At 55.8% G+C, this 57,671-nt stretch carries 48 protein-coding genes (2 of these 48 cut by a window edge); 24 read left to right on the top strand and 24 right to left on the bottom strand.

From position 1 onward, the window contains the following. Positions 1-766 carry the 5' portion of a saccharopine dehydrogenase family protein gene (locus IEX86_RS17250; RefSeq protein WP_188867381.1) on the bottom strand. The gene continues 308 nt to the left of window position 1, outside the view, so only the first 766 of its 1,074 coding nucleotides appear in the window; the start codon lies at positions 764-766; the stop codon falls past the left edge of the window. Between the two features lie 261 nt (positions 767-1,027). On the opposite strand from IEX86_RS17250, the gene IEX86_RS17245 reads away from it, so the two are divergent. Continuing rightward, positions 1,028-2,191, top strand: coding sequence for an acyl-CoA dehydrogenase family protein (locus IEX86_RS17245; RefSeq protein WP_188867380.1), 1,164 nt, complete (start codon positions 1,028-1,030; stop codon positions 2,189-2,191). Between the two features lie 9 nt (positions 2,192-2,200). Continuing rightward, on the top strand, positions 2,201-5,059 hold the full coding sequence (locus IEX86_RS17240; RefSeq protein WP_229685395.1) for a response regulator: 2,859 nt from the start codon (positions 2,201-2,203) through the stop codon (positions 5,057-5,059). Between the two features lie 281 nt (positions 5,060-5,340). Here IEX86_RS17240 and IEX86_RS17235 read toward each other — a convergent pair whose 3' ends face one another. Together IEX86_RS17235 and IEX86_RS17230 are read right to left on the bottom strand one after the other, a co-directional pair. Beyond that, entirely contained in the window at positions 5,341-6,651 is a 1,311-nt protein-coding gene (locus IEX86_RS17235; RefSeq protein ID WP_188867379.1) for a PQQ-dependent sugar dehydrogenase, read from the bottom strand. A gap of 82 nt (positions 6,652-6,733) precedes the next feature. Then, a complete protein-coding gene (locus tag IEX86_RS17230; protein ID WP_188867378.1) occupies positions 6,734-8,908 on the bottom strand; it encodes a malate synthase G in 2,175 nt (724 codons plus the stop codon). 182 nt (positions 8,909-9,090) lie between these two features. Between IEX86_RS17230 and IEX86_RS17225 the strand changes: the two genes are divergently transcribed. Then, the gene (locus IEX86_RS17225) at positions 9,091-9,642 is read left to right on the top strand and encodes a glycine cleavage system transcriptional repressor (protein WP_188867377.1); all 552 of its coding nucleotides are present in this window, start codon (positions 9,091-9,093) and stop codon (positions 9,640-9,642) included. On the opposite strand, the gene rarD is transcribed toward IEX86_RS17225, so the two are convergent. Continuing rightward, positions 9,615-10,517, bottom strand: a complete 903-nt coding sequence (rarD, locus tag IEX86_RS17220) for an EamA family transporter RarD (RefSeq protein ID WP_188867376.1) — start codon at positions 10,515-10,517, stop codon at positions 9,615-9,617. The two genes, IEX86_RS17225 and rarD, sit on opposite strands and share 28 nt — an antisense overlap. Before the next feature lie 247 nt (positions 10,518-10,764). Between rarD and IEX86_RS25510 the strand changes: the two genes are divergently transcribed. After that, complete coding sequence (locus IEX86_RS25510; protein ID WP_188867548.1) at positions 10,765-12,792, top strand: methyl-accepting chemotaxis protein; 2,028 nt, start codon at positions 10,765-10,767, stop codon at positions 12,790-12,792. 52 nt (positions 12,793-12,844) lie between these two features. Here IEX86_RS25510 and IEX86_RS17210 read toward each other — a convergent pair whose 3' ends face one another. From IEX86_RS17210 to IEX86_RS17175, 8 genes are all read right to left on the bottom strand, one after another. Next, complete coding sequence (locus tag IEX86_RS17210) at positions 12,845-13,819, bottom strand: serine/threonine protein kinase (RefSeq protein ID WP_188867375.1); 975 nt, start codon at positions 13,817-13,819, stop codon at positions 12,845-12,847. Between the two features lie 217 nt (positions 13,820-14,036). Further along, positions 14,037-15,932, bottom strand: coding sequence for a PhoX family protein (locus IEX86_RS17205; RefSeq protein WP_188867374.1), 1,896 nt, complete (start codon positions 15,930-15,932; stop codon positions 14,037-14,039). 137 nt (positions 15,933-16,069) lie between these two features. Then, positions 16,070-18,019, bottom strand: coding sequence for a PhoX family protein (locus IEX86_RS17200; protein WP_188867373.1), 1,950 nt, complete (start codon positions 18,017-18,019; stop codon positions 16,070-16,072). A gap of 264 nt (positions 18,020-18,283) precedes the next feature. Next, complete coding sequence (gene modB, locus IEX86_RS17195) at positions 18,284-18,985, bottom strand: molybdate ABC transporter permease subunit (protein ID WP_188867372.1); 702 nt, start codon at positions 18,983-18,985, stop codon at positions 18,284-18,286. Beyond that, on the bottom strand, positions 18,972-19,721 hold the full coding sequence (modA, locus tag IEX86_RS17190) for a molybdate ABC transporter substrate-binding protein (protein WP_188867371.1): 750 nt from the start codon (positions 19,719-19,721) through the stop codon (positions 18,972-18,974). Before modA ends, modB begins: the two co-directional genes overlap by 14 nt. A 14-nt stretch (positions 19,722-19,735) precedes the next feature. Beyond that, complete coding sequence (locus IEX86_RS17185) at positions 19,736-20,458, bottom strand: TOBE domain-containing protein (protein WP_188867370.1); 723 nt, start codon at positions 20,456-20,458, stop codon at positions 19,736-19,738. Between the two features lie 102 nt (positions 20,459-20,560). Next, a complete protein-coding gene (locus IEX86_RS17180; protein ID WP_188867369.1) occupies positions 20,561-21,295 on the bottom strand; it encodes a ComFC family protein in 735 nt (244 codons plus the stop codon). A gap of 64 nt (positions 21,296-21,359) precedes the next feature. Next, positions 21,360-21,653, bottom strand: a complete 294-nt coding sequence (locus tag IEX86_RS17175) for a hypothetical protein (RefSeq protein ID WP_010796033.1) — start codon at positions 21,651-21,653, stop codon at positions 21,360-21,362. A 271-nt stretch (positions 21,654-21,924) separates the two neighbouring features. On the opposite strand from IEX86_RS17175, the gene bioB reads away from it, so the two are divergent. The 8 genes from bioB (at position 21,925) to IEX86_RS17135 (ending at position 29,901) form a co-directional block, all read left to right on the top strand. Further along, a complete protein-coding gene (gene bioB / locus IEX86_RS17170; protein WP_188867368.1) occupies positions 21,925-22,974 on the top strand; it encodes a biotin synthase BioB in 1,050 nt (349 codons plus the stop codon). Positions 22,975-22,976: 2 nt separating this feature from the next. Next, positions 22,977-24,152: an 8-amino-7-oxononanoate synthase gene (gene bioF, locus IEX86_RS17165; protein ID WP_188867367.1), complete on the top strand. Its 1,176-nt coding sequence runs from the start codon at positions 22,977-22,979 to the stop codon at positions 24,150-24,152. After that, complete coding sequence (locus IEX86_RS17160) at positions 24,145-24,870, top strand: alpha/beta fold hydrolase (RefSeq protein ID WP_188867366.1); 726 nt, start codon at positions 24,145-24,147, stop codon at positions 24,868-24,870. Before bioF ends, IEX86_RS17160 begins: the two co-directional genes overlap by 8 nt. After that, positions 24,863-25,678 (top strand): malonyl-ACP O-methyltransferase BioC, encoded by an 816-nt coding sequence (gene bioC, locus IEX86_RS17155; protein ID WP_188867365.1) that lies wholly within the window; start codon positions 24,863-24,865, stop codon positions 25,676-25,678. Before IEX86_RS17160 ends, bioC begins: the two co-directional genes overlap by 8 nt. Before the next feature lie 4 nt (positions 25,679-25,682). Further along, a complete protein-coding gene (gene bioD / locus IEX86_RS17150) occupies positions 25,683-26,363 on the top strand; it encodes a dethiobiotin synthase (protein WP_188867364.1) in 681 nt (226 codons plus the stop codon). Between the two features lie 343 nt (positions 26,364-26,706). After that, complete coding sequence (locus IEX86_RS17145) at positions 26,707-27,474, top strand: hypothetical protein (protein ID WP_188867363.1); 768 nt, start codon at positions 26,707-26,709, stop codon at positions 27,472-27,474. 127 nt (positions 27,475-27,601) lie between these two features. Further along, positions 27,602-27,886: a hypothetical protein gene (locus IEX86_RS17140; protein WP_188867362.1), complete on the top strand. Its 285-nt coding sequence runs from the start codon at positions 27,602-27,604 to the stop codon at positions 27,884-27,886. 209 nt (positions 27,887-28,095) lie between these two features. Next, positions 28,096-29,901 carry a phenylacyl-CoA dehydrogenase gene (locus IEX86_RS17135; protein WP_188867361.1) on the top strand — a complete coding sequence of 602 codons (1,806 nt, stop codon included), beginning with the start codon at positions 28,096-28,098 and terminating at the stop codon, positions 29,899-29,901. A 159-nt stretch (positions 29,902-30,060) separates the two neighbouring features. On the opposite strand, the gene IEX86_RS17130 is transcribed toward IEX86_RS17135, so the two are convergent. From IEX86_RS17130 to IEX86_RS17115, 4 genes are read right to left on the bottom strand one after another with little or no spacing between them, the layout of a single operon-like run. After that, the gene (locus IEX86_RS17130; protein ID WP_188867360.1) at positions 30,061-30,960 is read right to left on the bottom strand and encodes an efflux RND transporter periplasmic adaptor subunit; all 900 of its coding nucleotides are present in this window, start codon (positions 30,958-30,960) and stop codon (positions 30,061-30,063) included. A 12-nt stretch (positions 30,961-30,972) separates the two neighbouring features. Then, positions 30,973-31,173, bottom strand: a complete 201-nt coding sequence (locus tag IEX86_RS17125) for a DUF1656 domain-containing protein (RefSeq protein ID WP_010796023.1) — start codon at positions 31,171-31,173, stop codon at positions 30,973-30,975. After that, positions 31,163-33,355 carry an FUSC family protein gene (locus IEX86_RS17120; protein WP_188867359.1) on the bottom strand — a complete coding sequence of 731 codons (2,193 nt, stop codon included), beginning with the start codon at positions 33,353-33,355 and terminating at the stop codon, positions 31,163-31,165. Before IEX86_RS17120 ends, IEX86_RS17125 begins: the two co-directional genes overlap by 11 nt. Before the next feature lie 7 nt (positions 33,356-33,362). Next, a complete protein-coding gene (locus tag IEX86_RS17115; RefSeq protein ID WP_188867358.1) occupies positions 33,363-34,865 on the bottom strand; it encodes an efflux transporter outer membrane subunit in 1,503 nt (500 codons plus the stop codon). Positions 34,866-35,034: 169 nt separating this feature from the next. Here IEX86_RS17115 and IEX86_RS17110 point away from each other — a divergent pair, with 169 nt between their 5' ends. The 3 genes from IEX86_RS17110 to IEX86_RS17100 all read left to right on the top strand — a co-directional run bounded on the left by IEX86_RS17110 (position 35,035) and on the right by IEX86_RS17100 (position 37,351). Next, positions 35,035-36,009, top strand: a complete 975-nt coding sequence (locus tag IEX86_RS17110; RefSeq protein WP_188867357.1) for a LysR family transcriptional regulator — start codon at positions 35,035-35,037, stop codon at positions 36,007-36,009. 150 nt (positions 36,010-36,159) lie between these two features. Next, on the top strand, positions 36,160-37,059 hold the full coding sequence (locus IEX86_RS17105) for a DMT family transporter (RefSeq protein WP_188867356.1): 900 nt from the start codon (positions 36,160-36,162) through the stop codon (positions 37,057-37,059). A 10-nt stretch (positions 37,060-37,069) separates the two neighbouring features. Next, positions 37,070-37,351: a DUF2218 domain-containing protein gene (locus IEX86_RS17100; RefSeq protein ID WP_188867355.1), complete on the top strand. Its 282-nt coding sequence runs from the start codon at positions 37,070-37,072 to the stop codon at positions 37,349-37,351. A gap of 490 nt (positions 37,352-37,841) precedes the next feature. On the opposite strand, the gene ubiA is transcribed toward IEX86_RS17100, so the two are convergent. Genes ubiA through IEX86_RS17085 form a run of 3 tightly spaced genes read right to left on the bottom strand, consistent with a single transcriptional unit; the run spans position 37,842 to position 40,391 of the window. Beyond that, positions 37,842-38,786: a 4-hydroxybenzoate octaprenyltransferase gene (gene ubiA, locus IEX86_RS17095; protein ID WP_188867354.1), complete on the bottom strand. Its 945-nt coding sequence runs from the start codon at positions 38,784-38,786 to the stop codon at positions 37,842-37,844. 57 nt (positions 38,787-38,843) lie between these two features. Next, on the bottom strand, positions 38,844-39,404 hold the full coding sequence (locus IEX86_RS17090; RefSeq protein ID WP_373290458.1) for a chorismate--pyruvate lyase family protein: 561 nt from the start codon (positions 39,402-39,404) through the stop codon (positions 38,844-38,846). A 33-nt stretch (positions 39,405-39,437) separates the two neighbouring features. Further along, positions 39,438-40,391 carry a LysR family transcriptional regulator gene (locus tag IEX86_RS17085; RefSeq protein WP_188867353.1) on the bottom strand — a complete coding sequence of 318 codons (954 nt, stop codon included), beginning with the start codon at positions 40,389-40,391 and terminating at the stop codon, positions 39,438-39,440. A 246-nt stretch (positions 40,392-40,637) separates the two neighbouring features. Between IEX86_RS17085 and IEX86_RS17080 the strand changes: the two genes are divergently transcribed. From IEX86_RS17080 to aldA, 9 genes are all read left to right on the top strand, one after another. Beyond that, on the top strand, positions 40,638-41,546 hold the full coding sequence (locus tag IEX86_RS17080; protein ID WP_188867352.1) for an amidohydrolase family protein: 909 nt from the start codon (positions 40,638-40,640) through the stop codon (positions 41,544-41,546). Positions 41,547-41,827: 281 nt separating this feature from the next. Further along, positions 41,828-43,168, top strand: coding sequence for an MFS transporter (locus tag IEX86_RS17075; protein WP_188867351.1), 1,341 nt, complete (start codon positions 41,828-41,830; stop codon positions 43,166-43,168). Then, entirely contained in the window at positions 43,149-44,333 is a 1,185-nt protein-coding gene (gene rhmD / locus IEX86_RS17070) for an L-rhamnonate dehydratase (RefSeq protein WP_188867350.1), read from the top strand. Before IEX86_RS17075 ends, rhmD begins: the two co-directional genes overlap by 20 nt. Positions 44,334-44,384: 51 nt before the next feature. After that, positions 44,385-44,711, top strand: a complete 327-nt coding sequence (gene rhaM / locus IEX86_RS17065) for an L-rhamnose mutarotase (RefSeq protein WP_188867349.1) — start codon at positions 44,385-44,387, stop codon at positions 44,709-44,711. Next, positions 44,711-45,769 (top strand): L-rhamnose/proton symporter RhaT, encoded by a 1,059-nt coding sequence (rhaT, locus tag IEX86_RS17060; protein WP_188867348.1) that lies wholly within the window; start codon positions 44,711-44,713, stop codon positions 45,767-45,769. The genes rhaM and rhaT overlap by 1 nt, the downstream gene beginning before the upstream one ends. A gap of 42 nt (positions 45,770-45,811) precedes the next feature. Further along, positions 45,812-46,582: an L-rhamnose 1-dehydrogenase Lra1 gene (lra1, locus tag IEX86_RS17055; RefSeq protein WP_188867347.1), complete on the top strand. Its 771-nt coding sequence runs from the start codon at positions 45,812-45,814 to the stop codon at positions 46,580-46,582. A 47-nt stretch (positions 46,583-46,629) separates the two neighbouring features. Continuing rightward, positions 46,630-47,997, top strand: a complete 1,368-nt coding sequence (locus IEX86_RS17050; protein ID WP_188867346.1) for an MFS transporter — start codon at positions 46,630-46,632, stop codon at positions 47,995-47,997. Between the two features lie 30 nt (positions 47,998-48,027). Next, complete coding sequence (locus tag IEX86_RS17045; RefSeq protein ID WP_188867345.1) at positions 48,028-48,828, top strand: HpcH/HpaI aldolase family protein; 801 nt, start codon at positions 48,028-48,030, stop codon at positions 48,826-48,828. A 17-nt stretch (positions 48,829-48,845) separates the two neighbouring features. Next, positions 48,846-50,273, top strand: coding sequence for an aldehyde dehydrogenase (gene aldA / locus IEX86_RS17040; protein ID WP_188867344.1), 1,428 nt, complete (start codon positions 48,846-48,848; stop codon positions 50,271-50,273). A 336-nt stretch (positions 50,274-50,609) separates the two neighbouring features. Here aldA and IEX86_RS17035 read toward each other — a convergent pair whose 3' ends face one another. The 5 genes from IEX86_RS17035 to IEX86_RS17015 form a co-directional block, all read right to left on the bottom strand. Beyond that, on the bottom strand, positions 50,610-51,263 hold the full coding sequence (locus tag IEX86_RS17035; protein WP_188867343.1) for a PoNe immunity protein domain-containing protein: 654 nt from the start codon (positions 51,261-51,263) through the stop codon (positions 50,610-50,612). Positions 51,264-51,814: 551 nt separating this feature from the next. Then, entirely contained in the window at positions 51,815-53,953 is a 2,139-nt protein-coding gene (locus IEX86_RS17030; protein ID WP_188867342.1) for a lipase family protein, read from the bottom strand. A gap of 4 nt (positions 53,954-53,957) precedes the next feature. After that, entirely contained in the window at positions 53,958-54,785 is an 828-nt protein-coding gene (locus IEX86_RS17025; protein ID WP_188867341.1) for a hypothetical protein, read from the bottom strand. Beyond that, positions 54,782-55,612, bottom strand: coding sequence for a DUF4123 domain-containing protein (locus IEX86_RS17020; RefSeq protein ID WP_188867340.1), 831 nt, complete (start codon positions 55,610-55,612; stop codon positions 54,782-54,784). The genes IEX86_RS17025 and IEX86_RS17020 overlap by 4 nt, the downstream gene beginning before the upstream one ends. Then, a protein-coding gene (locus tag IEX86_RS17015) for a type VI secretion system Vgr family protein (protein ID WP_188867339.1) crosses the window boundary here: on the bottom strand, positions 55,609-57,671 show its 3' portion. The gene runs 16 nt beyond the window's last position; 2,063 of the gene's 2,079 nt are visible here — the last part of the coding sequence; its start codon lies off the right edge, out of view — the gene reads right to left on this strand; it ends in the stop codon at positions 55,609-55,611. The genes IEX86_RS17020 and IEX86_RS17015 overlap by 4 nt, the downstream gene beginning before the upstream one ends.

Here is a 57,671-nt window from a genome sequence, read left to right as displayed (position 1 = left end):
GTGTTTCCTGATCACCGGCCAGGCGCAGCTCCTCAAGCAGGAATTTCATCAGGTCCCGATGACCTGGATAGCGAACAGTCTTGTAGTCCAGGGTTTCAACGCGGCCGCTCCAGGTTTCACAAAGCGTGCCCAGGCCACCCGAGGTGTTAAAAGCCTCATATTCCACACCATCGAGCGAAAAGTGCTCCAGGCCTTCCAGCGGCTGCACAAGATTCAGCTTGCCGTGACGAACCGCTTCACAGGGGTGACAATATTCATTGATCAGCCCGTCCACGCTCCAGGTCAGGTTGTACTTGAGCGAATTGGTCGGAAACTCGGGCAGCGCACCTACACGCATCTTCACTTCACGTACACTGTCAAAACGCGAAGCCAGCGTGTGAGCTGCGATACCGATAAAGCCGGGCGCAAGACCACACTGCGGCATGAAGGCCGTAGACGAGTCCTCTGCCAGGTCACGAATAGTCTTGGTGGCGTGTACGTCTTCGGTCAGATCGAAATAGTGAGTGCCTGTGGCTTTGGCGGTCCGGGCTACTGCAATTGCCATATGGTAGGGCAAGGCATTGAGTACTGCATCGCTCCCTTCCAGTACCTGCTCCAGATCGTTACCGTCCGGACTTACCTCACGCGTCTCGATACCCAGTGCTGCCAGCCGAGCCAAGGCGTTGGGGTCACGGTCAGCCACAACGACCCGATAATCACCGGAGTCCTGCAGCAGTTGACTGATGGTGTAGCCAATGTGGCCAGCCCCGAGAAGCGTGATGTTCATGACCGTTCCTTGTTGTTGTGTGGAATGGCATCAGCTTAGAGAGGCGTACTGCCGGTCATAAGATACAAAGCGTCTTTTATTAGGGTGCTTTTTCGTCGTTTCGACGAAGTCGATAGCGAAACGTCTACCGTTAAACATATGGAGGGGTCAGACGCCCAGTAGGGCACTATCCCCTCATTTCATTACTCAGTATGAAGTACTGATCATAGAGACTGAGTTCTGTCATGATGGCCACTTGTCTCTTTAGAGGTGATACAAGCGATGGATTATCATTTGTCGTCTAAGCTCACCGCCCTGAAATCAACCGCTGAAGAAGTCGTTGATCAGGCTATTGCCCCACTTGCGAGTAAGGTGGACCAAGACTGTTTATGGCCTGATCACTCGATAAAAGCATTATCGGACGCAGGCCTGATGGGCCTTCAGGTTCCGGTGGCACAAGGTGGCCACGGGCAGGGGCTTCTGGCATTAAGCGTGATTACCGAAACCATCGGCAAGGCGTGTCCTTCCTCTGCGCTTTGTTTTGGCATGCACTGTGTCGGGACTGCGGTTATTGCAGCCAAGGCCACGCAGTATCAGAAAGAACATTATCTGGAAGCGATTGCTGCCGGTCGTCATCTCACCACGTTGGCGCTGTCCGAAAGCGGCTCGGGCGCTCACTTTTATTTGCCTGCCACTCAGATCACTACCTGTGGTGATGAATTTGCCGTAAACGGCATCAAGCAGTTCGTGACCAATGGCGGTCATGCCGATTCATATGTGGTCTCGACAGTGGCAAGCGAGGACGATAATGAAGAGGGCGATTTTAGCTGCTTGATTGTGGACAGTAAGGCGCAAGGCCTGGAATGGCGGGAGCCCTGGAACGGTTTTGGAATGCGTGGCAATTCCTCACGAGCGTTGGGGCTGAACAACGTGCGTGTGCCCGTAAAAAACCTCCTGGGTGAGCCAGGCGATCAGGTGTGGTACGTCTTTGAGGTCGTTGCTCCTTTTTTCCTGATGGCGATGGCGGGTACTTACCTGGGCATTGCCCAAGCCGCACTTGATGCTGCCGGTGAACATCTGCGTACGCGCAGCTACGCCCATTCGGGTGAAGCGCTGCGTGATATTGAGACCTTGCAGACCCGTTATGGAAGCATGTGGATTGCGCTCGAAAAAACACGTTCGCTGGTTCGCGAGGCTGCAAGGCTGGGTGATCTTGGCGAGCCAAACGCTCTGCCTTTCATCCTGGCCTGCAAGGCAGATGCTGGTGATACCGCTGTTATGTTGGCTAACGAGGCCATGACCATTTGCGGCGGCTCGGCTTATCGCGAGAACAGCCGCGTGTCCCAGATGCTTCGTGACGCCCGTGCCAGCCATGTCATGTCACCCACGACGGATCTATTGAAGTTATGGACAGGCAGAAGCTTGCTCGGCCTTCCCTTGCTCTGAGTATGCTTTGTGATCTTTAAGACTGTTGCCATCATTGCGTCAGACAAGCCCCATGCGGGTGATGAGGTGTCCGTGCTTGGCACGGCACTTCAATCGCAGGCGTTGGATGTGCGCTATTACCGGGATACCGACGCCTTAAATGGGCTTGCTGCGGAAGATGAGCCTGCGGTTGTGATTCTTATGCCTTCACTTGGCAAGCCGGCAATGGTTGGCAAAGCTGTCCGGGCCGCCTGGTCTCAGTGCGAGCTGATCTTTGCCCGTGCACCTGATGAGCAGATGGATGCCTTTCGAAAGACCCTGGGGCTTGCCCCAATGCTGGGCGCCCATTGGTCAATTGCCGAGTTGCAGCCAGATACCTTGGCAATACAGGCGGCTCAGGCGGCCAGTCGTGCACGAAGGCGCATTAAGCTGCGTACCACCCTGGATCAAGCCAACGCCAGCCTGAGCGCGACACGCACGGTAGACGATCATGAGTACCGCCGCCTGCGTACGGCTGATTACTACCTGGCTAACTTCATCAATGCTGCTCAAGAAGCCATTATTGGAGTCGATGCGCGGCTTGATGTGTTGTATTGGAGCGCAGGCGCTGAGGAGCTGCTTGGCTTGAGTGCCAGGGAGACGGTAGGCCGTACCCTCAGAGCCTTGCCGTTTTGGGCGCCGATGCTGGATAAACTGGTCGAGAAGGTTGCTGCCGGCCAGAGGATGCATGTGGTCGAGCACCGCTGCACACTGCGTGATGTTGACGTTGTGCTGGAGGTCATGCTGTCGGCTGTTCGCGATGAGTCAGGCGCGCTGATTGGTATATCAGTAACCCTTCGCGATGTTTCGGCGCTGGTTGCTGAACGGCTGGCCCACGAAGAATTTGGACGGGCCATCCGGCAGGAGCGACAGCATTTACAACAGCTGTTCGAACAGGCACCAGGGTTCGTGGTGGTTACTCAGGGCCCGCAGCATTTGGTCGAGCTGGCTAACCGGGCTTTTTATCAGCTGGTAGGTCACCGTAACATCATCGGTAAGCCTGCGTCAGAGGCTTTTCCTCGACTCAAGGATCAGGCCCTGCTGGAGTGGCTGGATCGGGTCTATTCCACCAAGCGGCCTCATACCGGTCGCAGCATGGCAGTCTATGTGCAACGTGCGCCCGATACTCCGGCAGAAACCCGCTACGTCGATTTTGTCTTCCAGCCGGTCATTGCCGAGAATGGTCTGGTAAGCGGTATCTTCTTTCAAGGGCATGACGTTACGGCGCAAAAGCTGGCCCAGGAGGAGTTGCAGCGCTCACGGGAAAACCTGCAAATGCTGGTGGAAGAACGTACCCGTGAGTTGGAACGGAGCCAAATGGCACTGCATCAGTCCCAAAAGCTTGAGGCCATCGGCAAGCTGACGGGTGGCGTTGCCCATGACTTCAATAACGTCTTACAGATTATCGAGGGCAACCTTGAGCTGTTAAGGCCTGTAGTGGGGCACAGCCCTGGTGGTGTAGCCAAACTGGATGCAGCCGTAGCCGCGGTTGGCCGTGGCGCAAAACTGTCTTCTCAGCTATTAGCCTTTGCACGTCGGCAACCCTTGAAACCTGTTCCGACCAACCTGAGTCGTTTGCTGCGCGGTATGGATGATCTGCTCAGGCGCGCCTTGGGTGAGGGTGTTCAGATCGAGACGGTGATTGCGGGCGGTTTGTGGACGACCATGGTCGATCCCAATCAGCTGGAGAATGTGATCATCAATCTGGCGATTAATGCCCGTGATGCCATGCAAGGCAATGGCAAGCTCACCCTTGAGCTTAGTAACGCCATGCTGGACGATCATTACGCCCAATCACAAGCTGATGTTTTGCCAGGGCAATACGTCATGTTGGCTGTATCCGATACAGGGTCAGGCATGCCGCCTGACGTCATTGAGCATGCTTTTGAACCGTTCTTCACCACAAAACCTGAAGGGCAGGGAACAGGGCTGGGTTTGAGTATGGCCTATGGTTTCGCCAAGCAGAGCAGTGGCCATATCCGTATTTACAGTGAGATGGGCAGCGGTACGACAATCAAGCTGTACTTGCCGCGCACCCATGAAGTGGAGATAGCATCCCCGGCAGTAGTGAGCGGCACGGTTATCGGGGGCGATGAAACGATTCTGGTGGTTGAGGATGATCTGGCCGTTCAGGCAACCGTCATCGACCTGCTGGGCGGACTTGGCTACAAGGTGTTGCGCGCCAATGATGCGCAAAGTGCGCTCAGCATCTTGCAGAGCGGCCTGCATATCGATCTGCTGTTTACCGATGTTGTGATGCCGGGCCCGATGCGCAGCCCGGACTTGGCACGTCAGGCCAAGCAACTATTACCCGACATTGCTGTGTTATTCACATCAGGCTATACCCAGAATGCCATCGTTCATGGGGGGCGGCTTGACCCTGGCGTCGAGCTGCTGAGCAAGCCGTATCGGCTGCACGATCTGGCACGCAAGATTCGGCAGCTGCTGGCCAGCCATAAACCTGTGACGCTAGCTAAGAGCACCGCGGCGTCTGCGCCTATCGAGAAAGCGGTCAGTACTCAGCAGGTTCTGATACTTGAGGATCAGGCCGACCTGCTTTTTATGGCCTGTGAAATGGTCGAAATGCTGGGATATACTGCTAAGGGCTGCGGCACGGCAGAGGAGGCGCTTGAGGTCTTGGGACGATTGAGGTTCGACATCTTGCTGACGGATGTTAACTTGCCGGGTATGTCCGGGATTGATCTCGCCCATGAAGCTGCACGGCAGCAGCCTGAGCTGCGGATCATCTTTATGTCCGGGGAGGGGGCGATATCCGCAAGCGTAAAATCAACGTCACTGCCCAAACCTTTCAACGTGCAGCAGCTGAAAGAAGCATTAGAGTCTTCCTGACAAGATAGCAGCAGCTTTTGCTATCACGACAAGCGCTGCCTGCTGCCGAGTGCTTCACTCCAGGGGGGCAAGGTCGTTGAGCATTAACCCTGCAAGGCTTCGGCCCGGGGCTTCTGATTGCCCTGGCGGTTGCTGTAGCAGGTTGCGTCCTGTTCCAACCATAGGACCTGCCCTATGGGGTGTGGTGACAGCCGCTGCGGTTTTTATAGCCATTGCCCGTTTGGAAAAGCATTAAGGCAAGTGCCTGGGCTGCTTAAGACAGCCCAGACACGTTGGCCTGCTTACTTCGCCGCGGTTACTCGCCAGATGACATTACCCACATCATCCGCGACGAGCAGAGCGCCCTGCTTGTCATTGATGACGCCTACCGGACGGCCCTGAGCTTCTTCCTTCTGGTTGAGGAAACCGGTCAGTACATCCTGGGGTGCACCGTTGGGCTTGCCATCCTGGAAGGGGATAAAGACAACTTTGTAACCGCTCTTGGGCTTACGGTTCCAAGAGCCGTGCTGGCCGATGAACATTCCATAACGGTATTGTTCCGGCAAGGCCTCTCCTTTGGAGAACGTCAGGCCCAGCGAGGCGGTATGCGTGCCAAGGGCATAATCCGGCACGATGGCTTTGGCGACCAGGTCAGGGCGCTGTGGTTTGACGCGTTCATCTACGTGCTGGCCGTAATAGCTGTAGGGCCAGCCATAGAAGCCGCCATCTTGAACAGAGGTGGCATAGTCCGGCACGAGGTCGCTGCCGATTTCGTCACGCTCGTTTACCGTTGTCCAGAGCTTGCCAGTCTGTGGCTCCCAATCCATGCCGTTGGGGTTACGCAGGCCGGTGCCATACAGACGCATTTTGCTGGTAGCACGGTCCAGTTCCCAAATGGCGGCGCGGCCCTCTTCAATGTCCATGCCGTTCTCACCGACGTTGCTGTTGGAGCCAACGGTGATGTACAGCTTGCTTCCATCGGGGCTTGCGATCACGTTCTTGGTCCAGTGATGATTGATGCCGGCTGGCAGGTCGACCACCTTGGTGCCCTTGTCCTGAATGGTCGTGTCGCCTGCCTTGTATGTGAAGCGCACCAGCGCATCGGCATTGGCCACGTAAAAGTCATTGCCGACCAGCGTCATGCCAAAGGGCGAGTGCAGCCCCTCCAGAAAAGTCGTGCGGGTTTCAGCAACGCCATCATGATCGGCATCGCGCAGCAGGGTGATGCGGTTGGCGCTGGGCACACCGGCTCCGGCCTTGCTCATCATCATGCCCTGAACCTGCTTGCGGATATTGAAGCCCGCTGGCTCTTGTGTGGGCTTGTTTGATTCAGCAACCAGAACGTCACCGTTGGGCAATACATAGATCCAACGAGGGTGATCAAGGCCCGAAGCAAAGGCGTTGACTTGCAGGCCCTGGGCAGCAGTGGGTTTAGCGCCTTCGGGCCAGCCAGTGGCGGGCGCTACGTTGACCAGTGGAATAAGGCTGGTCTTGGGTTCGGGGAGTTGTGGCTTGGGGCCATAGGCGGCATCTGGGCCAAGCTTGGACGGCTCGCCACATCCGGCCAAGGCGATAGCAAGCGCTGAAGCGTACAGGGGACGAAGAGTGGTCATGGGTAACGCCTTTTATATAGTTGATGGTGCGTTCCATAGGTCCCGTCAGCCGCTACTGCAAAGGCGTATCAGCGAGACCTGTTCATTGCCTCCGCGCCTTGGCCTCACGACGTCTACGATGCAGGATCGGCTCGGTATAGCCGCTGGGCTGCTTCGCTCCCTGCAGAACGAGGTCCAGGGCAGCTCGAAAGGCGATATTGCCATCGAAATCAGGCTCCATGGCGCGGTAATGGGGATCGCCTGCATTTTGCTGATCCACCACTAGAGCCATGCGACGAAAAGCTTCGATCGTTTGTTCCCTATTGATGACGCCATGATGCAGCCAATTTGCAAGCAACTGGCTCGAAATGCGCAGTGTGGCACGGTCTTCCATGAGTCCCACATCATCTAGGTCAGGCACTTTGGAGCAGCCGATACCCTGATCGATCCACCGCACTACATAGCCCAGGATGCTCTGTGCGTTGCTGTCGAGTTCTTCCTGGATCTCCTCGGCATTGAGTTCAGCGACATCAACCAGCGGAATGTTCAACAGCTCATCCCGCGAGGCGGGTAGGCGCTTGGCCAGCTCAATCTGCCGTACGGCCACATCCACCTGATGATAATGAATGGCATGCAGCGTTGCCGCCGTGGGGGAGGGAACCCAGGCCGTACTGGCGCCGCTTTGTGGATGGGCGATCTTTTGTTCGAGCAGGGCGGCCATCATGTCGGGCATGGTCCACATGCCTTTGCCGATCTGTGCGCGGCCACGCAAACCACAGGAGAGGCCAATGCTCACATTATTCTCTTCATAAGCCTTGAACCAGACAGCCTGTTTCATGGCAGTCTTGCGAATCAGTGGCCCGGCTTCCATCGAGGTATGGATTTCATCGCCTGTGCGATCCAGAAATCCTGTATTGATAAACACGATCCGTTCCTGCACCGCAGCAATACAGGCCTTGAGGTTGAGGCTGGTACGCCGTTCTTCATCCATGATGCCGATCTTGAGAGTGCAGCGTGGCAAACCGAGAAGGTCCTCGACCCGCTCGAACAGTTCACCCGTAAAGGCTACCTCTTCCGGGCCATGCATCTTGGGCTTGACGATATACACCGAGCCCGTGCGTGAGTTGGGTCGCGATGTGTTGCCGTTCAGGTTGTGCAGGGCACACAAGCTGGTAAAGACGGCATCAAGAATACCTTCCGGGACTTCATTGCCATTACGATCCAGAATGGCATCATTAGTCATCAGGTGCCCTACGTTGCGGGCGAGCAACAGCGAGCAGCCGGGCAGGATCAGCTCGCTACCATCAGCAGCGATATAGGGCCGATCCGGGTTCATGATTCGCGTAAAGGTCTTGTCGTCCTTGGTAACCTCTTCGGTCAGATCGCCTTTCATCAGGCCTAACCAGTTACGGTAGACCCGCACCTTGTCTTCGGCATCCACCGCCGCGATGGAGTCCTCACCGTCAACGATGGTGGTCAGCGCTGCTTCCAGAAGAATATCGCTTACGCCTGCCGTATCAGCCTGACCTATCGGGCTGTTGCGGTCGATCTGAATCTCGATATGCAAACCGTGATGCTTGAGCAGTATGGCATCAGGCTGTGAGGCCTGGCCGCGATAACCCACAAAGGCCTCTGGCTCAACCAGACAGACATAGCGGCTTTCGCCAATCTCGGCCATGAGTTCGCCACGCTGAATGCTGTAGCTTCTGACGTTGCCATGAGAGTACTCGGCCAATGGTACGGCTTCGTCAAGAAAGCCCCGAGCGTAGGCCACGACTTTCTCGCCGCGGATCGGGTTGTAGCTATCGGCGATTTCCACTGTGCTGTCTTCGGGAATTGCATCGGTGCCATACAAGGCGTCATACAGTGAGCCCCAGCGCGCATTGGCGGCATTGAGGGCAAAGCGTGCGTTCGTGGCGGGCACGACCAATTGTGGTCCGGCAAGCTGGGCAATTTCCGGATCGACATTGGCCGTTGTGATCTTTACCTCGCCCGGCTCAGGGAGCAGATAGCCGATCTCCTCAAGAAAGGTTCGATAGGCAGGCGCGTCATGCGGCTGACCGAGGTGCTCCAGATGCCATCGATCGATACGCGTCTGAAGACGGGCACGCGTTTCCAGGAGGGTGCGATTTCTCGGTGCAAACGCGTCCACAAGCTGTTCGAGGCCACTCCAGAAGTGATCGATATCAACGCCTGTACCCGGAATCGCCTGAGTCCTTACAAACTCATGGAGGACGGTGGCCACTTGCAGACCGCCAACGGTTTTTCTTTTATTCATTATTCGCCTCGCTTGGCTGTACGACGCGCCGATATTCGGGAGCTATCTGGCCATGTGACTAAGCCTTGCTGGAAAAGTGTCTGCCACAAGCAAAACGATGGCAGGCTCCTGTAAAAACTATGCCTGCAAGGTTGGCTGGCTGTTCTACGCTGAGGGGGATGATTACCAAAAGGAGCGCTACCGTGGATGTTCTGGTCCTTACCATCATTGCCCCGGATCAACCGGGCTTGGTTGAACAGTTGGCCGACTGTGTTGCTGAGCGGGGCGGCAACTGGCTGGAAAGCCGTATGTCGCGCATGGCAGGCCAGTTCGCCGGAATTCTAAGCGTCAGCGTAGTGCCAGAGCAGCGTGAAGCCTTGGTCGCTCAGCTGAAAGGGTTGGATGTGAAGGGGATGCGTGTGCTGGTAGCGGAAAGCCGGGTAGAGCAGGCACCCAAGCCTCAGCTCATTCAGCTGGATTTACTGGGTAATGATCGCCCTGGCATCGTTCGCGATATTACGCGCCAACTCAGCCGACTGGGCGTGAATGTGGAGCGGCTCAGTACTGATGTGCGTGCAGCGCCCATGAGCAGCGAAGCGTTGTTCCATACCACGGCTCTTTTGGCGCTGCCGGCTACCCTTGAATTGGACACGCTCCGCCAGAGCCTGGAGACCCTGGCGGACGATCTGATGGTTGAGCTGGTTGTGTACCGTGACAACCACGACAGTCAGTCGCGAGCTGCGGGCGCGGAGTAACGGCGCAGCGAGCGCCAGGCATCAAAGCTGAACACCGCAAGGCCTGCCCAGATGCAGAGGAAAGCGGCCATCCGCTCCATGGGGAAGGGCTCGTGGAACAGAAAGACCGCCTGCACCAGTACCAGCGTTGGTGCCAGGTACTGTAGAAAGCCCAGCGTGGAGTACGGCAACTTACGAGCCGCTGCATTGAAACAGAGCAGCGGGATCAGCGTAACCGGGCCGGACAGAATCAACACAAGGGCCATCGGTGACTGCCAAAGCGCCGGATCCAGACTGACCTGTTGCGTCAGCAACGGCAGTGCGATTGCAGCCAGTGGCACCAGCAGCCATGTTTCGACCATCATGCCGGGCAGTGCCGCAACCGGTGTCCCCTTGCGAACCAGACCATAGAAGGCAAAGCTGAACGCCAACGCCAGGGAAACCCATGGCAGTCCGCCCAGCGTCCAGACCTGCTGGCCTACGCCCAACGCAGCCATACCTACTGCGATCCATTGTAAGGGGCGCAGCCGCTCACCCAGTACGATCATGCCCAGCAGCACGTTGATCAGTGGGTTGATGTAATACCCCAGGCTTGCCTCCAGAACATGGTTGTTGTTAACGGCCCAGATATAGATCAGCCAGTTACCTCCTACCAGGAGGCCGCTCAGGCACAGGCGTGCAATACGCGACGGATTGGCACGCAGCTCCTGCCACCAGCCAGGATGCTTCCAGACCAGAAGCAGCAGGGCGCCGATTGAAGCCGACCAGAAGATACGCTGAATCAGGATCTCGACGGGAGGAATGCTGGCAAGCAGCTTGAAGTACAACGGAAACAGTCCCCAGAGCGCATAGGCCGTAAGGCCGAGTACGTAACCCTGGCGGGGGGATGTGGACATGGTGTATCTCGAATATTCGTAGGCCCCTAATCATAGCTTGCCAGCAGGGAAAAGGCCGCTTTTCCCATGGGGTCGATTATGTTGTTCAATGATAAAAGGCCTTCAGTTCCCCTGTGCCGGGTCGAAACCCTGATAGACCACACATACGTGCTGCTGAGGATGGCGGCCCATTATCCTGGGCAGTGCTGTTTTCAACGCTGCGGGTGGGCGCACGTCTGGCATTCTCTTTTATCAGGTAACTTTCATGATGAACTTGTTTTCCCGGCTTAAGCCTGCCGCCACCCAGTCCGGGGGGGTGATAAGCGTACTGAGCACTTCCGGGCAGTTACAAAACCACCTGAAAACCCTTCGGTTCGAACCAACCTATATCGCAGGCTTTGTTTCACCCCATGTCGACCTGGACAAGGTCGCCCGCGCGGTAGCCGAGCGGTTTCCTGGTGCTGTAATTACCCTGTGTACGACCTCGGGCGAGCTGAGCAGCCAGAACGACCAGCTTTATTGCGCCACGGGCAACCAGTGGGATCGCGTTGTGCTGCAGATGTTTGATGCCAGCATCATCGCCTCGGCAGAAACCGTTTATGTACCCCTGGAAAGTCAGGATATCCGCGCTCGCGGGCCTCGTATGTCCATGCAGCAGCGGATTGCCAAGCTGATCGAGTCGATTAAGCGGCTGCGTGTAAACACGACTATCGACCATCGCGATACCTTGGCCTACGTCACCTTTGATGGCCTGTCGGCGTCCGAGTCGTTCTTTATGGAAGCCCTCTACGAGTCGGGCCGTTTTCCCTGCCTGTTCGTAGGCGGTTCTGCCGGTGGCAAGACCGACTTTGTGAAGACACTGATCCACGACGGCAAGCGCAGCTATGAAAACCATGTTCAAATTGTGTTTCTGAAGTGCGCCCGTAATGCCCGTTTCGGTGTGTTCAAGAGCCAGAACTTTGAGCCAACCACAGTTAGCCTGAGTGTGCTAACCGCCTCACTGGAAGAGCGTTACATCAGTCAGGTGATCGATTCCAAGGGCAACATCCGCTCGATGGTAGCAGCCCTGTGCGAGTCGCTGAATTGCGAGCCGAAGGATTTGGAAAAGCGTCTGGCCAATTATTCGTTTGCCATTCGGGTAGGGGAAGAGTTATTCGTTCGCTCCATTGCACAGATCGACTACGACAAAGAGCGCATCCACCTCTTTTGTGACGTAGCACCAGGCGAAGAGCTGGTGATGGTCAAGCGCACGCCCATTCTTGAGGCCACCCGCAAAGACCTTCAGCGCTTCCTGCAAGGCAAGTCCGGTAAGCCGTTAGGAGGGCTACTCAATGATTGCATCCTGCGTCGGCTGAACAATGGCAATGATCTGGGCCGCATGAACGAGGCGTTCGATAATATCCCGGTGGTAGGATTCTCCACCTTTGGTGAAATCCTGGGCCTCAACCTGAACCAGACGCTGACGGCAGTGTTCTTTTTCCGGACGCCGGAAGGTGCGCCGTTCCGTGATGAATACATCGATAACTTCACCGCACATTACGGCGAGTTCAAGGCCTTCTTCTTGCGTCGGCAGATCAAGAAACTGGCGGGCTTGAGCCAGGTGGTGGTCAAGCAGATCGATGAGTTCAAGCGCAAGAACTTTGCCAGCTACATCGACAGCAACGGCCTGGATGACCATATCAAACCAGTTTTCCGCGGTCTTGAAGATCTGGGCGTCGTGCTGCACCAAGCGGATCAGCATCAGGAACAGATTGCCCAGCAGTTGAATCACTATGCCGGTGAGCTGCACGTGTCGATGGATGACCTTAGCTCAACTATCAATCAGCAGGGCGGCGTGATCGATCAGGCAGGTGGCACCGTCAAGAGCCTGTCCAATCAGGCTGACAATGTGGTGCGTAGTGCTAATGATCTGGCGCAGTCGAGCCTGAAGATCCAGTCCATCGTGCAGATGATTCAGCAGATCGCCGGCCAGACAAACCTGCTAGCGCTCAACGCTGCCATCGAGGCTGCCCGTGCAGGCGAGCAGGGGCGTGGATTTGCCGTGGTGGCGGATGAGGTGCGCAAGCTGGCGGAAAAGACCCAGCAGAACGCCGGGGAGATCGGTACGGATATCGACAAACTGGCCGAGGAAATCCGTCAGGTAGCACAGCAGGTTGAAGTGCAGTCTCAGGATGTTAATGCTCTGACTGAATTGCTGGGTGCGCTGGAAGGCTCCAGCAGCGCAACAGCAAGCACATCACGTCGGACCAAGGATGTCGCCGATACGCTGATTGGATTAGCCCGTAACGGTCATTGATCCTGATTGCCAAAGCCGCCTGAGTAGAACCAGGCGGCTTTGTTTTTTCAGATCAGAAGAGCCGCAGCGGCTCCTCATCCAGTGCCGACAATTGCTCACGTAGCATCAAGACTTGATCACCCCAATAACGCTCGGTCCCGAAAAAGGAAAAGCTCTTCGGGAAGGCCGGATCGTCCCAGCGACGTGCCAGCCATGCGCTGTACTGCAAGAGGCGTAATGAGCGCAGTCCTTCGATCAGGGCCAGCTCACGCGGTGCAAAGTCGTGAAACTCCCGGTACCCATCCATTAATTCTGAAAGCTGTGACAGGCGCTCCTGTCGATCGCCGGCCAGCATCATCCACAGGTCCTGTACCGCTGGCGCCATGCGGCAATCGTCGAGGTCGACCATGTGAAAGGTCTCGTCGCGGTAGAGCAGGTTGCCGGGATGGCAGTCCCCATGCACGCGGATATTGGTGTACTTAACCGAGTTAAATAGCGTATCCAGCTTTTTGATCAGATCACGCGCTACGGACTCATAGGCAGGCAACAGGCTTTTCGGGATAAAGCCGCCGCTCAGCAAGGTATCCAGCGAGGCATGCCCAAAACTTTGCACGTCAAGCGTCTCGCGATGCTTGAAGGGGCGACTGGCACCAATCGCGTGTAGTCGGCCGAGGAGCTGGCCCAGCCGGTAGAGCTGTTCAAGGTTGCCCGGCTCAGGTGCACGGCCACCACGGCGGGGAAACAAGGCAAAGCGAAAGCCGCCGTGCTCGAACAGGGTTTCACCGTCCCGCTTTAGTGGCGCAACGACAGGAACTTCATGCTCGACCAGCTCGTAAGAAAAGGTATGTTCCTCGCGAATAGCGGCATCGGTCCAACGCTGTGGACGGTAGAACTTCGCTATCAGGGGCTGTTCATCTTCAATGCCTACTTGATAGACCCGGTTTTCATAACTGTTAAGTGCCAAGATACGCGCATCGCTGAGATAGCCGAGGCTTTCCACGGCGTCGATCACCACGTCAGGGCTGAGTGTATCGAACGGGTGTGACATGGATATCCTCCTACAACGCATCTGGAAGCGGCCATATGCCGGTTCTGAATCGGAATGCTAGCAGGTTGGATGCCTGGACGGGACGAAGGTGCGATACCGCAGACGGTGGAGTGCCTGACGGTGCGGGAAAAACAGGCAGGTAGGGGCGCTGGATGATGGTAGACCGGATGGCGCGGATACGGCACAAGGACCATATCCACGCTCTACGGCCGTATCGTCAGGCGCCAATCACCCCGCCATCATCACGGGTGATGACCATAACTGAGGAGCGTGGCCGACCGTCGGGCAGATGTTCGGGAAAGGTCGAGCCGCCTTCTTCGCCAGGGTGCTGGATGTTGACGAACAAACTGCGCTGGTCAGGGGAGAAGGTAATGCCAGTGACTTCGCAACCGACCGGGCCCACCATGAAGCGGCGGATCTCACCGGTGTTCGGATCGGCGCACAGCATCTGGTTATTGCCCATACCCGCAAAGTCACCTTTGTTGCTGTAGTCTCCGTCCGTGAGAATCCACAGCCGGCCGGCCTCATCAAAGCCCAGGCCGTCCGGGCTGTTAAACATGTTTTGTGCATTTACATTGTGTGAGCCACCGTTGGCTGTCCCCTTGTGTACCTCTGGGTTACCGGCAATCACAAACAGATCCCAGTCAAAGGTCATGGCTGCAGCATCCTTGCTGTGTTCGCTCCAGCGCAGGATCTGGCCATACACATTATTGGCACGTGGGTTCGGGCCGCCTACCGGCTGGCCTTCGCCGCCACGCTTGCTGTTGTTGGTCAGGGTGCAATAAACCTGACCATCTTTGGGGCTCACGGCAACCCATTCTGGTCGGTCCATACGGGTGGCGCCAACCTTGGTGCCTGCCAGACGGGCGTGGATGAGCACTTCTGCCTGATTGTTGAAACCATTCTCAGCGGTCAGGCCGTTTTTACCATGGGTCAATTCAATCCATTGCCCGCGACCTTTGGGATGATCGGGATTGCCGTCGCCATCATCGAACGTCGCCACGTATAGCGTGCCGTGGTCGAGCAGGTCTCGATTGGCTTTAGGGTTGGAGGCATCATACCGGTCACGGCTAATGAACTTGTAGATGAACTCACCGCGCTCATCGTCGCCCATGTACACCACTACGCGGCTGTCACCAGTCAGTGTAATGGCTGCGTTCTCATGCTTGAAGCGGCCTAGGGCCGTGCGCTTGATGGGTTCAGCCTTGGGATCGAACGGATCGATTTCTACCACCCAACCATGCCGGTTCAGCTCGTTGGGGTTCTTGGCCATATCAAAGCGTGGGTTGTATTTATGCCAGTCGTTGCCCTTGCTCTCGACGGTCACGCCATAACGCTTCTGTGCAGCGTCGAATGTGATAGCTGCGTCGGTACTGCCAAAGCAGTCCGTAAAGTTTTCTTCGCAGGTCAGATAGGTGCCCCATGGCGTTTTGCCGTTCGCACAGTTCTGGAAGGTGCCCAGTACATGGGTGCCGCTTGGGTCGGCCTCGGTCTTGAGCAGGGCATGTCCTGCTGCCGGGCCGCTGACCTGAATTGGCGCATTGCCATGGATACGACGGTTGAACTCAGAGTCACGTACGAAACGCCATTGCCCGTCAACGCGGCGCACTTCGATGACCGACACCCCTTCAGCAGCAAGTGCTTTATGCACATCGTCGGCGGACTGGGGCACCTTGCCATTCGCCAGCAAGTAACGGTAGTTGGTGTACTCGTTGTTGATCGCCATGAGCGCCCGGTCCGGGTCGTCCGGGAACGGGAAAAAGCTCATGCCGTCGTTATTATCGCCGAACTGACGCTCTTGAGCGTCTGCTGTGCCAGTGCCGTCATGCTTGAAGGCAGGCACATCAGAAAACAATGGCTCTCCCCAGCTGATGAGCACCGATGCCCGGTAACCCGGTGGAACGATCACGGTATCGGCTGTAGAAATCGGAAGGTTTTCAAAGCCCAGTAAGGTACTGCCAGAGGCCTGTGACACACTCTGCGCCAATACGCTGCGCGGAATGAGCTGGCCGCCAAGAAAGAGTGCGGCGCCACACAAGGCGCCCGCGCCAATGAAGCGACGGCGGCTCAAGCCGGCCAGCCGTTCCAGATCGGTAGGGGTATCGGAATGCATAACAGGCTCCTTGTATGCGATGGCGCGACGCTATCGCGCTTATATGACCAGATCATGTCAGTCCAGGTATTAGCGGTCACAAACCGACAAGCATAAAAAAGCCGGCAGAATGGCTGCCGGCTTTTCTTACGGGCGGTTTACGCTCCGATAACACCACCGTCGCGGCGGGTGATCGCAATGACGGTTGAGCGCGGACGGCCATTGGGCAGGTAGTCCGGGAAGCCCCCAGTGGGGTGCTGGAAGCCGACAAACATCGTCTTGTAGTCCGGTGAGAAGGACAGGCCCGTGACCTCACACCCGACCGGCCCTACCAGGAATCGGCGGATTTCACCGGTGTTCGGGTCGGCGCACAGCATTTGGTTGTTGCCCATGCCTGCGTAGTCGCCCTTGTTGCTGTCGTCGCCGTCAGTCTGGATCCACAGGCGACCAGCCTCATCGAAGCCAAGACCGTCCGGGCTGTTGAACATGTTGTCGGCGTTGATGTTTTCCGAACCATCGTACGGATCTTCCGGGTGCACCGCCGGGTTGCCCGCGACGATGAACAGGTCCCAGTCAAAGGTCAGGGCTGCTGGGTTTGGCTCTTCCCAACGCAGGATCTGGCCGTAGATGTTATTGGCGCGTGGGTTCGGGCCGTTGACCGGCATGTCGGCACTGCCGCGCCTGCTGTTGTTGGTCAGGGTGCAGAAGACCTGTCCATTAATGGGGCTCACCGCGATCCATTCCGGACGGTCCATACGGGTTGCGCCAACCTGTGAACCAGCCAGTCGGGCATGGATCAACACTTCGGCCTGGCTGTTGAAGCCGTTGGCCTTGGTTAGGCCATTTTTGCCATAGGTCAGCTCGATCCACTGGCCGCGACCTTTCGGGTGATTCACATCGCCGTCGCCATCATCAAACTTGGCAACGTACAGCGTACCGTGGTCAAGAATGTCACGGTTGGCCAGGGGCGTGTTCGGGTTGTAACGGCGATCGCTGACAAACTTGTAGATAAACTCGCCACGTTCGTCGTCGCCCATGTACACCACAACACGGCCATCCTGGGTCGTGGTTACGGCAGCGTTTTCGTGTTTGAAACGGCCTAGGGCGGTGCGCTTGACTGGAGTGGAATCTGGGTTGAACGGGTCGATTTCTACGATCCAGCCAAAGTGGTTAGCTTCGTTAGGATGCTTAGCCAGATCAAAACGCTCGTTATGCGGATACCAATTGTTGTCGCTGTTGGCAGACAGGCCATAACGCTTCTGAGCCGCATTAAGCTTGATGTTCTTGTCGGTGCTACCAAAGCAGCCGTTGAAGTTTTCTTCGCACGTCAGGTACGTGCCCCAGGGGGTCTGGCCGCTTGAGCAGTTCTGGAACGTGCCACGGGCACGCTTGCCGCTAAGCTCGACCGAAGTACGCAACAGGTCATGGCCGGCAGCCGGACCCTTGATGTCCATCATCACGTTGCCATGCACGCGACGGTTGTAACGGGAGTCGCGCTTGAAGACCCAACGGCCCGCGCGACGGCGGACTTCGATCACCGAGACGCCTTCTGCAGCCAATGCCTTGCGTACATCATCCGGGGAAGATGGCTGACGGCCATCGGAAAACAGGTATTCGTAGTTAGTGTATTCGTTGTTGATGGCGATCAGAGCGCGATCAGGATCAATACGGCCGAATTTGTTATAGAACGGGAAGAAGCACATGCCATCGTTGTTGTCCCCGAACTGCAGCTCCTGATCTTCCGAAGTGTTCGTACCGTCATGCTTGAAGTCCGGCACGTTGGAGAACAGCGGTTCGCCCCAGCTGATCAGGTTGCGGAATTCATAACCTGCTGGAAGCACGACTTGGTCGGCCGTCGAGGCAGGTACGTTCTGAAAGCCCAATAACGGACGTGCGGCCCGTCCGGAATTACCGCGTGCCGCTTGGGATACCTGACTGGCCAGAGCATTACCTGACAGCAGGTTTCCACCCAGGAAGAAGGCGGCACCACACAGGGCACCGGCACCAATAAAGCTACGGCGCTTCAGATTGACGATGCGTTCCAGATCGGTAGGGGTGTCGTCATCAAGCAGATCGCTATTGATGTGTTGTTCGTTTTGCAGGCTCATCAAGGTGCTCCTCACAGGCGTAGCGGGCGCAAAACCTCAGGCGAGAGCGAGTACAACGAACCCCGCAAGCTTGTTTATCAGAATGATCAGGCTTGCCGGCTCACGTCGCGTCTTCGTGTACAGGTTTCGGGATTGTGTTGGACGGTCGACGCGAAAGTAGAGAGGCATTGTGACGGCGGTGTTGCAGGTTACATTTGGTAACAAATGTCTTGATATTGGGTTGGGGAGTGACCGTATCGGCCACTGCCAAGTCACTAGTGGCCTTCAGCGACGGCTGGTTATGCGAAGTGCTGAATAGGACCTGTTGTCGCTGTTGCCGTATACGAACAGCAGAATCAGGAAAGAGAGCACCAGCAGAAAGCCTGCGAGCCGATGGGCCTCGGTATATTGCAACGCTTCCACATGCTGGAAGATCGCAATCGACACTACCTGTGTCTGCCCGGGAATGCTGCCTCCTAGCATGAGTACCACTCCGAACTCGCCCAAGGTATGCGCAAATGCAAGGCTTGCTGCGACCAAAAGGCCCCGTTTGAGCAAGGGAAGGGTCACCCGGATGAATCGCTCGATACGGCCACACCCAAGGGTTGCAGCAGCCTCGAACAACCGAGGGTTTAGCTCACGAAAAGCAACGGTGAGTGGCTGCACCACAAAAGGCAGGGAATAGACCAGAGAGCCCATGACCAGCCCGGCAAAACTGAAGGGAAGCGGATGACCAAACACCTTTTCCCAGGCGCTACCCAGCACTGAATCCGGCGCAAAGACGACCAGCAGATAAAAGCCCAATACAGTTGGCGGTAGCACCAGGGGGAGCGCAATTACTGCATCCAATACCTGGCGCAGGCGGGTCTGCTTACGCACTCGCCAAGCCGCCAGCGGCAGACCGATCAGCAGAAGCAGGGCCGTAGACAGCACAGCCAGCTTGAGTGTTAGGGCCAGGGCCTGCCAGTCACCTTCACTGAGCAGCACAGCCTGGCTCGCCTGGGAGAGAGTAACCTGCCTGATGCAAGGTGTTTTTCTGGTTATCGAAGAATGCTACGAAGCGCTTGGCTGCATCGAGCTGATCACCTTTCGCTAAGATGATGCGCTTTTGCGTCAGAGGATCATGCAGTGTGGCATCGACAATGGCGTATTGCGCTTCCGGCACATTGCCGGCCTTGACCTGGCTCAGTGCTACAAAACCAGCAGGTGAGTTGCCTGTTTTAACGAAATTGTAGGTTTGTCCGATGTCTTGCCCATAAGCCATGCGCGGCTTGATGATCTCCAGTACGCCGCTGCGGTCTAGTGCCTGCAAGGCGGCGGCTCCATAGGGCGCCGTCTCGGGATTTGCCAGCACTACACGCTTAAGAGGCAAATTATGAATATCGGGCTTGCCGCTGGTTTGCCAGAGCGCTAGCTGGCCGCACGCATAGGTCCGGTTCTCGGTGCCTTTACCCGCATCTGCCAGTTTATCTGGCCGAATGGCATCCGCAGAATAGAACACGTCGAACGGTGCGCCGCGTTGAATCTGCTCGAAAAAGGCACCGCTGGAGCCACCGGCCAGCTCTACGTTGGCACCTGTTTCTTTTTTGTAATCCGCGGCGATAGTCTGCATGACGGGCAGCAGGTTGGCTGCCACAGCGATGCGCAGGTGATCAGCCGCCTGAGCGCTGGCACCTATGAACAACGTGGTCAGGGCTGCGACAGTTAAAAGCCGTTTTCTCATTAAGGATTCCTTCTTCACAGAGGCGCTCCCAGCAAAACCTGATCAGGTGCAAAGCAGACGAATAAGGTCTGGCCGGGGACAGGAGACAGTTCGGCTTCTTCCGATAGCAGTGCACAGAGCGTTTGCCCATTGGACAAACTCAAGCGGACTTCAGCAGGCCCGGAAGTGGCAGGTGTAAGAGTATCAACGCAGCCCTCAAGTACATTGGCCGTGTTGGCGGGAGAGCGTTCATGCAGGCTCAACCACGACGCCTTGATGAGTACGATAACGCTGCGACCTGGTTTCAGGCCCAACCGCTCGGTGCTTTCATGAGTGATTTGAGCCAGCACCTGAAGGTTGCCGGGCAGCCTGATTGCGATCAGGTCGTTATGCCCTTTGGGCTCGACGATGACAACTTCACCATGCAGCTGATTTCGCGCGCTGGTTTGCAACATCAATCGCTCCAGGCGTTCCAGGTCTTCAACCTGCTCAGCGCTTTCGATTACCTTTTCACGAAGTGCTTCGAGGCGCTGATACAAGGCCAGTAAGCGCGCACCTTCCTGGGTCAGGCGCGCACCGCCACCCCCTTTGCCGCCCACACTGCGCTCAACAAGAGGGTGGCCCGCAAGATTATTCAGTTCATCGATGGCATCCCACGCGGCTTTATAGCTGAGCCCGGCCGCCTTGGCAGCACGGGTAATAGAGCCTTGAACAGCAATTTGCTCCAGCAGTGCAAATCGCTGCGGGCGACGGTTCATGTGGTGAGTCAGGTGGCTGAGCATAGGGCGGAATATATAAAAGTATATAGCGATAGACGAGTGTAAGAGCCGATACGTGCCTATGGCAAGACTATGAGTGCGTCAGTCGCCTGGTCTGGGCGTACGGGCCAGACAGTATACGTCGACCCGCGATGCCCCTGCGCGCTTGAGCAGGCTGGCAAGCGCCTCGGCGGTTGCGCCGGTGGTCAGCACGTCATCGATAAGCGCTATCGAGCGACCGCGTACGGTTTTGGCGGTGGTGAGGACAAAAGCGTTACGCAGGTTCTTGTGGCGCTGGGCAGCATCCAGGCCTTGCTGCGCTGGAGTTTCCAGTACCCGCTGGATGACATCGTCTGCGACAGAAAGCTTGAGTGACTTTCCCAGCCAGCGCGCCAGCATGGCGGCCTGATTGTAGCCACGTTCGCGTTGGCGCTTCAGTGCCATTGGGACAGGGATCAGGAGGTCAGGTCGATGTAATCCCTCGTCAAAGGCATGCGTTAAATGGCGAGCCTGCAGGTCCGCCATCAGCCGCCCCAACGGCCATTGCTTTTGATGTTTGAACCGATTAATGGCGCTGCCAATGGGGAATTCGTATCGCCAGAGTGCTACGACATGATCGAAAGACGGAGGCTTTTTCAGGCATGCCCCGCAGACCAGTCCCTCATCAGGCAGAGGAATCGCACATTGAAGGCAATGCCCCATGAGCCAGGGCAGGTCGGTCTCGCAGCCAAGGCATAACGGCAGGCTGGACTCTATACCGGCTCCGCAGAATCCGCAGTTCGTGTGAGGTTTGAGCCAGACAGGACGGTAAGCAAGCAGGGTATTCAAGCGTTTCATAGGCATCCTTGCCCTTATTAATCAGCTTTGGATCAGACATGCCATTCCTAGGCATATGGAGCGATCAGCGAATGAGCCAACTCATGACCATCAGGCCCAGTACCAGCCAGATGATGCCGCCAATGATGGAGCGGCGCATGAAAGCACGAACGGCCGCGTAGAGCAGAATCAGGCCGACGATCAGTACCACGAAGCTGATATAGGAATCATCCATGCCGATGGCGCGAGCCATGCCTTGCAGGAAGTCATGGACGGCATCGCCAATCCCGTTAAGTACGGTACTAAACAAGTCGATGATAAAACGGATAACCTGGCCAAGGGCTTGGCCGAGCCAATCGAAAAACCCTTCTGTACGCATGTTTCTTTCCTTGTCCTCATGTTGTCGCTTGGAACCTGCAAATGCCGTTGGGTTCGTTACGTGCCTGCGGTTCGCTCAATCAGGCGATCTTGCTCACACATTCGTATTGTTCATCCTGACTGCCAAAGGGGGTGTGCCACTCACAAAGCCTTAAATAAATAGGGCTATTGTCTATTTTTTGATCAGATGTAAACCTTGGTATGGAATAAAGTTGACGGTAATTATTAATGTGCTGCCAAGCAGCCGTCTTTTCATACCGAAGGATTGAGCCATGAGCGCTACCGTAACGCGTCACGACTGGACCCTTGCCGATGTCCGTGCCCTGTTTGAGCTGCCGTTCAACGATCTGCTGTTCCAGGCACAAACTATCCATCGCCAGCATTTCGACCCGAACCGTGTTCAGGTCTCCACACTGCTTTCCATCAAGACCGGCGCCTGCCCGGAAGACTGCAAGTACTGCCCGCAGTCCGGCCACTACAACACAGGTCTTGAAAAAGAAAAGTTGATGGAGGTGGAAAAGGTGCTTAAGGCGGCGGCTGAGGCCAAGGCCATTGGCTCCACTCGTTTCTGTATGGGCGCAGCGTGGAAGCATCCGTCCGCCAAGGACATGCCCTATGTGCTGCAAATGGTCAAAGGCGTAAAGGCCCTGGGCCTGGAAACCTGTATGACGTTGGGCAAGCTCGACCGTGACCAGACACAGGCGCTGGCCGAAGCCGGTCTGGATTACTACAACCACAACCTGGATACCTCGCCGGAGTATTACGGCAATATCATCACCACGCGTACCTATGCAGACCGTCTGGAGACGCTGTCTTATGTGCGTGATACGGGTATGAAGATCTGCTCCGGTGGCATCCTGGGTATGGGTGAGTCCGTTGATGATCGTGCTGGCCTGCTGATCCAGCTGGCTAACCTGCCGGAGCATCCAGAGTCCGTACCGATCAACATGCTGGTCAAGGTGAAGGGCACCCCGCTTGAGCAGGAGAAGGACGTCGATCCGTTCGACTTCATCCGCACCCTTGCCGTTGCCCGGATCATGATGCCCAAGTCCCATGTGCGCCTGTCTGCCGGCCGTGAGCAGATGAACGAGCAGATGCAGTCCCTGGCCTTCTTTGCCGGTGCAAATTCCATTTTCTACGGCGAAAAGCTACTGACCACAACCAACCCGCAGGCTGAAAAGGACATGCTCCTGTTCAAGCGTCTGGGTATCAAGCCTGAAGAGCGCGAAGAGCATGACGATGAAGTCCACCAGGCAGCCATTGAGCAGGCGCTGATCGAGCAGAAGAACTCTGCGCTGTTCTACGACGCAGCCTCTGCCTGATCATGCCGTTCGACCTGGACAGACGTCTCGCTGAGCGCCGCGAGCAGGCTCTTTATCGCCAACGGCCCCTGTTGGAAGGCCCGCAGGGGCCTGAAGTGGTGGTCGATGGGCAGCCGCTCCTGGCGTTCTGTAACAACGATTACCTTGGTCTCGCCAACCACCCTGACGTTATCGCGGCGTTGCAAAACGGTGCCGAGCGCTGGGGGGTAGGGGGTGGTGCCTCCCATCTGGTGATCGGTCATAGCGGGCCGCATCATGCCCTTGAAGAGGCGCTGGCTGCCTTCACGGGCCGCCCTCGGGCGCTATTGTTTTCCACCGGATACATGGCCAATCTGGCTGCAGTGACGGCGCTAGTGGGGCGTGGCGATACGGTGCTTGAGGACCGGCTTAACCATGCTTCGCTGCTGGATGCCGGTCTGCTGTCAGGTGCGCGTTTCTCGCGCTATCTGCATAACGATCCGGCAAGCCTGGCCAGCCGACTCGATAAGGCTGAAGGCAATACACTGGTTGTAACGGACGGTGTATTCAGCATGGACGGCAACGTAGCCGACCTGCCGGCCCTGGCTGAGGCAGCCCGCCAAAAGGGTGCCTGGCTGATGGTCGATGATGCTCATGGGTTTGGTCCGCTGGGCAAGCAGGGTGGCGGGGTAGCTGAGTATTTCGGCCTGGGTATGGATGAGGTTCCGGTCTTGGTCGGCACCCTGGGTAAAGCTTTCGGGACGGCTGGCGCTTTTGTAGCAGGGAGTCACGAGCTGATCGAAACCTTGATCCAGTTCGCACGTCCTTACATTTATACAACAAGCCAGCCGCCAGCAGTGGCCTGTGCGACGCTGAAGGCACTGGAGCTGCTTCAGGCCGAATCCTGGCGGCGTGAGCACTTGGCCGCGCTGATCCAGCGTTTCCGCTCTGGTGCGCAGGTTATCGGCCTGTCGCTAATGGACAGCTTTACCCCGATTCAACCTATCCTGGTAGGTAGCAGCGAGCGGGCGCTGGCCTTTTCTGCTGCCCTGAAACGCCATGGAATTCTCGTCACGGCGATCCGTCCGCCTACCGTTCCGAACAATAGCGCCCGTTTGCGGGTTACTCTGTCGGCCGCACACAGCGAGCAGCACGTTGATCGCCTGCTCGCCGCACTTGCCGAAGTTTGGTCGGAATTGAAAGGAACGGAACATGCGTGACACGTTAGTGCTGCTGCCCGGGTGGGGTCTGGGCACGGCCTCCCTGGAGCCGCTGCGCGATGAGCTCCTCGAAATAGCACCATATCTGGATGTATTGATCGAACCGCTACCGGACCTGGCCGATGCCAGCGCCTGGTTCGATGATCTTGATGCACGACTGCCAGATAACGTCTGGCTGGGTGGCTGGTCCCTGGGTGGAATGATTGCCAGCGAACTCACGCGCCGCCGGGGTGATCGCATCCTGGGTTTGATCACCATGGCCAGCAATCCCTGCTTTGTCGCCCGTCATGGCTGGCAGAGCGCAATGTCACGCAGCGTATTCACTGATTTTTACGAGGCCTGCACACTTGATGCGGAGCTCACGCTCAAGCGCTTTACGCATCTCGTCAGCCAGGGGGCCCGAGACCGCAAGACACTGGCGCGTCTGCTACAGGTAGCGTTGCCGCAGACAGCCAGCGATGTAGCCGTAGCCGGACTTGAGCTACTGGCACAACTGGATACTCGCGAGGCGCTTCAGGCCTACACTGGCCCGCAGCTTCATCTGTTTGCATCCAATGACGCACTGGTCCCCGTATCGGCCGCACAAGCTCTAACCGATGAGATTATGGATATAGAAGTTCACGTGTTCGAGCCGGCCAGCCATGGTCTGCCCCTGGAGCGCCCGGACGAGATTGCAGCGGCTATCGAACGTTTCATTTATGAGGGCCGTGATGGCTGAGGCTTTACCTGTAATGTCCCCGGAGGAGGCCTCATTGCCTGATAAGCGGCAGGTGGCGGCTTCGTTTTCCCGGGCGGCCGCCAGTTACGACGGTGTAGCCAGCTTGCAACGCGAGGTAGGCGAGGCGCTCCTGGCGCGCTTGCCCATACAGCCTGTGGAACGTTGGGTTGATCTGGGCTGTGGCACAGGCTATTTCACTCGGGCGTTGGCCGCCCGTTATCCCAAAGCACATGGAACGGCTATCGATCTAGCAGAAGGCATGCTGCGCTATGCGCGTCCGCTAGGGGGGGCAGCGCATTTTGTAGTAGGCGATGCCGAGCGGCTGCCGCTCCAGAATGATATTTGTGATCTCCTGTTTACGAGCCTTGCCATCCAGTGGTGTAGTGATCTACCCGCTGTATTGGCCGAAGCCCGCCGTATTCTTCGCCCTGGAGGTCTGTTTGCCTTTACCAGTTTGTGCGCTGGGACATTACACGAACTGCGGGACAGCTGGCAGGCGGTGGATGGTTTTGTGCACGTTAACCGCTTTCGTCAGCTCAAGGATTACCAGCAGATCGGCGCGGCAAGTGGGCTTAAATGCACAGCCCTCGAAACTGAAACGCGTGTCCTGCACTTTCCCGATATTCGTAGCCTTACCCATGAACTCAAGGCGCTCGGGGCGCATAACGTGAACTCCGGCCGACCGGGCGGGCTGACGGGCCGTGCACGTCTGAGGGCATTGGCTGAAGCTTATGAACGTTTCCGCCAGCCTCAGGGGCTCCCGGCCAGTTATCACGTGGTTTACGGCGTTTACCAAAAAGAATCCTGATCCTATGCCTGCTTACTTTATTACCGGCACCGATACCGAAATCGGCAAGACGACCATTGCTTCCGGCCTGCTGCATGCTGCTCGCCGTGCAGGACTTTCCACGGCTGCAATCAAGCCAGTAGCTTCCGGGTGCGAGCTTACGCCGGAAGGGCTTCGTAACGGCGATGCGTTGTCGCTCTGGGGCGAGTGCTCCCTACCGCTACGCTATGAAGAGGTCAACCCGTTGGCATTCGAGCCGGCTATCGCTCCGCACCTGGCTGCTCGTGAGGTAGGGACGCCTTTGACTGTTCAGGCCCTGGTCGAACCCATTCAGGCTATACAGGCCAGAAATGCCGATTTTATGTTGGTCGAGGGGGCTGGCGGCTGGCGTGTACCGTTGGAAGGGCAGGCGAATCTATCCGATGTGGCCAAATCTGTTGGAATGCCTGTCATTCTGGTAGTAGGTGTACGGTTGGGCTGCATCAATCATGCGGTACTGACCGCCGAAGCCATTGCCCATGATGGTCTTAGGCTGGCTGGTTGGGTAGCTAATATCGTTGACCCGCAAACGTCGCGCCTGAATGACAACCTCGCCACGCTTCACGAGCGCTTGCCTGCGCCTTGTCTGGGGACTGTGCCTTATCTTGCTGAGGCTACGCCCGCCGGTGTTGCGGATTGTCTGGATCTAACCTTGTTGGGACTGTAAGGCACCTTGAAAAAGACTGCCTCGATAAGGCAATCTGATATCAAAATAGACGTTATGTATTACAAAGTTTTTCAGCGATTATTTTAATTTTGCGCAGCTTTTTTCGGCTTCGCATATAGTCCAGTGGTTTGCGATTGATCCCCCTCCCGCCTCACCCAAAGGGGATGCTCCCTTCGCAGTTATAGTGCGCTTTCCGGTTTTCGTTATGCCTCTTTAATCATTTAATGATTAAAGAGGCATGGCGCGTGAGTGTGTGCATAAAGAATAGTGTTGCTCCTGCTGCTCAGGTGTTTGCTGTAATCCCAAGCTTTATAAAAATATCAAGAATAGAAAAGGATTTTATATGCCTGTCTTTAAGAGTGTTGATGCTCAAGATGTCTTTCGACTGGCGTCTGACATCGAGAGGCAAGGGTATGCCGTTATTGAGCACTTTCTTTCGGCGGAGCAACTTGAGAGTGCTCGTGAATATGTTCTAAAAGAAACGAATAAGCATAACTCCGAATATTTTGCGCTACATGGCATAAAGTCTGTAACTGGCAGCCTTTTCGAGGCGCTTAGTACCTCAGTAAGGTTCAAGCAGATGCTGGCAGGCATCCAGGCGGCTGGCCTGGGCAGAAGTGTTCCTGAGGATGAGGACATCTTCCCAGCCGTACGTTGCCTGCAAGGGCGAACCGGTCTTAAAGAATCCAATTACTTCCATTATGACGCCACTGCATTAACTGCGCTTGTGCCGGTCTTTATTCCGAATGATAAAGATCAATGTGGCGATTTTATTATGTTTCCTAATACGCGCCGTATTCGTAAAAGTGTGACAATCAATATTATTGAAAAGGTACTTGTTCAGAACCCGCTTAGTCAGAAGTTTGTTGCGTTGTTAATCAGGCGAAAAGTTTTAAAGCCGGTCAGGTTAAAACTTGTTCCTGGCAATATTTATATCTTTTGGGGGTATAGAAGCATACACGCCAACGAGCCTTGTGACCCCAATGCGCTACGCGCAACGGTTCTGCTGCACTATGGTGATCCACACAGCCATCATTGGATGTCCAAACTTTTTCTCGGTGCCAATCAAAGGCGGGCGCGCAAAATTAACAAGAACGCATTGCCCGGTTGACATACCGATTTCTGGTTATTCGAACTAGCGCTAAGCGAAGCGGCAAGCATGACGTTTTAGTCATAGGGTTCAAGACCGGAATCTGCTTCAATGACGAGACGCCTCAAGCAGTTAAAGGGAGCGCTTTATGAATATTTCCGGAAACAGTTTAAGTTATGGAGTGGCGGCCTATCAGGCAGGCCAGTCCCGTGTTGATCAGGCTGGCGCAGCCATTGCGGCGGGTAGTCTGCCAAATGACGCACAGAAACGTGTCGATCAGGTTCGCAGCGTCGATGGCGTTTCTCAGAACCAGGCGGATAAAGCCTCGCAACTGGTCGAGCTGCAAGCGGGTAAGCGCGAGGCCTTGGCAGGTTCTCGTGTTATCCAGGCAGCCAGTGCAACGCTGGGAAGTCTTATCGATACGTATGCATGAATTCTGGCTCTTATAAGAGAGCTGGCTACGATGATACTAACGCCGCGTGTGGGTAACCACTCGCGGCGTTTTTGTATCCAAGTGTCGCCTGTGGTCAGACACGCTTGACAGGCTCCAGAGGAAAACATAAGTTTCAAACAACTGTTTAACGTCGGTCAGGACATTCCTGCGGCGCCTTTCCATAAAAATGCATTCCAGAGGTAACAGTCATGCCTGACTACAAGGCTCCCTTGCGTGATATCCGCTTTGTCCGTGATGAACTGCTGGGGTACGACGCGCATTATCAGAGCTTGCCCGGCTGCCAGGATGCTACCCCTGATATGGTTTCCGCCATTCTTGAGGAAGGCGCCAAGTTCTGCGAGCAGGTCCTGTCGCCGCTGAACCGTGTCGGTGACAAGGAAGGCTGCGTATGGAGCGAGTCGGGCGTGAAGACGCCTACCGGCTTCAAGCAGGCCTATCAGCAGTTCGTGGAAGGTGGCTGGCCAAGTCTGCCGCATGACCCCGCTCATGGTGGTCAAGGCTTGCCTGAGTCGCTGGGTATTGCCCTGTCGGAAATGATTGGCCAGGCCAACTGGTCCTGGGGCATGTATCCGGGGCTGTCCCACGGCGCAATGAACACCATTGAAAGCCACGGCACCGATGAGCAGAAGCATATCTATCTAACCAAGCTGGTTTCTGGCGAATGGACGGGCACCATGTGCCTGACCGAGCCTCATTGCGGCTCTGACCTGGGCATGCTGCGTACCCGTGCCGAGCCGCAGGCTGACGGCAGCTACGCGATCAGCGGAACCAAGATCTTTATTTCGGCCGGTGAGCATGACCTGACCGACAACATCGTGCATATCGTGTTGGCTCGCCTGCCTGACGCACCTGCAGGTACGAAGGGTATTTCACTGTTTATCGTGCCCAAGTTCCTGCCAAACGCCGAAGGTGGCGTAGGCGAGCGCAACGGTGTGACCTGCGGCTCCATCGAGCACAAGATGGGCATCCACGGTAATGCCACGTGCGTGATGAACTTCGATGGTGCGAAAGGCTTCCTGATCGGCCCGCCAAACAAAGGCCTGAACTGCATGTTCACCTTTATGAACACGGCGCGGGTGGGGACGGCCTTGCAAGGTCTGGCCCATGCGGAGATCGCATTCCAGGGTGGTATTCGTTATGCCCGTGAGCGCCTGCAGATGCGTTCCCTGACCGGGCCAAAGGCGCCTGAAAAGGCCGCTGATCCGATCATTGTTCACCCAGACGTCCGCCGCATGCTGCTGACGATGAAGGCCTTCGCTGAAGGCAACCGTGCCATGATCTACTTCGCTGCCAAGCTGGTGGATGTGACCCGTTACAGCCAGGACGAAGAGGAGAGGAAGAAGGCCGATGCGCTGCTGGCTTTCGTCACGCCGATTGCCAAAGCCTTCATGACTGAGGTGGGCTTCGAAGCCGCTAGCCATGGCATGCAGATCTATGGCGGTCACGGCTACATTTCCGAATGGGGCATGGAGCAGAACCTGCGTGATAGCCGTATTGCCATGATGTACGAAGGTACTACCGGTATTCAGGCCATTGACCTGTTGGGCCGTAAGGTACTGATGACTCAGGGTGAGTCGCTCAAGGGATTTACCAAGATCGTTCACAAGTTCTGCCAGGCGCAGGAAGGCAATGCTGAGCTCAAGGAGTTCATCGAGCCACTGGCCAAGCTGAACAAGGAATGGGGCGAAATCACACTGAAAGTCGGCATGGCTGCCATAAAGGACCGTGAGGAAGTAGGCGCTGCCGCAGTGGACTACCTAATGTACTCTGGCTATGCCTGCCTGGCCTATTTCTGGGCCGACATGGCACGCGTAGCCGCAGAGAAGCTGGCCGCAGGTACTGACGAGACAGCCTTCTACAAGGCCAAGCTGCAAACGGCACGTTTCTACTATCAGCGCATTCTGCCGCGCACCCGCATGCACGTCGAAGCAATGCTGGCAGGGGCTGGCAGCCTGATGGACGTAGCAGAAGAGGACTTTGCGCTGGGCTATTGATTAATCGGGCTAAAGCAAATAGAGGGGCTGCGTCGTTAGGCGCAGCCCCTTTTTATTGGCTGATCGGTAACGCACACCGACTCGGGTATGCACGTTCAGCCGGTGCGAGTCGAAAGTATCACTCTATGGAGTGCATTACGCAGAGGGCTCGTACCAGGATCAGTCGGCAAAGCCCAGCCAGTTGTGGTGATCATGACCGGTGCCGTCATCCAACACGACCGTGCAGGTGGTGCCTGCCGACAGCTCCATCCCCTCGGGCACTTCGTCTATAGCGATGCGCACCGGAATTCGTTGCGCCAGGCGAACCCAGTTGAACACCGGATTCACATCGGCGATCAGTTCCCGGCTCTGGGGGTTATCCCGGTCGTAGATGCCTCGGGCAATGCTTTCTACGTGGCCCTTGAGCACCATGCCGCTCATCATGCGCATCTCGGCGGGTGCACCCACCTTCACGTGGGGCAGCTTGGTCTCTTCAAAGTAGCCATAAATCCAGTAAGAGTTCTTGTCGATGATTGCAAGCTTGGGCGCGCCGGCTGAGGCATAGTCGCCACGATAGACCAGGAGGTTGGTGACATAACCATCCACCGGGGCCACCACGCGGGTGCGGGACAGGTTCAGGCGTGCCGCTTCAAGCTGGGCCTGGGCCTGCTTGTAGTCTGCCTCGGCTGAAGCCGCAATGCTGCTGGCGTCTTCACGGCTCTCCTTGGAAACGACCAGGCTGTCTATATCAGCACGGCGCTTGGCGTTTTGCAGGCGCATGTCCAGCGTTGCCTTGCGCGAAGCGACCAGGGCTTCGGCTTGATGCACGGCAATTTCGTAATGAGACGGATCAATCTGCAAGAGCAGGTCGCCTTTCTTGACCAACTGGTTGTCATGCACCGGCACGTTGACCACAAGGCCCGACACATCCGGTGCGATGTTGATGACATCGGCGCGCACGCGTCCGTCCCGCGTCCACGGATCGTTCATGTAATGCACCCAGAGCAGCCGGCCTATCACCAGTGCGGCTACCACGACGATCAGGGTCGCCAATACGCTAAAAAGGTTCTTCAAGGTCATGTAACAGGGCTCTCAACGATAGACAGTCAGGGCCATAACGCCATAGATGCAGGCGAACAGGCTCAGGCGGAACAGGGAGGGGTGCCAGGTAAAGCGATAAAGACCTATGCTGGCGAACAGGCGATCTACGACCCACATCACCAGCAGGCCAACAATGAACAGCACGGTAACGGTGGGCAGATACACACCGTGGAAAGCGATCTCACGAGGCATGGGCGATTCCTGTGGCGGGCTCGCTCGGAGCGACGTACTGCGGCAGGGGCGCGTGCGGGTCGAGCAGGGAGGTTCGGATGAAATGCAAGTGGCTTTGAATGCGCCGTAGCGGTGACTCATCAAAGTGCTGGCTATAGGGCTCGCGCTGTGCGTCAACGCAGGCGATAGCCTGATCGACGGCCGCCAAGGCACGCTGCAGGTTGCTCTGGCTCGGCTTAAGGAACAGGCGGGCCAGGGCACGCCCCATGGCGCGGATCGACTGACGCCAGGGCGAGTCTTCTGCAAATCGAGGCTCGACGGGCAAACGTTCCTGCTCCTGGCGTAGCTCGATAATGGCCTGACCGACCTCCTGAACGGTAAAGGTCCAGCCTAGTAACTCTTTCTGAACCTGTGGGCGTCCATTGGCCAAGCCGTAGGCCTGATTAAGCAGGTCACGCGTAGCACTTTCAAACCGGCTGGAAAGTCCTGGCAGCGGATCACTTGTTACACGAACGACCTGACGGCGCAGGTCACGCTCCAGGCGCCGCCAGAGCCAAGCACTGTTAGGCGGCAAGAGGATCGAAGAAATCGCTGCGGTAGTGGCCATGGATAGCAGTACGGCAACACCGTTGTTGATAAAATTCGACGGGTCATACACCGGAGGGTTATCTGGGATCGAGGTAAAGCAGAAGAAGACCATGCTACCCAGCCCGTAACCCATGTAACCCGGACGTAGGGCCACAAAACTCCCCAGCATAAAGATGGGCGCCAGGGCGAACATGAGCATCCAGTACCCATCCAGCTGAGTGAATACAAAGAAATTCATGAAAAAGCCCACAGTAACGCCGAAAAATGCACCGATGGCCATCTGTTGGGCGGTTTTGTGGGGCATTGGACTGGACGAGGCGAGGGCGGCCACGGCAGCTGCGTTGGACGCAAACATCCCGCCATAAGGCCAGGCTGTCATGATCCAGAACAGGCTGAGCAGCAGTACCATGAGGGCAGTTCGTACACCTGCCACGGTCGAAGCCATCGCGTTGGCCTTGGCTACGAAGTGCGCCTTCCATTGTTCGCGCGCATGGTGCGGAGCGGCCAGGGAGGCATGAGTCTGGACGTAATTGTGCAGGTCGTCCACCAAGCGGAAGAGCAGCTCCGCAGCGGTCTCGAAGTCCAGCCGGTCTTCTTCGGAGGGCGCGTTGGCCAATAGCGAGGCACGGGCTTCTCGAATACGTACGCGGGTGTGGTCGCTCAAGGCCGAGAGACGTTCAGCGACCGCTGCCGCGTCCGGTGGTGTCAACGGCTGACCACGCACGCTGTCCAGGAGCTCCAAAAATGCAGCCTGCGCCATGTCGAATGCCGACAGTACAACGTCAGCCTGGCGCTGGCGCAACCGCAGGAGTAATCGACTCAGGGCGTGCAGACGGGTCGTCATGGTCATGAACTCACTGTTCAGACGCGAGAGGCGACCGCTGCGCATGCGCATGTGCGGATCTTCAAAGGCTGTGGCGCTGCGCATGTTTTCAAGCCCGACGGCCTCGGCGGCATAGCGCACTCCACCGCTTTCCACGACATGCCGCTCTAGCTTGCCACGCAGCACATCGGCCACGTAACCGGCAAAGGTACCAAAGCGGTTGTACAGGGCGTTGCGCATGGCGGCGCCGGTGGTCTGTGGAAAAAGGGCTGCCGAGACGATACCGCTGCAGATAATAGCGAGCGAAATCGCTAGCACCCGCATGACCGCCGACATGAAAGCACCTTCAGGGCTCATGACCGCAGGAATGCCTATCAGCGCTGCGGTATAGCCCGCCAGCACGCAGCCGTAGCTGCGCATGTCGCGATAGCGCATGGCGCCTGCCGTACACAGGCCGATCCAGATCGCCATGCAGATCAGAAACGGCACTCGTTCTTGGGCAAACAGGGCGACCAGCGCCAGCATGGCGATCAGGCCGGCTACCGTCCCCAGCAACCGATAGACGCTTTTGGCAAACACCTGCCCGCTCTGCGGCTGCATTACGATGAAGACGGTGATGACCGCTGAAGATGGATGCGGCAACTGAAGACGCATGGCGAGCCAGAGCGTCAGGCCGGCTGCGATCAGGACTTTGAACAGGTAGATCCACATGACACCGTCGCTTCTCGCCCAGGCGTTGAGTGCCTGGCGAAACGCGCTGGTGGATGGGGTGGAAGTCGTTTCTGCTTTCATAAGGGCCTTAAGGCTTTTTAGCGATTTCGACACGTGCCGGTTTCAGGTCCTTCTCTTCCGGGCCGTCTTCAGGGGCAATGGCTCCGCCACCCAGAGCGGTAATCAGACCGGCTTGAGCGCTCAGGCGCATGGCCTGAACCTGCTGTTCCACACGCTGCTGGGCAAACAGGCGGGTCTGCGCATCCAGTACATGCAGATAATCGGTCAGGCCACGTTCGAAGGCCTTGCGGGCAATGTCGTAGGTACGCTGCGCCGCTTCTACGGATTCGTGGGCCATGTCGGCCTGCTTGTTGGCTGAATCGAGGCGGATCAAGTTGTCGGAGATGTCCTTCAGCGCCTCGAGGATGGTCTGGTTGTAATGCGCAACCGCAGCGTCATAACCTGCCGAGGCAATACCTAGCTGGGAACGGCGCTCACCGCCATCGAAGATGGGCAGCGAGATAGCCGGTCCAAAGGAGTAACCCGTCTTTTTGGCCGTGAACAATTCCTTGAAGGTGCCCATGGTCATCGACTGACCAATACTCGCCATCAGATCAATATTGGGGTAGAAGTCGGCACGGGCAACATCGACACCCTTGGCATTCATGGCAACCTGCCAACGGCTGGCAACCACGTCGGGGCGATGACCCACCAGCTCTAGTGGCAAGCGGGAGGGCAGGGTTGGCATGGCGCCCAGTTGCAGCTGCGGGCGCGTCAGGGAGGCGGCGTCGCCAGGACCTTTACCGGCTAAGGCAGCCAACTGGTTGCGGGAAAGCGCAATGGCCTCGTCCAGAGCTTCGATCTGTCGATGCGTTTCTGGCAACAATGCTTCGGCCTGACTCACCTCGAACTGAGTACCAATGCCGCCTTCCAGCTGACGTTTCGCCAGTTTGGCGATCTGCTCCTGCTGCTCTAGGGTCGCGTGGGCCACATCTCGTTGCGCATATTGCAACGATAGCTGGATATAGGTCCGCACGATGTTGGTCGTCAGTTCGAGCACTGTTACACGCTCTTCGGCAGCCGCCTGATGAGCGCGATCCAGAGCACGTTCGCTGTCGTCGTGCTCGCGTCCCCATAAATCGAGCTTGTAGCTGAACCCCAGTGAGGCGGTGTTGTTCCAGGTCGTCTGGTCAGCCAGCTCGCCAGGGCCGTAGAAGTTATCTGTAGGCCAGGTATAGCGCCGAAGGTCGACACTGCCGTTCACGTGGGGCGCCTCGGCAGATTCCACCAGCCCGGCCATGGCTTTGGCAGAGCGTACGCGCGCAGCGGCGGCTGCCAGTGACGGGTTGCTGGTCAGGGCTTCGGCAATCCACCGATCCAGCTGCGGATCACGATAAGCGCGCCACCATTGGCTGGCCGGCCACTGGGCATCAAGCGTGGCGGCACGAATGGCGTCGTCAGTAGCCAATGCATTAGCGTCGAGCTGTTGAGCCTCCGGCGCAATACCGTGAGTGCTGATACAGCCAGAGATTGTTGAAGTCAGAACAAGAAAGCTTATGCCAAGCAGCGAATTCGTACGGGGGAATGACACAAAAGGCGTCCAGATATTCGAGGGGAGAGTCGCTCAAACCTACGTAAATTCTAGGAAACCCCTTGTCTGGAGATAAGCCGGTCGGTTTGTGAAGGTTTATCTCACATTTTGTAATAATGACCCTCTTGTGTTCGTGGCAAAATTTGTTCGCTAACTAATGAGGGGCATCATGGACACATTGCACAATATGCGCGTTTTCGCCTGTGTTGCTGAAAGCGGCAGCTTTACCAGTGCGGCGCAGGTGCTGAGCACTACCACCGCGCATGTTTCCCGAGCCGTTGCCAGCCTGGAAGCTCATTTGCGGACTCGTCTGCTCCATCGAACCACCCGCCGTATCGCCCTGACCGAGGCGGGGCAGCGTTATCTGCTGCGCTGCGAGCAGATCCTGGCGTATGTCGAAGAGGCCGAAGCCGAGGCCAGCGACGCCCACGCACGGCCAGCCGGCAAGCTGCGCATCCACTCCATGACGGGAATCGGCCAGCATTATATGATCAAGGCGATTGCAGGCTATCGTCAGCAGTTCCCGGAAGTGAATTTTGATCTCACCATGGCCAACCGGATGCCGGATCTGCTTGATGAGGGCTATGACGTAGCAATTGTTGTTGCCACAGAGCTACCCGATTCCGGGTTTGTTTCGCAAAATATTGGCCATACCTACAGCATTCTTTGTGCTTCCCCAGCGTACGCAGAGGCCCGTGGGCTGCCTCGCAGTCCTGCTGAGCTGACCCAGCATGACTGCATGCGCCTGGTAAGCCCGGTTGTTCCTCTTGAGAAATGGGTATTCGATGGTCCCAACGGCCAAGAGATGGTCACCATCAGCACTACCTCCTTTCAGGTCAACGTCGGGGATGCCATGACTCAGGCCATTCAGGCCGGTTTGGGTATTGGTATCCTGCCGATCTACTCGGCCATTGAAGGGTTGCGTGACGGGTCATTGGTACGCGTGCTGCCGCAGTATCAACTGCAACAATTAAACGTATATGCGCTGTATCCCTCTCGCCAGTACCTGGACGCCAAAATCAAGACGTTTGTGGCGTTCCTGCGTGAAAGGCTGCCCGGTATTCTCGAGGTCGAGGAAGAGGAGCTACGCGAATTAAGTCGTCGCAATGCGTGTGGTAGCGCTCGTCAGGCGCAACCGGCCTGATCGCTCCTGGCCCCGATACATCGGTTCGGGGCCGTTTGTGCTTTTCTTTCTCTGCATATCTGTCCGATACTGAGGCTACCCAAGCGGGCTAGGTATGCGTGCGATTTAGTGCTTAGCCAGCTAATCAGTAGTGCTCAATCAGGATAATCAATGAGCCCTCAGCCATCCTCCGGCCTTGCCGAGCAACCGCTCAAGGGCATCGGGCTGATCTGTATTGCCATACTGTTATTTGCCAGCCATGACACGATGTCCAAATACCTGTCGGGGTTTTACCCGATTGTGATGGTGGTCTGGGCCCGCTATGTTTCCCATACATTACTGATGCTAGGAGTGTTCGGGCCGCGCATGGGGCTGGGTGTCATTCGAACACGGCGGCCGGGGATGCAGATTGCGCGAGCACTGTGCCTGATCGGTACAAGCCTGTTCTTTACTACCGGGCTACGGTATCTGCCTCTGGCAGAGGCTACCGCTGTAAACTTTCTGGCCCCTCTGATCGTAACGGCGCTCTCGGTGCCTTTGTTGAAGGAGCATGTCACTCGCCCTCAGTGGATCGCCGTTGTGACGGGGTTCATTGGCGTGCTGATCATTGTTCGGCCGGGAAGTACACTCTTTACGCCCGCTATCTTTTTCCCCCTGGGTTCAGCGGTGATGTTTGGGATCTATCAGATCTTTACGCGCATCCTTTCCACCACTGACAGCCCCACGACCAGTAACTTCATCGCTGGGTTGGTGAATACGCTGATCATGTCGGCTTTACTGCCGTTTTTCTGGGAGCCGCCTGTTTGGACGCACGTTATCCTGATGGTCATGCTGGGCGCCTGTGGTATGGGCGGCCACCTGCTGCTAACCCAGGCCTTTCGCTATGCACCGCCTGCACTGCTGGCTCCGTTCAGTTATGGTCAGATCATCTGTGCCGGCTTGATGGGGTTTATCTTTTTCGGGCATATACCAGACACAGGGGCTTTGATTGGCATGGCCATCATCAGCCTGAGCGGGCTGGCTGTTGCCTGGCAGCAGCGCCGCGCCCGTGCTTCGGCCTCTCGTACTTAGGAGATCTATCATGACTATTTCCACCGCTCGCATTACAACAGCCACCCCTAGCCGCTATATCACACGGCTATGTAAACATTGGGGGCACAAGTTTGAGGTGACGTTTGACGAGCAGAAGGGATTGATCCAGTTTCCAGCCGGCACATGCCAGCTGGAGGCGCAGGACGGCGTATTGCTTGCAAGGATCGAGTTTCCTTCCGAGGATCTGGAAAAGATGGAGGAAGTGGTAGCCGATCATTTACAGCGGATGGGGAGCGGGGAGGCATTGGTCATTGAGTGGGTTAGGGCCTAAGCCTGCCTGACTTATCACCTTGGCTGGCGTGATTTGCCTTCACAGGCGATTCACGTTTGCCAGCCCTTGTCTCAGCCTCTGCTCCTTGATGCGTGCTGGGCGCCTTCGTTCTATCGGCTTCCCGGCGGCATACGGCAAAGGGCCTTCCATACCATTGCGGTGCTCGCGGTATTCATGCCGCTCGATCTTGAGGCAGCCATCCGAGGAGCAGCTGGGTCCAAGTCTTTAACCACGTTTTATTCAATGGTTGCGGGCAGACTCAGCGCGCTGAGAGCAAGCAGATATGAGGTACGAAGCAGGCAAGCCATGGATAGGCGTGATGTCTCATATCCCTAAGACGCTGATGGAAAGAGAGGGCCTCAAAAGGCCAAGGGCAGAAATGAGGTTTCTTTAACTCATGTTCTTTGCGGTATTGCAAAGAACATGAGCCGCCCAAGGGGCGCAAGAAGGAATATAGAAAGAAGGGCAACAGGTCTGAAAAGACTATTGATCAGCGCGCCAGATAGTCCACCACAATCCCTACAAAAATTGCCAATCCCGCCCAGTGGTTATGCAGGAACGCCTTGAAGCACTTCATGGGGTCCCGGTCTCGTGTACTCAGGAACTCCCAGACAAAGCAACCTAGTGCTACTGCCAGCCCCAGGTAGAACCAGATGCCCATGTGAAAGCGCGAACCGGCGAGAATCAGGCAGAGCAGGGTAAGGCCTTGGAGCGTTGCGATGATAATGCGATCTGCATCGCCAAACAGGATGGCCGTGGATTTCACGCCGATCTTCAGATCGTCTTCCCGATCGGCCATGGCGTAGTAGGTGTCGTATCCCACCGTCCAGATCACGTTGGCGATGAACAATAGCCAGGCCTCAGGTGGAAGCGAGCCGGTTTCGGCGGTAAAGGCCATCGGCATTCCCCAGGAGAAGGCTGCGCCCAGTACCACCTGCGGGTAATAGGTGTACCGCTTCATGAAGGGATAGAGCGCCGCAATACCCAGGGCGCCAAAAGACATCCAGACGGTTGTGGCGTTGGTAAATAGCACCAGCACGAAGCTGAGCCCCACCAGTACGGCAAAGGCAATCAGGGCTTCCCTAGTTGTAATCCTGCCGGTCGCCAGTGGGCGAGCCTTGGTGCGGCTGACATGGCCATCGAACTTGCGATCGGCAAAGTCGTTGATGACGCATCCTGCCGAACGCATCAGAACCACACCCAACACGAAGATAATGACGTTCTTCACGCTCGGACGGCCTTCGCCTGCAATCCACAGGGCCCAGAGTGTCGGCCAGAGCAAAAGGTAGATGCCGATGGGCTTGTCCAGTCGCGTCAGCTGAACAAAGTCCTTGATGCGGCTGCTAGGCCGGGTGGTCCCGATGATTTTCTGCGGGGCGGCGGTAGCGAGCGAGGCAGCTGGCTGTGGTTTTTTACGGGAGCGGTTCTTTTTCATTGCGGCGCCGTATCGGAATGAACGAAAGCCCGAGCCGTTTCACGGTGGGCTGGCCGATTATAGCCTCTGATCTTTCAGGAACTGCCAGAACGCTGGCAGAAAGACCTCGGCAACCAGCACGCCAAGCCCATCGCGGCGAAATACCGAGCGCCGAGCCCACAGCGGTTCCTGATCCTGCGCTTCGCCTTGTGGAAGCCAGCCAGCAGGGTATCGTGTGGCCTCCAGCGGGCCGCGGCTGAAGGCGTTATCGCTGAACAGCAGGGCGCCCAGGGGGCGTTGGCCCAATTGAGCAAGCTCAAACCCTGAGGCCTCGAGCGCCTCGCGCGTTGCTACACTGCGGGCAAACACCCAGCGGGTCTGCCTACCCAACAGGAAGACCTCGCGCACCCAGCCGAGCGTGTCTGGTGATGCCTCCAGGGCTTTGCATTCATCTTCCCGCAGCGGTTGCCATCCTTCTGCAACGACTTCCACTTCAAAACGACCTTCGCTGAGTTGCGTTAGGCGTTGGGTCAGAGAGCCATTGTCTTCGAACAGCCATTCACGAGGAGCCGGGCCGTGTAGATGCGCTGAGGTTTGCCAGAGGGGAGAGCGGGGCGTCATGTCAGGTGACCAATCCATAGGAGGCTCATAGCTTAACAGCCGGGCGAAGGGTTATGGCCTGAGGCCAAGGCTATTAGCACGTCGGCGCAGGAGCTGAAGAAAGGTCTCCAGCTCCTGGCTCAAGGGTTCGTTCTTGCGCAGCAGCACGCCATAGGGCGCCATCTCTTCCTCTATTTCCAGTGGAAGCGGCACGACGAGCCCGGTCCGCAGATAGTCCGAGACCACCGTTTCGGACAGCACCAGAATCGCCTCGGTCATCTGTACCAGTTGCAGCATGGCAAAGACCGAACTGCATTCGATTACGTCTCGCGGCGAGGGTAGCGAAAGCCGCTCGAAGGCGCGCTCCAGCGCCATGCGGGCTGGACTGGAGGACGGCTGGAGGATCCAGGGCCATTGACTGACCAGCTCGCTCAGGTCGATCCGGTCGCGTCCCGCCAGAGGGTGGTCGGCCCGTACGGCTACGACCAGATGCTCGTTACCCAGCGGCTCGAACTGGTAGCGGCTTCGGTCACTTTCCGCACTTTGACGTGCTACGGCGAGGTCAATGGTGCCCTGGTCCAGTAATTCGATGAGCTGATCGCTGGTGTCGCCCATGATGCGCAGCTTGAGTCGAGGGTGCTGGCGCTTCATGTCGGCAATGGACTGAACGACCAGATCGGGCGCTGCGCCCATGATGGTGCCAATCGAAAGGTAGCCATAGCCGCCTTGCTGGCGATCGGTGATGTCTTCGGCGCAGCGGTCGAGCTGCGTCAGGGCGGTACGGGCAAAGCGCAGGACCTCTTCGCCCAGCGCATTAGGCTTCATGCCACGGGTCTGGCGCTCAAACAGCTCGCAGCCAAAGGCATCTTCGATTTCCTGCAGCATGCGAGTGGTGGCTGGTTGCGACATGTTCAGGGCCTGCGCGGCGCGATGCAGGTTCTGGCTGTTGCCCAGCGTCACCAGCATAAGCAGGTGCTTGTAACGCAGCCGGTTGAACAGGGCGCGCGCGGATGCGGATACGTTCATTGTTGTTCTTCCTTAGCGAACGATGCCGCCTGGGTATCGGTATTGACCTAATTATTATTGGTAATCGTGCTACATCACAGTTAAAGAGTGAGCTCCAAGAATAAAAAAGGAATTCACCATGCAGTTCTCTTCTCGCTTACCAACCAGCTGCCTTATCCCTCTACCGCCTCGCTCTTTACTCTTGCACGAGGCGCGCTAGCGTTTGACATGCGTAGGCGGTCCCTTTTGATTGGAGGCTTGGCAGCCATGGCTTCACCCGCATTGCAGACGTTTGCACAGGTAGACGAGACCCTTGCGATTTACCGAGGCCCAGTACTCGATGCCCATATCCATCTGTTTGATCCACAGCGCCCTGAAGGCATCCCATGGCCTGAAAAGAGCGATTCCATTTACCGACGTACGTTGCCAGAAGATTATTACGCCCAAGCCGCGCCGCTGGGTATCGTAGGCGCGATCGCTGTAGAGGCAAGCCCCTGGCGGCAGGATAACGAATGGCTGCTTGAAACAGTAAGGCAACATACCGGGATGGTGGGCTTTGTCGGCAATCTGGTCCCGGGTGATCAGCACTTCGCTGCTGATCTCGACCGCCTCGCATCCGAGCCACTCTTTCTAGGGTTTCGCTACGGCAATCTGTGGGAGCGGGACCTGGCGAAAGACCTCCATAAGCCGGGCTTTATCGAGGGGCTACGCCTTTTGGCTCAAAGCGGCAGGGCTCTGGATAGCGCTAACCCGACTCCGTCGTTGATCGCTGCGCTACTGGAGGTAAGTGACGCCGTTCCAGACCTTCGCATCGTCGCGGATCATCTGCCCAATGCACAGGTCCTGCCTGCTGAGCAGGAGGCGTATTGGCGTAATCTGGAAATGCTGGGTGCACGGCCAACGGTGTTCATGAAGCTGTCCGAAGTCCCCCAGCGCATAAAGGGAACTGTAGGCCTGGATATTTCGTACTATCAGGATTACCTCGACCGGCTGTGGTCGCTCTTTGGGGAGGATCGTATCCTGTTTGGTAGTGACTGGCCCAATAGTGACCATCTCGTCTCACTGGCTAAAACGGTTGGGCTTACAGGTACCTACATGGCAACCAAGTCACCTGCTGCGCAGGAAAAAGTGTTCTATCTAAACTCCAGACAAGCTTATCGCTGGAGTCCACGGTAAAGGCAGTAATCTTAAGTGATGCAAATAAGGTATCGAATGTAAGTTTATTTCGATTAGTCAGGCATCACTTCTGCGCTTAGATTCAAGGCACCTACAACAAAAACAAGGTGAACGTCATGACTCGCTTGCTTCATGTCGATTCTGCACGCAACTGCCGTCACATCCGGACTCGTTTTTCTTTCCCTAGCGCTCTACGCCATCGACAGCCATTACCTGCGCACTAGGGTTTGCCGTTTCGTACGTTGCTCCACGCCCCATAACAATTCCAAGAGGAAACTGGCGTGAACACATTGTCTCCGCACATCATCAAAAAAGTCTCCTGGCGGCTCCTGCCGTTTCTGCTGCTCATGTACGTGCTCGCGTTCCTGGACCGTGCCAACGTGGGCTTTGCCAAGGTGGCTTTTCAAGCCGACACCGGCATCTCCGATGCAGCCTTTGCTTTTGGCGCGGGAATTTTCTTTCTCGGCTACGCCTTTCTGGAAGTGCCCAGTAACCTGATCATGCATAAGGTCGGTGCTCGGCTCTGGATGTGCCGAATCATGGTGACGTGGGGCCTGATTTCCGCCGCCATGATGTTCGCTCACAACGAGATGACCTTTTATGTGCTGCGCTTCTTGTTGGGTGTCGCTGAGGCCGGTTTCTTCCCAGGTGTGATTCTCTACCTGACGTACTGGTTTCCCCATCAGGCCCGCGCCAGGGCCATGGGGTTCTTCTATTTCGGCGCGCCACTGGCGTTTATCTTCGGAAGTCCGCTCTCCGGCCTGCTGCTTGAGTTCGATGGCATGGCGGGGCTACACGGCTGGCAATGGCTATTCATGGTGGAAGGGCTCCTGGCGACCGTTGTAGGCGTCTGGGCCTACTGGTATCTGGACAATCGCCCGAGCGATGCCAAGTGGCTGACCGGCGAGGAGCGCCGTTCGTTACAAGACACGCTCGACTACGAAGACCGCGAGAAACTCGCCCACGGTAAAAGCCTGCTCAAGGTACTGACGCATCCCGGCGTTCTTTACCTGTGCCTGATCTATTTCCTGATCCAGACCAGTGTTTATGGCGTGGTGTTTTACCTGCCGACTCAAGTGGCGGGATTGCTAGGGCAGAAGGTCGGCTTTATGGTCGGGCTGGTGACCTCCATTCCCTGGGTGTGTGCGCTTGCAGCCGCCTACCTGATTCCGGCCTACTCAGATCGCACCGGTAATCGCCGTGCAACCGCCGCGCTTACCGTCGCTATGGGCGGATTGGGTATTGCCGCCTCGGTAGCGTTCGGCTCGCCGCTGCTGGCGCTGGTCGCTCTGTGTTTTGCCGCCTCGGGCTTCATCGCTGTCCAACCGATCTTCTGGACGTTTCCCTCAGCCTACCTCGCCGGAAGCGCGGCGGCGGGCAGCATCGCCCTGATCAACTCTATCGGCGCGTTGGGCGGCTTCATGGCGCCCAACCTCAAGCGCTGGGCCGAGACTGCCTTTGACTCCACCGCTGCCGGCCTCTACTTCCTTGCCGGCGCCAGCCTTCTGGCCGGTTTACTGATTCTTGCTGTTCACCGCTTCAGTCCTTCGACGCCCATCAAGCGCGCCGCTACGCCCCTCAATCCGTTGCCAGGAGACGCCCATGAGCATGCCCACCATTAAACACGTCCGCGCCTTCACTCTACGGGGCGGCGGTGCGGATTATCACGACCAAGGCGATGGTCATTGGATCGACGATCATATCTCCACGCCCATGGCAAAGTATCCCGAGTACCGGCAGAGCCGCCGCAGCTTTGGCATTAACGTACTAGGCACCCTGGTGGTAGAAGTGGAGGCCAGCGACGGGACGGTAGGCTTTGCAGTCACTACAGGTGGCGAGCTGGGTGCGTTTATCGTCGAGAAACATCTGGCGCGTTTCATCGAAGGTGCCAAGGTAACGGACATCGAAAGGATCTGGGACCAGATGTTCAATGCCACGCTTTATTACGGGCGCAAGGGCATCGTTCTCAATACCATTTCTGGCGTGGATCTGGCCTTGTGGGATTTGCTCGGCAAGATTCGCCAGGAGCCTGTTCACCAGCTCTTGGGCGGTCCCGTACGGGATGAGCTGCAATTCTACGCGACCGGCGCACGGCCCGATCTGGCCAAGGAAATGGGCTTTATCGGTGGCAAGCTGGCGCTTCAGCACGGCCCCGCTGAGGGTGAAGAAGGGCTGCGCAAGAATATCGAAACGCTAGCTACCATGCGTGAGCGGGTGGGAGACGACTTCTGGCTGATGTTCGACTGCTGGATGAGCCTTGACCTCAACTACGCTACCCGCCTGGCCAATGCGGCAAGCGAGTTTGGCCTCAAGTGGATCGAAGAGGCGCTGCCGCCGGATGATTACTGGGGCTACGCCGCCCTCCGTCAGCAAGTGCCGAGCGGGATGCTGGTCACTACGGGTGAACACGAGGCGACCCGTTGGGGCTTCCGTATGCTCCTGGAAATGGGCTGCTGCGACATTATCCAGCCGGACGTGGGCTGGTGTGGCGGGATTACTGAGCTGATCAAGATATCGGCGCTGGCTGATGCACACAACGCGCTGGTCGTGCCCCATGGCTCCTCCGTCTACAGCTACCACTTCGTCATTACCCGGACCAACAGCCCATTCTCGGAATTCCTGATGATGGCGCCCAAGGCGGACAAGGTAGTGCCGATGTTCAACCCGCAGCTCCTGGACGAGCCGATTCCGGTCAATGGTCGCATGAAGGCCTCCGTCCTGGACAAGCCCGGCTTTGGGGTACGGCTAAACCCCGAGTGCCAGCTACATCGACCCTACGATCACTGATAAAGGAGCGCGGCGCGGAGGAACCGCGCCGCCAGACAAGGAACCGCCATAATGCCAACAAAAGCGTTCCGTATGACCTTGCATCCCGGGCAGACTGAGGAGTACCAACGCCGGCACGATGAGATCTGGCCTGAGCTGGTCGACGCGCTGCTAGCCGCCGGTGTCGAGGACTACCGCATTTTTCTTGACCCTGAGACGCACGCGCTCTACGCCGTACTGACGCACCGCAGTGAGCACGCCCTGGATAGCCTGCCCAATTTGCCGGTAATGAAACGCTGGTGGCATTACATGGCAGACATCATGGCAACGAACCCGGATGAGTCACCGGTAAGCGTACCGCTCTTACCCGTCTTTGTACTGACGGCAGGAGATGCCTGATGGAGGTCATCCTGCTGGGCGTCATCCTGCATTTTATTGGCGGCTTTGCTTCTGGCAGTTTTTATATCCCCTACAAGAAAGTGCAGGGCTGGGCCTGGGAGAGCTACTGGATCATTGGCGGCCTGTTTTCCTGGCTATTTGTTCCACTGATTGCCGCTGTACTCACCGTCCCCGACTTCACTCGCATTCTTGCAGAGGCAGAGGCCTCCACACTGCTCTGGACCTATATTTTCGGCGTGTTATGGGGCATTGGTGGTCTGACCTTTGGCCTGACCATGCGTTACCTGGGGCTTTCGCTGGGCATGTCCATCATCATGGGCCTGACCTCCGCGCTGGGCGCCCTGATGCCTGCGATCTACAAGGACCTGTTTACCGACGAAACCCGTGGCTCCTTTACCGAGCTGGTCGCCAGCGCAGGTGGACATTGGGTGCTGGCGGGCGTTGCCATTTCGCTTGTAGGCATTGCTATTTGTGGGCGGGCCGGTGTGATCAAGGAGCGGGAAGTCTCCGAGGCGACCAAGCAGGCGAGTGTGGCGGAGTTCTCCCTGGCCAAGGGGTGGACCGTTGCCATCATCTCGGGCGTGCTCAGCGCCTGCTTTAGCTATGGCATCTCGGCCGGGCGTCCCCTGGCTGAAGCGGCTGTAGCCCAAGGCACCAATAGCCTGTTCCAGAACAACGTCACCTTCATGCTGATCATGTGGGGCGGGCTGACCACCAACGCTATCTGGTGTCTGCTACTCAATCGGCGAAACCGCTCATTTCACAATTACACCGACTCGCAGACGCCGCTCCTGCGCAATTACCTGTTGGCTGCCAGCGCCGGCACGATCTGGTTTCTGCAATTTTTCTTCTATGGCATGGGCGAGAGCCGGCTGAACAACGACGCCAGTTCGTGGGTGCTGCACATGTCCTTCATCATCGTTGTGTCGAACCTGTGGGGGATGTATTTCCGCGAGTGGCAGGGCACCTCGGCGCGTAACAAACGCATCCTGCTGGCAGGCATTGTGGTCATTCTGGCCTCGATTGCTATGGTGGGGTATGGCAACTATTTGAAGTAGAGATGACTCGGCTCTGAATTTATCGAACCCAAGGAGATAACCATGCTGCTCGCAGACAAGACCGTCATCATTACCGGCGCCTCTCGCGGAATAGGCCGCGCCATTGCACTGGAGTGCGCTCGCCAAGGCGGTAAAGTTGTTATCGGACACAGCGGCAGCGAACCCAGCAAGCTCCAGGTGGCCTCGTTGATCCAGGAAATCGAGCAGGCCGGTAGTCGTGCAGTTGATGTAGGCGCTGATGCCGCCGACCCGGATACCGGCAGCAAGCTCGTCAAAGCCGCAGTAGAGGCCTTCGGCAGTGTCGATGTATTCGTCAACAATGCCGGTATCTGCCCGTTCCACGCTTTTCTCGATATGCCACGCGAGGTCTATTACAAGACCGTCGACACCAATCTCAATGGTGCTTATTTCGCCGTACAAGCCGCGGCCAATCAGATGAAGGAGCAAGGGCGGGGCGGTTCGATCATTGCCGTCAGCTCGATCAGCGCCTTGGTGGGCGGAGCAATGCAAACACATTACACACCCACCAAGGCCGGACTGCTGTCACTCATGCAGTCCTGTGCCATTGCCCTTGGCCTGTACGGTATACGCTGCAATGCCGTACTGCCGGGCACCATTGAGACCGATATCAATAAAGACGACCTGGCCGATCAGGAGAAGCGCGACTACATGATTAAACGGACACCCCTTGGCCGGCTAGGGGAGCCGGACGATCTGGCTGGCCCGGTCGTATTCCTCGCATCGGACATGGCCAGGTACGTCACTGGCGCTTCCTTACTGGTAGATGGAGGCATGTTCGTGAATTTGCAGTAGCAATCTCATGCGGAGCATTGCTCCAATTCGATCCTTGGAGATGCCTTATGAATAACAACAATATGCAGGCAACAACGGGTGTAACAACGGGTGTAGCGGCGAATACGGCTCCCGCAAGGGAAGCGACCATCCCGGTCAAAAGCGCCCGGCTCAAGCGTATCCAGTGGGTGGCACTGGCGCTTCTAGTGCTGTCGGGTTTCGTCAATTACCTTGACCGCAGCACGTTAGCGATTGCCAATCAGACGATCAGCCAAGAGCTGTCTTTCACGCCGACCGAAATGGGGCTTTTACTTTCTGTCTTCTCTTGGGCGTATGCCGTCGCGCAGTTACCCATCGGCGGCATTCTTGACCGTTTCGGCGCACGTCTCACCTTGGGCCTGGGAATCTGCCTCTGGTCAATTGCTCAGGGCATGCTGGGATTGCTCAGTAGCCTGAACCACATGATCCTGGCGCGTATCGGTCTGGGCATCGGTGAAGCCCCTCAATTTCCGGCTGGCGCCAAGGTTGTCAGTGAGTGGTTCAACATAAAGGAGCGAGGGCTGCCGTCCGGCATCTTCAACATGGCATCCTCCCTCGGGCCGGCGATTGCCCAGCCGATTCTCGCCGCGCTGCTTCTAGGCCTGGGCTGGCGGGCAATGTTCATCGCCATGGGCGTCATGGGGGTGGGCGTGGCGATTGTTTGGTACGCCGTCTATCGCAACCGTGATGAGGTCAGTCTTACCGCGCAGGAGCAGCACTATCTCGACGAAGGCATGGCCAAGGGTGAAAGCACGGGCCGTATGACCTTTGCTGAATGGCGCGGACTCTTCAAGCTGCGTGTGACCTGGGGCATCGTCTTTGGCTACGTCGGCATCATCTACATGCTGTCGTTGTACCTGACCTGGCTGCCTGCGTATCTGGAGCGGACCCATCACCTGTCACTTGCCAGCGCGGGCTGGGTCGCCAGCATTCCGTTCCTCGCCGGAGCCGCGGGCGTCATCAGTGGCGGCCTCTTGGTTGACCGCGTGATCCGTGGCGGCGCCAGCGTCAGCCGCAGCCGTAAATGGCCGATCTGCGGCGGCCTGATCGGTGCAGGCTTCTTCACGGTCCTGGGCGCCTATGCCCAGGGCGTCGTCCCGGTCATGGCGTTATTCAGTGCGGCACTGTTCTGTCTGAATGTAGCGGTGGCTGGCACATGGTCCCTCGTCAGTGTGGCAGTACCGTCACGTATGGTGGCCTCCCTCGCCAGCATCCAGAACTTTGGCGGCTATTTCGGCGGTGCTTTTGCACCTGTGGTGACCGGCATGGTCGTTCAGCAAACCGGCTCCTTCACGCTTGCCCTAGTCATCGCGGCTTTAATCGCACTGCTTGGCGCTGCGAGCTACTTCTTTGTCGTCAAGCTTCCTGAAAAAGGGGGCCATCTGACTTCTCACTGATCCCTAACGTTCAACACAACAGGACTTCTTATGCAGATGCCACACAACGCCTTCAAGGCAGCGCTCAAGAAAGACCAGACCACCTACGGCATCTGGGCCGGCTTTGCTACAAGCTACGCGGCGGAAATCATTGCCAGCCTTGGCTATGACTGGATGCTGATCGATGGCGAACATGCGCCTAATACCGTGCCGACGATCCTGGCCCAGCTCCAGGCGGTCGCACCCTATGCCACCCAACCTGTAGTACGGGCCGTAACCGGAGATAGCGTGCTGATCAAACAGCTACTCGATATCGGCGTCCAGACCCTAATGGTGCCTATGGTGGAAACAGCCGAGCAGGCGCGCGAACTGGTCCGGGCCATGCGCTACCCGCCCCAGGGTATCCGCGGCGTCGGCGGTGGGCTGGCCCGCGCAACCCGTTGGGACGGCGTACCGGATTATCTGGCTACTGCCCATGAGGAGCTTTGCCTGATCGTACAGGTAGAGTCGGCCAAGGGGGTCGAGAACGTCGAAGCGATTGCCGCGGTAGAAGGAGTCGACGCAGTCTTTGTCGGTCCGGCTGACCTGTCCTCGGGGTTGGGCTATCCCGGCAACCCAGGTCATCCCGACGTGCAGGCCAAGATTCGGCACGCCATCGATGCCACCCGCGCCGCGGGCAAAGTCAGCGGCATTCTTGCCCCTCAAGAGGATGACGCTCGCCGCTACCAGAGCTGGGGCTGTCAGTTCATTGCCGTGGGCATTGATATCAGCCTGATGCGTCAGGCGGCCCTGGATAACCTGCGTCGTTACAAGGAAGGCCCGGCCGTCAGCGCGCCTTCGCGAACCTATTAAAACAAGAGGACTCGGCCATGACCCAACCGTATCAGAACTTCATCAACGGTGTCTTTCAGCCCAGCAGCGAACACTTAGGGGTTTTCAATCCCGCCACTGGTGCACGCTTGACCGACGTGCCTGCCTCTAATGGCGATGATGTAAACCGTGCCATTGAGGCCGCACGTACTGCCCAAAAAGCCTGGGCAAAAAGGCCTGCCATTGAGCGCGCTGGGTACTTGCGCAAAATCTCCGCCAAGATCCGCGAGCATGCGCCTCGGCTGGCGCGCATCATCACTGAGGAGCAGGGCAAGGTCAGCGGCTTGGCTGAAGTCGAAGTCAACTTTACGGCTGATTACATTGATTACATGGCCGAGTGGGCGCGCCGCATTGAAGGTGAAATCATCACCAGCGACCGGCCCAACGAAAACATTTTTCTGTTCCGTAAGCCCTTGGGTGTGGTCGCCGGCATCCTGCCCTGGAATTTCCCGTTCTTCCTCATTGCCCGCAAGATGGCTCCAGCTTTAGTAACGGGCAACACCATCGTCATCAAACCCAGCGAAGAGACGCCGATCAACTGTTTCGAATTTGCCAAACTGGTCGCCGAAACGGACTTACCACCCGGCGTGTTCAACGTCGTCAGTGGATCGGGAGAAGTAGGCGGAACGCTCAGCGCCCATGCTGGTGTCGACATGATCAGCTTTACTGGCAGTGTGGCGACGGGTGCCCGCATCATGGCGTCGGCTTCACCCAACCTCACCAAGCTCAACCTTGAACTCGGCGGCAAGGCACCGGCTATCGTGCTGGCCGACGCTGATTTAGATCTCGCCGTCCGCGCCATCCGCGGCTCACGCATCATCAATACCGGACAGGTCTGTAACTGTGCCGAGCGCGTATATGTCGAGCGCGGCGTAGCCGATGAATTCATCTCACGTGTCAGTGCCGCCATGAGTGAAACGCGCTACGGAGATCCGCTTGCCGACCCCTCGGTAGAAATGGGCCCGCTAATCAACCAGGCCGGGCTCGATAAGGTTGCCGAACGCGTGCGTACGGCAGTCAGCCAGGGTGCTACGGTCGTCTCCGGTGGCAAGGTCGCAGACCGCCCCCAAGGGTTTCATTACGAACCCACCGTGCTGGCCGGCTGCCGCGAAGACATGACCATCATGCGTGAGGAGATTTTTGGTCCCGTCCTGCCGATCCAAATAGTCGACAGCCTGGACGAAGCAATCGCCCTGGCAAACAATTCCGAATACGGCCTCACCTCATCCGTCTATACCCGCAGCCTGAGCAAAGCCATGCAAGCCTGCCGCGAAATTGATTTTGGCGAAACCTATATCAACCGCGAAAACTTTGAAGCCATGCAAGGCTTCCATGCAGGCGTACGCAAGTCAGGGATTGGCGGCGCGGATGGAAAGCATGGGTTGTATGAATATACCCATACGCAGGTGGTGTATATGGAGTGCTAATAAAGATGCCCACCTAAATGGGTGGGCATCTTTAATTTGAAGAGCTTAATTTATTTGTGTATTTAGGAAAGCCCTTTACCAAGAGCCATAAGGTACACCGTGTGTGTCTACATACTTCTTGGATATCTCAGATAGGGGTCTGTATTTACCACCAGATGTGCCTTCATACGGTCCTGCTTTGCTATATTACTTTTTATTCGAATGGTTCCTCAAATCTTTGATCCTGTTTGAGTCTCTAATAATCGAGCAGAAACGTTGTAATGAGTTTCTGCTTGGTATTAAAACCAACAGCCTGATCAAGGGAAACGTTTTCCTGTATAAGCCTTGAGTTGTGGTTCATTCAGCTCTTTTTTGATTCCGAGCATAAGCGACTAGGTCTTTGGGATAAACCATATGACTGATTTGACTGTCATCTATGCCATAAAGATAGGCTACAGCGCCGGCTTCGAAAGCCCAGTAACCGAAGTAAGCACCTTCGGTTGAGGTCATACTAAGATGGCTGTTATGCCAAGGGCAGCTTTTGAAGGCTGGGTACCAAATTTTACAGTACTGACTGAGCAGATTTGCTGCTGACTGTTTATCTTCAGCATCAATAGCATCAATAGCATCAATAGCATCAAGTAAGGTTCTATAGGGCTGATCATGATACCATTCTTCCAAATTAGCTCGGCCAGGCTGGATTTTTCCAACTATCTCTTCATATAGAGCATCTTCTGATCTATAACTATGATCTATAATATTAACAAGCCTTTCAAATAAATCTAATCGACCTATCAGTATTGCGATGCTTATAAGCTGGAGGCTGCGTTCATAATCTTCTAAATTTTCCAAGCCTAGTGGAGACATTGAGGAGTCTCTCTGAAATAACCCCTGTGCTTTTTGGTAGCGTTCGTAGGCAAGAACTACTGATTCAAACTGACTTGAAAGATCCGACAGTCTTTTGCCAGCCGTATAGCTTAATACCCATGAAAAAAATTCATTGTCAGCCATAAGCATGGCCCTCAGTGAATCGGCTTGCTAAATTGAGTCAGCAGTAAGCTCAGCTTTTTCAAGCTTAATAATGTCCGCCGTTAAGAGCTCATGCACATGGCTATAATAGGTTTCAGTTAAAAAGCTTTGTCTGATCATCACTTTTAGGCCTCAAGACTAAAACTGTTATTATTTTCATTCTTTTGAGATGGCTTACATTTGCTTTTGTTAACGGCTATCTTCATTTCGTCTTTTTGAAATGAAAGGCCTTATGCAATCGGGGTTTAGAATCATAACTGTCTTAAGGACCGCTGCCGCATGCTCCATGGCTGACTCGCTTGGATGATAAAGCGGACTGAGGACATGGCTCATTTGCAAAAGTATTTCTACTTTTTAGCTATGGGCAATTTAAACTCTTGTGAAGTTGAAGAGTTTTGTAGGCGACTTTTTTATGCCTGATAGCTTTGGCGTTACGTTGGTTTTTGATATGTCGATGTTCCCAGTATGCTTGTTAGGTAATTGGCAGCTAACCGCATTTATGAAGCGGTTAGCTTAAGCCTTTTATAGGTCAACTAGACGTAACTGAGCTTATATGGTCTAGGTATAGAGGCTAGTTGAGGTGTTTTGGACGGTAGGTTTTCATCATGTTGTTGCCACCGGCTTATTAGGCTAGAAAGTATAGGGTTATTTATTTGAGATCCGTATACATTCTCAAGGGAAATAGGCTTTTGAGCTAGCTCCCTGATACGGCCTAAGGTACGGGGTAAACGCCTCCTTTCGGCAGCGGCGAAGCTAATAGCTTGTTCGAATTGCTGCCTGCGTAGACTTAAGGAAACTTCTTGGTGCCGATGTAGGGCATCATATTTTTGCCAGGCTTGTTTTTCCCATAACTCTAAGTTTTTTTGATAACTATAGATTTCCTTTTCTAACCATTCTTGCTCGCGTTTGGTCAAGCTTTGACCTCCCTGTGCAGCGCTAGCTTTCCAGCGTAACAGCGTTGCATGACAAGCCGGAACATATCCAGCTACTGTAAAGTGTTGTGACATGGAAGCTAGCTGTGCAATGAATAGCGCTCTGTCAGGCATGTCATTTTTAATGTTGGCTGCATAATAAGTACACGCGGCTTCTTCGATTCCCGAACATTCCGGTTGCCAAAGTACTGAGGTAGTTTCCCCTCTGCCAATAGGGAGCGGTAGAAAGTGATGAAGTGTCCCGTGGTGCTGATAATTATCACCTTTTAAATTGACAATGCCTGCCAAGAATGCTGCACCGCCTATTCCAGTTGCCCCTGTAATAAGTGCCGCTATTCCAGGGATAAATATTCGCTGGTCTGTGTCCATCCATGTTGCAGGTAGACTTGGAATAGGATCGTTATGGTTAACAAGCCGATGATGGATTAGTTCGGATGCACCTTCGACAAATTTTCTATCGCCAGCACGAGGTGCGCCGTAGGTGTACAGTAATACATCATAATTACGTTCCTCTCGACGTAGCCATTCAGCTAATAAAAGTGCAATGGCCCCCCCTAAACTATGGCCGTTTACGACAATCTTTTGACCAGAGTAAAAGTTGAATAGGTAAGGCTTTACAAATTCTTTAACCGCAAGGAAGGCCTTATAAAATCCGCGGTGCGCCTGCCCTATGCCTTCTTCATAAGGGACTTGTTTAGCATCTATATCGCGCGCAAAGTCTGGCCACTCTTGCGTACCCCTGATACCAATTAAAATCATTCGATCATCATGGCTAATATATGCTTGGGTATTAGTGTTTGTGTCGTTTAGACTGTGCAATTGCCAAGGTTTTTTTTGTTCATTTTCTTTTGTGTAATAGAGTGGATCGAAGGGAATGATTTCTAACCTTTTGGAGTAAGGAACTTCCTCTAAAATAAGATGGTAAGGGGTAACGTCTTTAAAGCGCGCAGGCTCTTCATTTAATGCGCCAGTTTCAATGTGTGCCAGTCTGCTGTTTAAGATATAGCCAATGCTGCCAGGGAAAGGATAAATTGGAGGTGTATCTTGGCCTTCAGCATATTTCTCTCCAAAATCTGAGTAAGCTAGAGTAGTAAGCAATGAGAGTTGATAGGCATCAAGCGCTGAAAATTCTGATGTTAGAGAGAGTAATGGTCGCCAAGCTGTTAAAGCTTTGATTTCTAATAGGTGATGTTTATTAGGTGCAAGACCAATGCCAAAAGATTTACCGTCATGCTGATTTGAATTGGATGCAAGTCTGATTGAAGGACGTGGTGCTAATATCTTCGATGCAGGGGGGAGATGACTAGTAAACTCCACTAGATCACGTACCTCTACTCGATAAAATTCAGCATTCTCCTTGGCTGCTAGTTTCGGGTTTGAGCTTAATTGGTTACTGTTTCGTCTTTGGGTTTGCTCAGCTACAGCTTGTAGTTGTGTGATAGGAAGGGCAAAGCCTTGGCGGTGGGTTAAATCATCATACCAAACATCTATATTTCCTTTATATTTTTCATGGAATCTAAGGATGGATGGGCCGCAATAAATAGGTTCGACTTTGGCATATCCTCTCTCGTCAAGAGTTCCTGTATGTTCGCTGCCTTGGCTATCTATTAAGGAGTAAGATAAGTTTGCATAAGGCTCGCCTTGGCCAAACTCATCAACTAATCTGAAACTAACCCAAGCCTTTTTTAATGGACAATTCTGGTCCGGGCTGGAAATTAATTTTGCAAATGATTCATCCATGTTTTTATTCCGTGCAGTTTGGGTAGACCGTGCACTCCCGGCCATCCATGCGAAACTTTCTAAATGTAGGCGGGGTTTGGCATTGAGCGTATTTTGATGTTCTAATGCAAGGCTTCCAACCAGACTCTGTTTTTAACCAAGTACCCCGGAAGTAAGGGCGTTCTTCTTTAGAGTTTTGGAACTCAACGTTAATGGTTTTTCCGTCAAGTTCATCGCGTCTTACCGAGGTGCCTACGCCGTTACGCTTATCATAGTCGTCAGGTACTTGCCAGTTTTCGTCGGCGCCATGACATACAAGGCCTTTAGTGAACACATCGTTTTTACCCATCAGCCGAAACAGCCACATGCACTTTCCCTTTAAATTCAGTCTTCCGCTGGCAGGAAAATGCTTAGCTGTTTCAGGCAGATTTGTATAAATACCTATTCGGCCGCCATCGCGACCAAAATCCCCATCTTTGGGGCTATATTTAGCGAATACAATTAGGTCTACATTCACTAACTTCATTTCGCATCCGGCCTCGTGATACGACAGCGGTATCCGATAGCTAAAGTCCTGTGGCTTGTCTTTGTATTCTGCTCGATGTTGCTCAATGTGAGTGCGAGGAACATAGCCGCCCACTCCCACACTATAAAAAGTGCAGGTGGCTGGTTCGCTCTGTTGGTAGTAGGCAGTGGTTTGAAAAGAGTAGTTCTCGGGGATTTTTCCTGTTAGATCAAAGTGCTTGCTACTAGAATAACTGACACTACTAATAGCGCCTTCCTTTATGAAAGTGCCAACCCAAGAACAAGATGTAAGGGTTGATAGAAGTAAAAGCAAAATAATTTTTTTCATTTTTCTTGAGACCTAAAGAGACTCTGGCAGCGATTAAAGTGCTCTAGGGGAGGCTCGTCTGATAGAGGCTCCCATGCTGGGTGATTGAGTTGCTTTAATCTGTTCTGCATAAGCAGGAAAAATAGCTGATATGTATCTTTCCATTGATAGCGTTCAGCTTTAGCTAAACAATCTTTCAGCCACGTGCGTATATGTAATTGCTTGGCCAGCTCAGTTGTTTCGGCTGGTTGGTTTTCCCATAGCCACTGTTCCAAGTTTAGGGTTTTAATTTCTTGCTTTATCTCGTCTGGCTCGGAGTAGAGCCAAGGGAAAGGCGGCTCTGGTAACTGAGGGAGGCTGGGGGTTGGATTGTTATATTCTTTCCATTTTTCCGCGTGCCAATATAAAACACTTTCAAAGGGTCCTAGAAGATAAGGAGCTTGTTCACGTTTCAAATAGGCGAGGCTTCTAGCTATTACGCGGGGGTCTTGAAAACGGTAAAGAGATATTTGCTCATCTTCATGTATTTCTATTCTGTCCTGTAGGTGTTTTTTTATAGCAGAAAATCCATGAAGTTCTGTACAGGCTAACCAGCCCCAGTCCCTTTCTGGATGTTGAATTAGACGTTGAATAGCTACGTTGCCCATGTCTTCAATTCTGATTAGCCAAGGCGCGATAGCAGAAAGCTCTTCATAGGAGGTCCCTTGGTAAAGATTGGCGTATTCCTTGATAGCCCCTGAGCCGAATAGCTCTGGTATAGGGTTAGGTTCGGCTAATGAGTCAATAATTAAATAGAGTGATCGCTGCTTATTTGTTTGGCTTTGGACCCACGAGTAGACAGTGCTCATCTTGCTGAATGTCCTATATCACACACACCTTCACGACATGCCTCGCATATTGGGCAACGGCTTGCACCTAACTGCCGGGCCCTTATAGCCATTTGCAGCTGTACATTGGCTAGTGCTAGCTTGGGTGGTTTCCCCGCCTTATCACTATCCGCTGCCCACGGAACAAGCGGCCCCAGGATCTGAATGCCGGAGCCGACACCAGGGCTTCCGCCTGAGTTGATGTTTACCGCTGCCCCCATCAACGTAACGCCGCTGGGGTCGAGCTTGATGAAGGCGCCGCCTGCCTTGGCGGTCAGTTCAAGGCCAGCTTCGATGACGACTTTACTTCCGGCATACAGGTGGATCTCATTACCGGTCTCGATGTATTGCCCGTTACCCAGCTTGATGTGCTGATTCTGGCCCACTGTAAGGTGGTCATTGACCTTGATCTCGGTTTTACGGTCCAGATCTGTCGTGTGGTGCTCTTCAGCCTTGAATTCCGTATAGCTATTCGCCTCGATACGGTCGTGGCGCTCATGGCCGACGCGGATCTTTTGGTCGTTCTCGATGTTCTCGTCCCAGTCCCGCTGGGCGTGGATATAGATCTGTTCCTGACCTTTCTTGTCTTCGATGCGCAGTTCGTTATACCCACCACCGCCGGGCGTGCTGAGTGTTTTGAAGACGGTGCGCGTCTTGTTAGCGGGCAGGTCATACGGGACGACGTTTTCCTTGTGATACAGGCAGCCGGTGATCAGGGGCTGATCAGGGTCAGCCTCAAGAAACGTCACCAGGACTTCCATCCCAATACGGGGAATGGCGATGCCACCGTAGCGGTCACCAGCCCAATTACTGGCGACACGAAGCCAGCAGCTGGTCTGCTCGTTGGCTTGGCCTTCGCGGTCCCAATGAAACTGGACCTTTACGCGACCGTATTCATCGCAATGGATTTCTTCGCCTTGGGGACCTGTCACGACGGCCGTCTGACTTCCCAAAACAGCGGGCTTGGGATGCTCAAGAGCCGGGCGGTAGGGGATATCCCATGGGGTAGCGGTAAAGCGGTTGCGGTAGCCCTGGGTGAAACCATCCTCTTTGGAGACGTCGCTGGTGACAGACTCTTCTAATACCTGAGGTTGGCGACCCTCATGAAAGACTTCCCGGATGAGCCAGAGGGCATTCCAAGATGTACGTGGATGGTTGGCTAAGGGGAGAAAATGCCCGCTGATTAAGCCTGCGTCGCTTTGCCCCTCTGCCAGCTGCGAATCTGACTGATGGCGCTCCAGTGCACGCTGGGAAAGATGTTTGCCCCGGGTACGGTCAGTAAAGTGGCCCGGATAGTCATAATCTTCCAGATCTGGAGAAGAAGATGAACCCTTGTAAGCCGCTTCCATCAAGAGGCGCGGCTTTTCAAAGTCGTAATCACGGCGTGTAACACGGCTGGTTCGCGTTGCCAGCCGTACACCGAAACGGCGAACAACTTCATGCTGAGCCGCTAAGCCAGAATCTTGCTGATAAGGCACAGATGAGAGCTTGGGGAAGACAGTCTGATCATCCCCAAATACAAGTACATGCCCACTGCCGCTGTGTTGAAAGTGGTAGCTCAGGCCTTCTTCTTCGCAGAGACGCTGGATGAAATGCAGATCGCTTTCATCGTACTGAACACAATAATCTCTCGGTGGATAGACCGTCTTGCCGAGCTGGAAGCGATAAGCCCCTTCGAACAGGCCATGCTCCTTGAGGATCGCTTCGATGATCTTGGGAACGGTGAGCTGCTGAAAGATACGCTGATTGACGCGGTGCGCCAGGTAGGCCAGTTGAGGCACAAGGCTGAGACGGTAACGCGTCAGGCGTTTACCCGAGTCCCCTTGAGCGGCACGGTAGATAAGTCCGTGAACACCACAACCGCTTGGGCCAAAGGCAAGATAGGCCGGCTTGTGTAGCAGGCTTTCCAGGTCAAGGTCGGGCTGCTCGCTGACGAGGTCGATATCGAAACGATACGGCTGATTGAGGGCCTCGTGGCCTTCAAAGCTCAGGACCTGCAGGTCTGTCGACAGGCCGTCGAGCGAAAGGGTGATATGGCTTT

Origin of the sequence: Pseudomonas asuensis, assembly GCF_014646755.1 — a bacterium.
In the GTDB taxonomy this organism is placed as follows: Bacteria; Pseudomonadota; Gammaproteobacteria; order Pseudomonadales; family Pseudomonadaceae; genus Chryseomonas; species Chryseomonas asuensis.
This window is presented reverse-complemented; position numbering and strand designations above follow the sequence as displayed.

Excerpts from the sequence above, each read along its gene's own strand:
- IEX86_RS17245 (WP_188867380.1), top strand. The coding sequence starts at position 1,028 with ATGGATTATCATTTGTCGTCTAAGCTCACCGCCCTGAAATCAACCGCT.
- IEX86_RS17235 (WP_188867379.1), bottom strand. The coding sequence starts at position 6,651 with ATGACCACTCTTCGTCCCCTGTACGCTTCAGCGCTTGCTATCGCCTTG.
- IEX86_RS17230 (WP_188867378.1), bottom strand. The coding sequence starts at position 8,908 with ATGAATAAAAGAAAAACCGTTGGCGGTCTGCAAGTGGCCACCGTCCTC.
- rarD (WP_188867376.1), bottom strand. The coding sequence starts at position 10,517 with ATGTCCACATCCCCCCGCCAGGGTTACGTACTCGGCCTTACGGCCTAT.
- IEX86_RS25510 (WP_188867548.1), top strand. The coding sequence starts at position 10,765 with ATGAACTTGTTTTCCCGGCTTAAGCCTGCCGCCACCCAGTCCGGGGGG.
- IEX86_RS17210 (WP_188867375.1), bottom strand. The coding sequence starts at position 13,819 with ATGTCACACCCGTTCGATACACTCAGCCCTGACGTGGTGATCGACGCC.
- IEX86_RS17205 (WP_188867374.1), bottom strand. The coding sequence starts at position 15,932 with ATGCATTCCGATACCCCTACCGATCTGGAACGGCTGGCCGGCTTGAGC.
- IEX86_RS17200 (WP_188867373.1), bottom strand. The coding sequence starts at position 18,019 with ATGAGCCTGCAAAACGAACAACACATCAATAGCGATCTGCTTGATGAC.
- modA (WP_188867371.1), bottom strand. The coding sequence starts at position 19,721 with ATGAGAAAACGGCTTTTAACTGTCGCAGCCCTGACCACGTTGTTCATA.
- IEX86_RS17185 (WP_188867370.1), bottom strand. The coding sequence starts at position 20,458 with ATGAACCGTCGCCCGCAGCGATTTGCACTGCTGGAGCAAATTGCTGTT.
- IEX86_RS17180 (WP_188867369.1), bottom strand. The coding sequence starts at position 21,295 with ATGAAACGCTTGAATACCCTGCTTGCTTACCGTCCTGTCTGGCTCAAA.
- IEX86_RS17175 (WP_010796033.1), bottom strand. The coding sequence starts at position 21,653 with ATGCGTACAGAAGGGTTTTTCGATTGGCTCGGCCAAGCCCTTGGCCAG.
- bioB (WP_188867368.1), top strand. The coding sequence starts at position 21,925 with ATGAGCGCTACCGTAACGCGTCACGACTGGACCCTTGCCGATGTCCGT.
- bioF (WP_188867367.1), top strand. The coding sequence starts at position 22,977 with ATGCCGTTCGACCTGGACAGACGTCTCGCTGAGCGCCGCGAGCAGGCT.
- IEX86_RS17160 (WP_188867366.1), top strand. The coding sequence starts at position 24,145 with ATGCGTGACACGTTAGTGCTGCTGCCCGGGTGGGGTCTGGGCACGGCC.
- bioC (WP_188867365.1), top strand. The coding sequence starts at position 24,863 with ATGGCTGAGGCTTTACCTGTAATGTCCCCGGAGGAGGCCTCATTGCCT.
- bioD (WP_188867364.1), top strand. The coding sequence starts at position 25,683 with ATGCCTGCTTACTTTATTACCGGCACCGATACCGAAATCGGCAAGACG.
- IEX86_RS17145 (WP_188867363.1), top strand. The coding sequence starts at position 26,707 with ATGCCTGTCTTTAAGAGTGTTGATGCTCAAGATGTCTTTCGACTGGCG.
- IEX86_RS17140 (WP_188867362.1), top strand. The coding sequence starts at position 27,602 with ATGAATATTTCCGGAAACAGTTTAAGTTATGGAGTGGCGGCCTATCAG.
- IEX86_RS17135 (WP_188867361.1), top strand. The coding sequence starts at position 28,096 with ATGCCTGACTACAAGGCTCCCTTGCGTGATATCCGCTTTGTCCGTGAT.
- IEX86_RS17130 (WP_188867360.1), bottom strand. The coding sequence starts at position 30,960 with ATGACCTTGAAGAACCTTTTTAGCGTATTGGCGACCCTGATCGTCGTG.
- IEX86_RS17125 (WP_010796023.1), bottom strand. The coding sequence starts at position 31,173 with ATGCCTCGTGAGATCGCTTTCCACGGTGTGTATCTGCCCACCGTTACC.
- IEX86_RS17120 (WP_188867359.1), bottom strand. The coding sequence starts at position 33,355 with ATGAAAGCAGAAACGACTTCCACCCCATCCACCAGCGCGTTTCGCCAG.
- IEX86_RS17110 (WP_188867357.1), top strand. The coding sequence starts at position 35,035 with ATGGACACATTGCACAATATGCGCGTTTTCGCCTGTGTTGCTGAAAGC.
- IEX86_RS17105 (WP_188867356.1), top strand. The coding sequence starts at position 36,160 with ATGAGCCCTCAGCCATCCTCCGGCCTTGCCGAGCAACCGCTCAAGGGC.
- IEX86_RS17100 (WP_188867355.1), top strand. The coding sequence starts at position 37,070 with ATGACTATTTCCACCGCTCGCATTACAACAGCCACCCCTAGCCGCTAT.
- ubiA (WP_188867354.1), bottom strand. The coding sequence starts at position 38,786 with ATGAAAAAGAACCGCTCCCGTAAAAAACCACAGCCAGCTGCCTCGCTC.
- IEX86_RS17090 (WP_373290458.1), bottom strand. The coding sequence starts at position 39,404 with ATGGATTGGTCACCTGACATGACGCCCCGCTCTCCCCTCTGGCAAACC.
- IEX86_RS17085 (WP_188867353.1), bottom strand. The coding sequence starts at position 40,391 with ATGAACGTATCCGCATCCGCGCGCGCCCTGTTCAACCGGCTGCGTTAC.
- IEX86_RS17080 (WP_188867352.1), top strand. The coding sequence starts at position 40,638 with ATGGCTTCACCCGCATTGCAGACGTTTGCACAGGTAGACGAGACCCTT.
- rhmD (WP_188867350.1), top strand. The coding sequence starts at position 43,149 with ATGAGCATGCCCACCATTAAACACGTCCGCGCCTTCACTCTACGGGGC.
- rhaM (WP_188867349.1), top strand. The coding sequence starts at position 44,385 with ATGCCAACAAAAGCGTTCCGTATGACCTTGCATCCCGGGCAGACTGAG.
- rhaT (WP_188867348.1), top strand. The coding sequence starts at position 44,711 with ATGGAGGTCATCCTGCTGGGCGTCATCCTGCATTTTATTGGCGGCTTT.
- lra1 (WP_188867347.1), top strand. The coding sequence starts at position 45,812 with ATGCTGCTCGCAGACAAGACCGTCATCATTACCGGCGCCTCTCGCGGA.
- IEX86_RS17050 (WP_188867346.1), top strand. The coding sequence starts at position 46,630 with ATGAATAACAACAATATGCAGGCAACAACGGGTGTAACAACGGGTGTA.
- IEX86_RS17045 (WP_188867345.1), top strand. The coding sequence starts at position 48,028 with ATGCAGATGCCACACAACGCCTTCAAGGCAGCGCTCAAGAAAGACCAG.
- aldA (WP_188867344.1), top strand. The coding sequence starts at position 48,846 with ATGACCCAACCGTATCAGAACTTCATCAACGGTGTCTTTCAGCCCAGC.
- IEX86_RS17035 (WP_188867343.1), bottom strand. The coding sequence starts at position 51,263 with ATGGCTGACAATGAATTTTTTTCATGGGTATTAAGCTATACGGCTGGC.
- IEX86_RS17030 (WP_188867342.1), bottom strand. The coding sequence starts at position 53,953 with ATGGATGAATCATTTGCAAAATTAATTTCCAGCCCGGACCAGAATTGT.
- IEX86_RS17025 (WP_188867341.1), bottom strand. The coding sequence starts at position 54,785 with ATGAAAAAAATTATTTTGCTTTTACTTCTATCAACCCTTACATCTTGT.
- IEX86_RS17020 (WP_188867340.1), bottom strand. The coding sequence starts at position 55,612 with ATGAGCACTGTCTACTCGTGGGTCCAAAGCCAAACAAATAAGCAGCGA.